Origin of the sequence: Sedimentibacter saalensis (assembly GCF_007830175.1) — a bacterium.
Taxonomy (GTDB): domain Bacteria; phylum Bacillota; class Clostridia; order Tissierellales; family Sedimentibacteraceae; genus Sedimentibacter; species Sedimentibacter saalensis.
In genome coordinates this window covers 346,029-403,699 of sequence record NZ_VLKH01000002.1, presented here as the reverse complement: position 1 = coordinate 403,699, position 57,671 = coordinate 346,029, and the positions used below count along the sequence as shown (strand labels likewise).

General features: G+C 36.5%; 60 protein-coding genes, 1 tRNA gene and 1 riboswitch (1 of these 62 only partly in view). Of the genes, 58 read left to right on the top strand and 3 right to left on the bottom strand.

Annotated elements, in window-relative coordinates; all coding sequences use genetic code 11:
- The 9 genes from LY60_RS04795 to LY60_RS04755 form a co-directional block, all read left to right on the top strand.
- Nucleotides 1-980, top strand: partial view of a molybdopterin molybdotransferase MoeA gene (locus LY60_RS04795; RefSeq protein ID WP_145080705.1) — the 3' portion only. The gene continues 247 nt to the left of window position 1, outside the view; only the last 980 of its 1,227 coding nucleotides appear in the window; its start codon lies beyond the left edge, outside the window; its stop codon occupies nucleotides 978-980.
- Nucleotides 981-988: 8 nt separating this feature from the next.
- Nucleotides 989-2,899: a molybdopterin biosynthesis protein gene (locus tag LY60_RS04790; RefSeq protein ID WP_425474220.1), complete on the top strand. Its 1,911-nt coding sequence runs from the start codon at nucleotides 989-991 to the stop codon at nucleotides 2,897-2,899.
- 4 nt (nucleotides 2,900-2,903) lie between these two features.
- Nucleotides 2,904-3,860, top strand: coding sequence for a GTP 3',8-cyclase MoaA (gene moaA, locus LY60_RS04785; protein ID WP_145080700.1), 957 nt, complete (start codon nucleotides 2,904-2,906; stop codon nucleotides 3,858-3,860).
- Nucleotide 3,861: 1 nt separating this feature from the next.
- Entirely contained in the window at nucleotides 3,862-4,335 is a 474-nt protein-coding gene (gene moaC, locus LY60_RS04780; protein WP_145080698.1) for a cyclic pyranopterin monophosphate synthase MoaC, read from the top strand.
- Between the two features lie 18 nt (nucleotides 4,336-4,353).
- Entirely contained in the window at nucleotides 4,354-4,785 is a 432-nt protein-coding gene (locus LY60_RS04775; protein WP_019227841.1) for an MOSC domain-containing protein, read from the top strand.
- 67 nt (nucleotides 4,786-4,852) lie between these two features.
- Nucleotides 4,853-5,038 (top strand): hypothetical protein, encoded by a 186-nt coding sequence (locus LY60_RS04770; protein WP_019227840.1) that lies wholly within the window; start codon nucleotides 4,853-4,855, stop codon nucleotides 5,036-5,038.
- A gap of 88 nt (nucleotides 5,039-5,126) precedes the next feature.
- Complete coding sequence (locus LY60_RS04765; protein WP_019227839.1) at nucleotides 5,127-5,315, top strand: ferredoxin; 189 nt, start codon at nucleotides 5,127-5,129, stop codon at nucleotides 5,313-5,315.
- 114 nt (nucleotides 5,316-5,429) lie between these two features.
- A complete protein-coding gene (locus LY60_RS04760) occupies nucleotides 5,430-6,356 on the top strand; it encodes a BadF/BadG/BcrA/BcrD ATPase family protein (protein ID WP_145080695.1) in 927 nt (308 codons plus the stop codon).
- The gene (locus LY60_RS04755; RefSeq protein WP_145080692.1) at nucleotides 6,334-7,317 is read left to right on the top strand and encodes an MBL fold metallo-hydrolase; all 984 of its coding nucleotides are present in this window, start codon (nucleotides 6,334-6,336) and stop codon (nucleotides 7,315-7,317) included. Before LY60_RS04760 ends, LY60_RS04755 begins: the two co-directional genes overlap by 23 nt.
- Nucleotides 7,318-7,339: 22 nt before the next feature.
- Here the strand turns inward: LY60_RS04755 and LY60_RS04750 are convergent, their stop codons facing one another.
- The gene (locus tag LY60_RS04750; protein WP_019227836.1) at nucleotides 7,340-8,149 is read right to left on the bottom strand and encodes a TIGR00266 family protein; all 810 of its coding nucleotides are present in this window, start codon (nucleotides 8,147-8,149) and stop codon (nucleotides 7,340-7,342) included.
- A 184-nt stretch (nucleotides 8,150-8,333) separates the two neighbouring features.
- On the opposite strand from LY60_RS04750, the gene LY60_RS04745 reads away from it, so the two are divergent.
- From LY60_RS04745 to LY60_RS04675, 15 genes are all read left to right on the top strand, one after another.
- Nucleotides 8,334-9,182 (top strand): tRNA 2-thiocytidine biosynthesis TtcA family protein, encoded by an 849-nt coding sequence (locus tag LY60_RS04745; RefSeq protein WP_145080689.1) that lies wholly within the window; start codon nucleotides 8,334-8,336, stop codon nucleotides 9,180-9,182.
- A 99-nt stretch (nucleotides 9,183-9,281) separates the two neighbouring features.
- Complete coding sequence (locus LY60_RS04740) at nucleotides 9,282-9,752, top strand: ferritin family protein (RefSeq protein ID WP_145080686.1); 471 nt, start codon at nucleotides 9,282-9,284, stop codon at nucleotides 9,750-9,752.
- Between the two features lie 97 nt (nucleotides 9,753-9,849).
- Nucleotides 9,850-10,695, top strand: coding sequence for a 4Fe-4S binding protein (locus LY60_RS04735; RefSeq protein ID WP_212633446.1), 846 nt, complete (start codon nucleotides 9,850-9,852; stop codon nucleotides 10,693-10,695).
- A complete protein-coding gene (locus LY60_RS04730; protein ID WP_145080680.1) occupies nucleotides 10,685-11,422 on the top strand; it encodes a hypothetical protein in 738 nt (245 codons plus the stop codon). Before LY60_RS04735 ends, LY60_RS04730 begins: the two co-directional genes overlap by 11 nt.
- A gap of 268 nt (nucleotides 11,423-11,690) precedes the next feature.
- Nucleotides 11,691-12,443 (top strand): hypothetical protein, encoded by a 753-nt coding sequence (locus LY60_RS04725; RefSeq protein WP_145080677.1) that lies wholly within the window; start codon nucleotides 11,691-11,693, stop codon nucleotides 12,441-12,443.
- 320 nt (nucleotides 12,444-12,763) lie between these two features.
- Complete coding sequence (locus LY60_RS04720) at nucleotides 12,764-13,462, top strand: response regulator transcription factor (protein ID WP_145080675.1); 699 nt, start codon at nucleotides 12,764-12,766, stop codon at nucleotides 13,460-13,462.
- Nucleotides 13,437-15,248, top strand: a complete 1,812-nt coding sequence (locus tag LY60_RS04715) for a sensor histidine kinase (RefSeq protein ID WP_145080672.1) — start codon at nucleotides 13,437-13,439, stop codon at nucleotides 15,246-15,248. The genes LY60_RS04720 and LY60_RS04715 overlap by 26 nt, the downstream gene beginning before the upstream one ends.
- A gap of 232 nt (nucleotides 15,249-15,480) precedes the next feature.
- The gene (locus tag LY60_RS04710; RefSeq protein WP_145080669.1) at nucleotides 15,481-17,526 is read left to right on the top strand and encodes a thioredoxin domain-containing protein; all 2,046 of its coding nucleotides are present in this window, start codon (nucleotides 15,481-15,483) and stop codon (nucleotides 17,524-17,526) included.
- A gap of 321 nt (nucleotides 17,527-17,847) precedes the next feature.
- On the top strand, nucleotides 17,848-19,551 hold the full coding sequence (locus LY60_RS04705) for a sigma-54 interaction domain-containing protein (protein ID WP_145080666.1): 1,704 nt from the start codon (nucleotides 17,848-17,850) through the stop codon (nucleotides 19,549-19,551).
- A 277-nt stretch (nucleotides 19,552-19,828) separates the two neighbouring features.
- A complete protein-coding gene (locus LY60_RS04700; protein ID WP_145080663.1) occupies nucleotides 19,829-21,007 on the top strand; it encodes an acetyl-CoA C-acetyltransferase in 1,179 nt (392 codons plus the stop codon).
- 12 nt (nucleotides 21,008-21,019) lie between these two features.
- Nucleotides 21,020-21,673 carry a CoA transferase subunit A gene (locus LY60_RS04695; RefSeq protein ID WP_145080660.1) on the top strand — a complete coding sequence of 218 codons (654 nt, stop codon included), beginning with the start codon at nucleotides 21,020-21,022 and terminating at the stop codon, nucleotides 21,671-21,673.
- Complete coding sequence (locus LY60_RS04690; protein WP_145080657.1) at nucleotides 21,673-22,323, top strand: 3-oxoacid CoA-transferase subunit B; 651 nt, start codon at nucleotides 21,673-21,675, stop codon at nucleotides 22,321-22,323. Before LY60_RS04695 ends, LY60_RS04690 begins: the two co-directional genes overlap by 1 nt.
- A 13-nt stretch (nucleotides 22,324-22,336) precedes the next feature.
- Nucleotides 22,337-23,098, top strand: coding sequence for a 3-hydroxybutyrate dehydrogenase (locus LY60_RS04685; RefSeq protein ID WP_145080654.1), 762 nt, complete (start codon nucleotides 22,337-22,339; stop codon nucleotides 23,096-23,098).
- Between the two features lie 57 nt (nucleotides 23,099-23,155).
- The gene (locus LY60_RS04680) at nucleotides 23,156-24,442 is read left to right on the top strand and encodes a GntP family permease (protein ID WP_145080652.1); all 1,287 of its coding nucleotides are present in this window, start codon (nucleotides 23,156-23,158) and stop codon (nucleotides 24,440-24,442) included.
- A gap of 20 nt (nucleotides 24,443-24,462) precedes the next feature.
- On the top strand, nucleotides 24,463-25,416 hold the full coding sequence (locus tag LY60_RS04675; protein WP_145080649.1) for a 3-hydroxyacyl-CoA dehydrogenase family protein: 954 nt from the start codon (nucleotides 24,463-24,465) through the stop codon (nucleotides 25,414-25,416).
- Between the two features lie 100 nt (nucleotides 25,417-25,516).
- On the opposite strand, the gene LY60_RS04670 is transcribed toward LY60_RS04675, so the two are convergent.
- Nucleotides 25,517-25,717: a hypothetical protein gene (locus tag LY60_RS04670; protein WP_145080646.1), complete on the bottom strand. Its 201-nt coding sequence runs from the start codon at nucleotides 25,715-25,717 to the stop codon at nucleotides 25,517-25,519.
- 387 nt (nucleotides 25,718-26,104) lie between these two features.
- Nucleotides 26,105-27,196 carry a redox-regulated ATPase YchF gene (ychF, locus tag LY60_RS04665; protein WP_145080642.1) on the bottom strand — a complete coding sequence of 364 codons (1,092 nt, stop codon included), beginning with the start codon at nucleotides 27,194-27,196 and terminating at the stop codon, nucleotides 26,105-26,107.
- 225 nt (nucleotides 27,197-27,421) lie between these two features.
- Between ychF and LY60_RS04660 the strand changes: the two genes are divergently transcribed.
- The 34 genes from LY60_RS04660 (at nucleotide 27,422) to grdB (ending at nucleotide 57,380) form a co-directional block, all read left to right on the top strand.
- Entirely contained in the window at nucleotides 27,422-28,102 is a 681-nt protein-coding gene (locus LY60_RS04660; RefSeq protein ID WP_019227819.1) for a single-stranded DNA-binding protein, read from the top strand.
- 173 nt (nucleotides 28,103-28,275) lie between these two features.
- Nucleotides 28,276-30,450 (top strand): DNA topoisomerase III, encoded by a 2,175-nt coding sequence (locus LY60_RS04655; RefSeq protein WP_145080640.1) that lies wholly within the window; start codon nucleotides 28,276-28,278, stop codon nucleotides 30,448-30,450.
- Between the two features lie 23 nt (nucleotides 30,451-30,473).
- Complete coding sequence (locus LY60_RS04650) at nucleotides 30,474-31,121, top strand: hypothetical protein (RefSeq protein WP_145080637.1); 648 nt, start codon at nucleotides 30,474-30,476, stop codon at nucleotides 31,119-31,121.
- A 13-nt stretch (nucleotides 31,122-31,134) separates the two neighbouring features.
- Entirely contained in the window at nucleotides 31,135-31,770 is a 636-nt protein-coding gene (locus LY60_RS04645) for a tetratricopeptide repeat protein (RefSeq protein ID WP_145080634.1), read from the top strand.
- Nucleotides 31,771-31,779: 9 nt separating this feature from the next.
- Nucleotides 31,780-32,652, top strand: a complete 873-nt coding sequence (locus tag LY60_RS04640) for a DNA-3-methyladenine glycosylase family protein (RefSeq protein ID WP_145080631.1) — start codon at nucleotides 31,780-31,782, stop codon at nucleotides 32,650-32,652.
- A gap of 36 nt (nucleotides 32,653-32,688) precedes the next feature.
- Nucleotides 32,689-32,765 (top strand) — tRNA-Pro (locus LY60_RS04635).
- Nucleotides 32,766-32,794: 29 nt separating this feature from the next.
- A complete protein-coding gene (locus LY60_RS04630; RefSeq protein WP_145080628.1) occupies nucleotides 32,795-33,310 on the top strand; it encodes a transcription repressor NadR in 516 nt (171 codons plus the stop codon).
- Between the two features lie 95 nt (nucleotides 33,311-33,405).
- Complete coding sequence (locus LY60_RS04625; RefSeq protein WP_145080625.1) at nucleotides 33,406-33,972, top strand: hypothetical protein; 567 nt, start codon at nucleotides 33,406-33,408, stop codon at nucleotides 33,970-33,972.
- Between the two features lie 228 nt (nucleotides 33,973-34,200).
- Entirely contained in the window at nucleotides 34,201-34,467 is a 267-nt protein-coding gene (locus LY60_RS04620; protein WP_019227811.1) for a putative signal transducing protein, read from the top strand.
- 65 nt (nucleotides 34,468-34,532) lie between these two features.
- A complete protein-coding gene (locus tag LY60_RS17985) occupies nucleotides 34,533-34,706 on the top strand; it encodes a CPC_1213 family protein (protein WP_170226103.1) in 174 nt (57 codons plus the stop codon).
- Nucleotides 34,707-34,856: 150 nt separating this feature from the next.
- Nucleotides 34,857-35,405: an XRE family transcriptional regulator gene (locus tag LY60_RS04615; RefSeq protein WP_145080622.1), complete on the top strand. Its 549-nt coding sequence runs from the start codon at nucleotides 34,857-34,859 to the stop codon at nucleotides 35,403-35,405.
- Between the two features lie 14 nt (nucleotides 35,406-35,419).
- Complete coding sequence (locus LY60_RS17980) at nucleotides 35,420-35,593, top strand: hypothetical protein (RefSeq protein ID WP_019227808.1); 174 nt, start codon at nucleotides 35,420-35,422, stop codon at nucleotides 35,591-35,593.
- A 182-nt stretch (nucleotides 35,594-35,775) separates the two neighbouring features.
- On the top strand, nucleotides 35,776-36,669 hold the full coding sequence (locus tag LY60_RS04610) for a restriction endonuclease (protein ID WP_145080619.1): 894 nt from the start codon (nucleotides 35,776-35,778) through the stop codon (nucleotides 36,667-36,669).
- 94 nt (nucleotides 36,670-36,763) lie between these two features.
- Entirely contained in the window at nucleotides 36,764-37,339 is a 576-nt protein-coding gene (gene pduL / locus LY60_RS04605; protein ID WP_145080616.1) for a phosphate propanoyltransferase, read from the top strand.
- Nucleotides 37,340-37,466: 127 nt separating this feature from the next.
- Nucleotides 37,467-39,260: a YgiQ family radical SAM protein gene (locus LY60_RS04600; RefSeq protein WP_145080613.1), complete on the top strand. Its 1,794-nt coding sequence runs from the start codon at nucleotides 37,467-37,469 to the stop codon at nucleotides 39,258-39,260.
- 148 nt (nucleotides 39,261-39,408) lie between these two features.
- On the top strand, nucleotides 39,409-40,683 hold the full coding sequence (locus LY60_RS04595; RefSeq protein WP_145080610.1) for a CapA family protein: 1,275 nt from the start codon (nucleotides 39,409-39,411) through the stop codon (nucleotides 40,681-40,683).
- Between the two features lie 35 nt (nucleotides 40,684-40,718).
- Nucleotides 40,719-41,546: a diadenylate cyclase CdaA gene (gene cdaA, locus LY60_RS04590; RefSeq protein ID WP_145080608.1), complete on the top strand. Its 828-nt coding sequence runs from the start codon at nucleotides 40,719-40,721 to the stop codon at nucleotides 41,544-41,546.
- On the top strand, nucleotides 41,527-42,771 hold the full coding sequence (locus LY60_RS04585) for a CdaR family protein (RefSeq protein ID WP_145080605.1): 1,245 nt from the start codon (nucleotides 41,527-41,529) through the stop codon (nucleotides 42,769-42,771). The genes cdaA and LY60_RS04585 overlap by 20 nt, the downstream gene beginning before the upstream one ends.
- 14 nt (nucleotides 42,772-42,785) lie before the next feature.
- Nucleotides 42,786-44,177 (top strand): sigma-54 interaction domain-containing protein, encoded by a 1,392-nt coding sequence (locus LY60_RS04580; protein ID WP_145080602.1) that lies wholly within the window; start codon nucleotides 42,786-42,788, stop codon nucleotides 44,175-44,177.
- Between the two features lie 205 nt (nucleotides 44,178-44,382).
- Entirely contained in the window at nucleotides 44,383-45,276 is an 894-nt protein-coding gene (gene ptb, locus LY60_RS04575) for a phosphate butyryltransferase (protein WP_246145366.1), read from the top strand.
- 14 nt (nucleotides 45,277-45,290) lie between these two features.
- Nucleotides 45,291-46,358: a butyrate kinase gene (gene buk, locus LY60_RS04570; protein WP_145080597.1), complete on the top strand. Its 1,068-nt coding sequence runs from the start codon at nucleotides 45,291-45,293 to the stop codon at nucleotides 46,356-46,358.
- Nucleotides 46,359-46,387: 29 nt separating this feature from the next.
- Complete coding sequence (locus tag LY60_RS04565) at nucleotides 46,388-47,062, top strand: hypothetical protein (protein WP_040581934.1); 675 nt, start codon at nucleotides 46,388-46,390, stop codon at nucleotides 47,060-47,062.
- A 14-nt stretch (nucleotides 47,063-47,076) separates the two neighbouring features.
- Nucleotides 47,077-47,292 (top strand): 4Fe-4S dicluster domain-containing protein, encoded by a 216-nt coding sequence (locus tag LY60_RS04560; protein WP_019227796.1) that lies wholly within the window; start codon nucleotides 47,077-47,079, stop codon nucleotides 47,290-47,292.
- 15 nt (nucleotides 47,293-47,307) lie between these two features.
- Nucleotides 47,308-48,369, top strand: a complete 1,062-nt coding sequence (locus tag LY60_RS04555; protein ID WP_145080594.1) for a 3-methyl-2-oxobutanoate dehydrogenase subunit VorB — start codon at nucleotides 47,308-47,310, stop codon at nucleotides 48,367-48,369.
- Entirely contained in the window at nucleotides 48,369-49,115 is a 747-nt protein-coding gene (locus LY60_RS04550) for a thiamine pyrophosphate-dependent enzyme (protein ID WP_019227794.1), read from the top strand. The genes LY60_RS04555 and LY60_RS04550 overlap by 1 nt, the downstream gene beginning before the upstream one ends.
- Nucleotides 49,116-49,664 carry a 2-oxoacid:ferredoxin oxidoreductase subunit gamma family protein gene (locus LY60_RS04545; RefSeq protein ID WP_019227793.1) on the top strand — a complete coding sequence of 183 codons (549 nt, stop codon included), beginning with the start codon at nucleotides 49,116-49,118 and terminating at the stop codon, nucleotides 49,662-49,664.
- A 126-nt stretch (nucleotides 49,665-49,790) separates the two neighbouring features.
- Nucleotides 49,791-50,894 carry a tRNA epoxyqueuosine(34) reductase QueG gene (gene queG / locus LY60_RS04540; RefSeq protein WP_145080591.1) on the top strand — a complete coding sequence of 368 codons (1,104 nt, stop codon included), beginning with the start codon at nucleotides 49,791-49,793 and terminating at the stop codon, nucleotides 50,892-50,894.
- The gene (locus tag LY60_RS04535; RefSeq protein WP_145080588.1) at nucleotides 50,875-51,156 is read left to right on the top strand and encodes a DUF503 domain-containing protein; all 282 of its coding nucleotides are present in this window, start codon (nucleotides 50,875-50,877) and stop codon (nucleotides 51,154-51,156) included. The genes queG and LY60_RS04535 overlap by 20 nt, the downstream gene beginning before the upstream one ends.
- Nucleotides 51,153-51,803, top strand: coding sequence for an endonuclease III (gene nth / locus LY60_RS04530; protein WP_145080585.1), 651 nt, complete (start codon nucleotides 51,153-51,155; stop codon nucleotides 51,801-51,803). The genes LY60_RS04535 and nth overlap by 4 nt, the downstream gene beginning before the upstream one ends.
- A gap of 90 nt (nucleotides 51,804-51,893) precedes the next feature.
- The gene (trmL, locus tag LY60_RS04525) at nucleotides 51,894-52,364 is read left to right on the top strand and encodes a tRNA (uridine(34)/cytosine(34)/5-carboxymethylaminomethyluridine(34)-2'-O)-methyltransferase TrmL (protein WP_145080582.1); all 471 of its coding nucleotides are present in this window, start codon (nucleotides 51,894-51,896) and stop codon (nucleotides 52,362-52,364) included.
- An 8-nt stretch (nucleotides 52,365-52,372) separates the two neighbouring features.
- Nucleotides 52,373-53,995 (top strand): Na/Pi cotransporter family protein, encoded by a 1,623-nt coding sequence (locus LY60_RS04520; RefSeq protein WP_145080579.1) that lies wholly within the window; start codon nucleotides 52,373-52,375, stop codon nucleotides 53,993-53,995.
- A 59-nt stretch (nucleotides 53,996-54,054) separates the two neighbouring features.
- Nucleotides 54,055-54,166, top strand: a riboswitch (glycine riboswitch).
- 221 nt (nucleotides 54,167-54,387) lie between these two features.
- Complete coding sequence (locus tag LY60_RS04515; RefSeq protein ID WP_145080576.1) at nucleotides 54,388-54,747, top strand: GrdX family protein; 360 nt, start codon at nucleotides 54,388-54,390, stop codon at nucleotides 54,745-54,747.
- Nucleotides 54,748-54,778: 31 nt separating this feature from the next.
- Complete coding sequence (locus LY60_RS04510) at nucleotides 54,779-56,059, top strand: glycine/sarcosine/betaine reductase component B subunit (protein WP_019227786.1); 1,281 nt, start codon at nucleotides 54,779-54,781, stop codon at nucleotides 56,057-56,059.
- Nucleotides 56,060-56,075: 16 nt separating this feature from the next.
- The gene (gene grdB, locus LY60_RS04505) at nucleotides 56,076-57,380 is read left to right on the top strand and encodes a glycine reductase complex selenoprotein B (protein WP_170226102.1); all 1,305 of its coding nucleotides are present in this window, start codon (nucleotides 56,076-56,078) and stop codon (nucleotides 57,378-57,380) included.
- Nucleotides 57,381-57,671: the final 291 nt, after the last annotated feature.

Sequence of the window (57,671 nt, the reverse complement as noted above, 5' to 3'; positions counted from 1 at the left end):
AAGTGCTTATGGGTCATGAGGCTCAGGGCAAAATAAGTATTCCCGGACAATGCTACTATGTACCAACAGGAGGAATGCTGCCTGAAGGGGCAGATTCCGTCATTATGATAGAATATACGGAAAAGCTTGATGAAACAACAATACTTGCATCTAAATCAGCTTCTCCGGGAGAAAATACAGTCGATATAGGAGAAGACATAAAAAAAGGCGAAGCAGTTATAAAAAGCGGAACAAAAATTCGCGCCTACGAGGTGGGAGTTTTATCAAGCCTTGGAATAACAAGCGTCGAAGTGATGAAAAGACCAAGGGTTGGAATTATTTCAACCGGAGATGAGGTTGTAAATCCTGAAGAAAAAATCAATCCAGGACAAATAAGGGACATAAACACATATCTTTTGTATTCGCTTCTTGAAGAAAGCGGCTGTACACCCATAAAATACGGACTAATAAGGGATGACTATGATCTCTTAAAAAGTACTGTTGAAAAAGCGGTATCAGAGTGTGACATTGTGCTCATGTCCGGTGGAAGTTCCGTAGGTAAAAAGGATAATACCGTAAATGTAATAAATGACCTTGGAGATGAGGGAGTACTGGTTCACGGAATTTCCGTGAAACCCGGAAAGCCTACAATAATAGGTAAATCTAAAGGTAAAATAATTTTCGGCCTTCCCGGACATCCTCTGGCATGTGCTGTAATTTTTCAGGTTATGGTCAAATATTACATTGAAAAAATTACAAAGCATAATGACAAGGTATATCCGGTATCATGTAAGTTTAAAATCAATTATCACAAAGCTAAAGGAAGGGAAGAATATCTTCCTGTAGACATAGAAGAAAATGAACAAGGGCTTACAGCTTCTCCGGTGTTTGGAAAGTCCGGGCTTATAACAGGCTTTTCAAAAGCGTGGGGATATATAAGAATCGAAAGAAATGAAGAAGGATTAAAAGAAGGCCAGTCAGTTGCTGTGTACAAGTTTTAGGAGGAATTATGCAAAAGGTATATTTGTCAAATTATGAGCTGGAAGAAGCTCTTAACATTTATTTTAACAAAATAGGAAATCTGAACGCCGAAACTGAAACGGTAAAAACGTGGGATGCAAACGGCAGAGTCACAGTAAGCGCTGTTTTTGCGAAGATTTCTTCTCCTCACTACAATTCATCGGCAATGGATGGTATAGCTGCAAAAAGTGAAAGAACAGTACTGGCTTCCGACAGAAACCATGTTGTCCTTACAGAAGGCGAAGATTACATTGTTGTTGATACGGGAGATCCCATTCCCAGAGAATTTGACTGCGTGATAATGGTTGAAGACTTAATCAGCGCCGGAGAAAACAAATATGAAATTTACCAGAGCGCTGTTCCATGGCAGAACATCAGGCCTCTTGGAGAAGACATAGTGGAAAATCAACTTATTGTTCCTTCAAAACACAAAATAAGACCCGTTGACATAGGTGCCCTTATTGCCGGAGGAATCAATGAAGTTGAAGTGTTCAAAAGACCAAGGGTTGGAATAATACCAACAGGAACTGAGATTGTTGAGCCTGGAACAGAGCTAAAGGTTGGAGACATAATAGATTTCAACTCAAGAACATTTTCTGCCCAGGTAAGCGACTGGGGAGGAATTCCAAAGAGATACGACATCGTTATTGATGATTACGAGAAAATCAAATTGGCAGTAATAAAAGCAAATCAGGAAAATGACATTGTGTTAATAAATGCAGGCTCATCTGCAGGAAGAGAAGATTTCACTTCATCTGTCATAAGTGAACTGGGAGATCTTGTAATCCATGGAGTTGCCATAAAACCGGGAAAACCGGTGATGCTTGGTGTAATTCACAACAAGCCTATAATTGGAATACCTGGTTATCCTGTTTCAGCATATTTTGTAATGGAAGAAATAGCAAAACGATTAATTTTAAAATATCAGGGCCTTGAAGCTGACGAGTTAAAGAAAGTAGAGGCAAGATTGACAAGAAGATGTATGTCATCCTTGAAATATCTTGAATTTGTGAGAGTAAAGCTTGGGTACGTGGGGGGAAGTTATGTGGCCACTCCTTTGACAAGGGGAGCCGGAGCAACTATGTCTTTGGTAAACGCCGACGGCGTTCTTGAAATAGACCAGGATGTGGAAGGAATTGAAGCCGGAACAACTGTCCAGGTTAAACTTCTTAACAACGAAGAAAATATCAAAAACACACTCATTAGCATAGGAAGCCACGACCCTATAATTGATATAGCATCTGACATACTTCACAGAAGAAACAAAAAATATTTTCTTTCTTCAACAAATGTTGGAAGCACAGGCGGTCTCATGGCCTTAAAAACCGGAGAAACACATATTGCACCAACACATCTTTTAGACATGGAAACCGGTGAATACAATTTGTCGTACTTGAAAAAATATCTTCCCGGAAAAAACATATGTCTTGTAAAATGTGTAAACAGAATTCAAGGTTTTATGGTTAAGAAGGGTAATCCGAAAAACATAAACACATTTGAAGATTTAACAAAACAAGATGTTAAATTCGTAAACAGGCAGAGAGGTTCAGGAACAAGGTTGCTTCTGGATTACAATTTAAACAAGCTTGGAATTGATCCTAAAAACATAAACGGATATTTCAGGGAAGAATTCAATCACTTGGCCGTTGCTGCTGCTGTTGAAGCAGGTGATGCGGATGCAGGTCTTGGTGTTTATTCGGCAGCAACAATGATGGGGCTTGACTTCATACCTGTGTGCAACGAAGAATACGACCTGGCCATACCGGAAGAATACATGGATACTGAAATTATAAAAGAATTTATAGAAACAATAAAATCAAATGAATTCAAGGCAAAACTGGATGAACTGGGAGGATACGACTACTCAGATACAGGCAGGATAATCTATCAGAGGAGCTGATCAAATGCTTGATAAAAAAGGCAGAACAATTGATTATTTAAGAGTTTCATTGACCGACAGGTGCAATTTGCGATGCATTTACTGCATGCCGGAAGAAGGTGTTGACAAGAAATGTCACCAGGACATAATGCGTTTTGAGCAAATTGAAAAAATAATTACAGCATGTGCAGCAATAGGCATAAAAAAAGTGAGATTTACCGGAGGAGAGCCCCTCATATTAAAGGGTATCGATAAACTCATAGCCCATACAGCATCCATGCCTTCAATAAAAGATATTTCTCTTACAACAAACGGAATGCTACTTTCAGATATGGCAGAAGATTTAAAAAAAGCAGGACTGAGAAGGGTTAATATAAGTCTTGACACTTTAAATGCTGATAAATTCAGGGAAGTAACAAGACTTGGAGACATAAACAAAGTCATGTCAGCCATAGATAAGTGTATGAGCCTGGACATGGTTCCTGTAAAAATAAACACGGTGCTCATGAAGGGCGTAAATGATGATGAAATAGGAGACTTCATAAATCTGACAAAGGAATATCCAATCCAGATAAGATTTATTGAACTTATGCCCATCGGAGAAGGTTACAAATATTTTGACAAGTGTAGCATGAAGGTTGAGGAAATTCTTGAAAGATTTCCGGAGCTGGTACAAATTAAGGATGACAGCAAAGTTGCTTCTGTTTACAAAATGCCGGGAGCCAAAGGTTCCGTAGGACTCATAAGCCCCATAAGCTGCAAGTTCTGTTCGGAATGCAACAGAATTAGATTAACGTCTGTTGGAACTATTAAGCCTTGTTTGCACTCCTCAGAAGAAATCAATCTGTTACCATATGTTGATGACCAGGAAAAACTTATTGAGACTATAACAAATGCAGTCTACAACAAACCTGAAGAGCATCATCTGGAAACAGACAAAAAGAGCCACTCTGAAAAAATGATGTACCAGGTAGGAGGTTAACATGGAACTAACACACATAAACGAGCAAGGCAGAGCAAAAATGGTGGATGTGAGCGATAAAAAGGAAACACCAAGAGAAGCTGTTGCATATGCTTGCATCCACATGAAAAGAGAAACCCTAGAAAGAATAAAGGAAGGCACAATTGCAAAAGGAGACGTTCTTTCTGTGGCTCAGGTTGCAGGTATAATGGGAGCAAAGAAAACATCAGACATAATACCAATGTGCCACCCAATAATGATGACTGGATGCGATATAAACTTTTCACTTGATTTTGAAAACAACAAGGTAGAAATTACAGCAACGGCAAGGACTGTAGGGCAGACGGGTATAGAAATGGAATCACTGTGTGCTGTATCCATAGCCGCTCTTACAATTTATGATATGTGCAAAGCAATAGACAGGGAAATGACAGTATCAGATGTCATGCTTATGAAAAAATCCGGCGGAAAATCCGGAACATTTGAAAGATATTAATTATTAACGAGGTGGAATATGGCAAAAGTAGTAGCAGTAAATATAAGCGCAACAAAAGGTGTTATTAAAGAACCAATAGAAAAAGGATATTTTGCATTCAATCACGGTCTTGAAGGAGATGCACATGCAGGAGACTGGCACAGACAGGTAAGCCTTCTTTCACAGGAAAGCATAGATAAAATGACTGCATCCGGAGCTGACAATTTAAGTGCAGGCAAATTTGCTGAAAATCTTACAACAGAAGGAATTGTTCTGTATGAACTTCCAATAGGCACAAAGCTTAAAATTGGTGAAACAGAAATGGAAGTAACTCAGATAGGGAAAGAATGTCACAAAGGCTGTGCCATAAGAGAGCTTGTTGGAGACTGCGTAATGCCTAGAGAAGGAATATTTACAAAAGTTCTTGTTCCGGGATGGATTAAGGCCGGAGATGAAATAACAATAATTTGAAAATTTTTTTGATTGCTTAAGTGCATAAATGTCATTAAAATCATCAAACTAATATAGAGGTGATATAATGGCTAAAGCAGGAATGAGAAGGCCGGATCCAAAAGATCCCCACGGCACAGAAAGCAATAAAATAACTCATTTTCCAAAAAACGAGCAGCCGCCGGTTCCTGAATTACAGGGAAAAGCAAAAGCAGGGCATGAAAAAGCCAAGCAGATAATCATCAATAAAATACATCACAAGGAACTTGAATAAAATTATATGAGGATGTATTATTTCGATTTATATGAGAAACATATAAGATGTAAATCAAAATGTCCTATATTGTTAAAGGAGGAGTAATATGAAAGCAATTGTTGACAGAGACGCATGCATCAGCTGCGGTCTTTGCGAATCACTTTGTCCGGATGTTTTCAAGCTAGATGACGAGAATATATCTGTTGTTATAGCAGATCCAGTACCTTCAGAATTTGAAGCTTGTGCTGAAGAATCTAAAGAATCATGCCCAACAAACGCTATTTTTATTGAATAAAAAATATTTAAAGGACTTTCCATGGGGAAGTCTTTTTTTTGCAGCTCAAAAATAAGTAGAAAGTTGGAAAATATATGCTATAATGTATAAAAAGGCTTAAGGCGGTGAAATCATATGAAGTACATAATTGGAATTGATGCCGGAGGAACTAAGTCTGAACTGATAGCTTATGATTTGGACTTCAGCCCTGTTTATTGTAAGACAGGAGGATTTGGAAACCCTGCAGTAAATCTAGATAAAACAGTAAATAATATAATTTCTTTGATTGGTGAATGTGTGACTGACCTTGGCCGTGAAGACTGTGTGTTTATAGCCATAGGTATGGCAGCAGTTGAAACAGGCAACTATGCACAGCTCATAAAAGAGTATGTTGAAAGGGCATTTGTTGTTGATGCTGTTGTGCTTAATGATGCTGAACTTGCCTGTAAGGCATATTTTGGTGAAAAAGACGGCATTCTTGCCATTGCCGGAACCGGCTCCTCATGTTATGTTCAAAAATCCGGAAAAGGACAAATGGTAGGAGGATGGAGCCACATCTTAGGAGATGAAGGCAGCGGGTATCACACAGTAATTGAAGTTTTTAAAAATATAGTAAACAAATACGACAAAGACATTCCTTTTGATAAATTGAGCAACTCAATGCTTGAGAAAATCGGAGGAACTTCCCGTTCAGACATTATGGATTTCATATACAGCAATGAAAAAAATACAATTGCATCATTATTCCCTGTGATCGTTGATTTTTCCATGCAGGGGGACAGATATGCTGTGGAGTTGCTTGAAAATGCAGGCAGACATCTCGCTGAACTCACATGCACTGCATACAAAAAAGCAGGTTTCAATGGCAACGTGACAATTGGCTTAAAAGGCGGTATATTTCACAACAGCTGTTTTATAGTATCTTCATACATAAATGAAATTCAAACATGTTTAAAGGACTTTGAAATTATAGGAGAAGATATATCCGCAACAAGGGGAGCGTGCAGCATATACAAACAAAATTATAATGGAGGAAAAATTGCACCAAAAAATTTACAGTGACCCTGATATTTACAGATTAGATATTCCTCTTCCAAACAATCCCTTGAGGAATCTAAACTGTTACATCATAAAAACTAATGAAAAAAATTTAATAATCGATACTGGATTTAACATGCCTGAGTGTTTGGAAGCAATGAAACAAGGTCTGGAAGAATTAGAAATAGACATTTATAAAACAGACATGTTCATTACTCACATGCATTCAGATCACACTGGACTTGTTCCCGACTTAATGAACGAAAATTCAACCATATACATGAGTGAAATTGATTATGAATATGTGAAGATGATACTTGAAAACTTCTGGTCCAAAAGTGATGAAAGCTACTTGATGGAAGGATTTACTGAGGAACAAATAGATTACTTAAAAAACACAAATCCTGCAAAAGTATACAATCCCGGCAGACTGTTCAAGGTTGTAACTGTAGGGGATCAGTCAAAATTCAAAATAGGCAGGTATGAATTCAAATGCATTTCAACACCTGGACACACACCTGGACACATGTGCCTTTATCTTGAAAAGGAAAAAATATTGTTTTCCGGAGATCATATTCTTTTTGACATTTCACCAAACATAACAAGATGGCCAAATGTGAAGAATTCTCTTGAAGATTATCTGAAAAGTCTGAAAAAGATAAAAAAGTTGAAAATAAATACAACACTTCCGGCACACAGAAAAAATGACATGAATGTGTATGACAGAATTAATAAGCTAATAGAACACCACAATGATAGGCTTAAAGAAACAATTGACATTTTAAGAAAAACACCCGGCATTAACGCATACGACATTGCAGGAAACATGAAGTGGTCATTGAAGGGGAAAGCGTGGGATGAGGCGCCTCTTCAGCAAAAATGGTTTGCAGTCGGAGAGGTTTTGGCACATCTTGACTACCTGGAAGAAGAAAAAAAAGTATTTAAGAAATATGAAGAAGGAAACTACATATACTATGCAAATTAAAAAGGTGCCTGAGCACCTTTTTTTAATCTTCTCCGAACAAATTTCCAATTCCTATGCTTCCAAGAAGGCTTCCTTCATTTTTTGAGCCTGAGCCTCCTGCCTTTCTGCTGGCAGTAAATATTCTGTCTGCCATTCTGCTGAACGGAAGAGACTGCAGCCATACAGTTCCCGGACCTCTCAGTGTTGCAAGGAATAATCCTTCTCCGCCGAACAATGCGCTTTTAACATTGCCTGCAAACTGAACATCATAATCAACTCCCTGAGTGAATGCAACAAGACAACCTGTATCAAGCTTCAGCATTTCGCCTGCTGCAAGTTCCTTCTTGATGATTGTTCCTCCGGCATGAAGAAATGCTAATCCGTCGCCTAAAAGCTTTTGCATGATAAAACCTTCGCCCCCGAAAAAGCCTGCTCCTATTTTCTTTTGAAATGCAATTGTAATTTCAATTCCCTTTGCTGAACAAAGATATGCATCCCTCTGGCATATGAGCTGTCCGCCGTATTCCATCAGTTCAACAGGTATTATTTTTCCGGGATAAGGTGCAGCAAAGGCTATTGCTTTTTTAACAGGGCTTGTGTTTGTGAATGTTGAAGTAAAAAGGTTTTCACCTGTAAGAACCTTTTTGCCAGCAGTTGCAAGTATTCCCTTAAAACCCTTTCCTTTGTCCTTGCCGCTTCCGTCACCAAAAACAGTGTCCATTTCAATGCTTTGATCCATGTACATCATGGCTCCTGGTTCAGCTACTATTGTTTCACCGTAGTCAAGACCAATTTCTACAAACTGAACGTCGTCTCCGAAAATTTGATAATCAACTTCATGAGCTTTTTGCATAATTCCCTCCTTTATTTTCCCCTTGAAAATTTATTAACAATAAATATATATTCAGCATAGCAAAAAATATATAAATATGCAATAAATTATTGAACTGGAAGAATAAATTATTTCTTGTATTATAATGTTTATGTTAATATAATATAAAGGCATTGAAAATTTATATTCGTAAAAGGATTAATAAATGGAAAAATTTGAAGAAGTAGAAAGAAGTATTATAAAGAAGTACAGAAAGACAATATGGTCTAAATTTATATCAGGAATAAAGGAATACAATTTAATCAAGGACGGCGACAAGATTGCAGTGTGCATATCCGGTGGCAAGGATTCCATGCTTATGGCAAAATGCATGCAGCAGCTTCAAAAATACAGCGAGATAAAGTTTGAAACTGAATACCTTGTAATGGATCCTGGTTATAACCCGGAAAACAGGCAGCGCATTATCGACAATGCAAAGCTTTTAAACATTCCCATAAGGATTTTTGATACGCAGATATTTAATATAGTTGAAAACATCGAGCAGACTCCATGTTATCTGTGTGCAAGAATGAGAAGAGGATATCTGTACAGAAATGCAAAGGAGCTTGGGTGCAACAAAATAGCCCTAGGTCATCATTTTGACGATGCCATAGAAACAGTCCTTATGAGCATGTTTTATGCAGCAGAAATCAAGACAATGATGCCAAAGCTTCACAGCACAAATTTTGAAGGAATGGAACTTATAAGACCCATGTACAAAATACATGAGGAAGACATAATCAGCTGGAGAAAACACAACGGTCTTCAGTTTATCCAGTGCGCGTGCCGATTTACTGAGCATTGCTCCATTGATGATGAAGGAACATCAAAAAGAGCCGAAATGAAAAATCTCATCAAAAAGATGAAGCTCATAAATCCCAATGTTGACACAAATATATTCAGAAGCATACACACAATCAATCTTGACACAATAATAGGTTACAAAAAAGACGGAGTACAGCACAGCTTCATGGATGATTACGACAATCCAAATGTAAATTTGCAGAAAGAATAAACGAAGATATTATCTTCGTTTTTATTTTACTGATTACTATAACTAACAATTGACAAAATTGTACATATAATAATAAAAAATGCAGTAAAGGAGATATATATGTACAATCCGTTTTATGAAAATCAAAGAGGTTTCGGTGGGATGAGGGGAATGTTCGGTATGCCGCCGGAAGCTGATGCTGCTTTAATAAATGATGTAATTAGAGCAATTATACTGGAAGTCTATGCTTATAATTTTTATGAAAATCTTGCAGAGCTTGCTCCAACAGATTATGAAAGAAATGTTATAAAATCCATACAAAATGATGAAGCAAGGCATTATCACTGGTTTAGTATGATATTGCAAAGGCTTGGGGGAGATCTTCCGGAGTTTCCTGCCGGAGTTATACCTTCTGATTTCACTGAAGGATTGAAAATTGCCATACAGGATGAACTAAATGCAGCGTCATTTTATCAGAACATTGCATACAATGCTCTGGACCATCAGATTCAAATGCATTTCATGCATGCATCCCACGATGAACAGCGCCACGCCTCATGGCTTCAGTATATTATGACAAATATGGCATAAATTTAAATCATGACTTTGTCATGATTTTTTTGTTTTTTTGCCATATTTTTGACACAAAATGCCTGTATAGTAATTTTAAATTATATGGGAGGTAATTATGAAAAAAAAGAATATTAGAATAGTGGTGCAGGTGTTTTTCTTTGCATTGATAGGACTCATATCCATCAATAAAACACTTGCTGAATCAGGAGGCGGCGTTACATTTTTATCTGATGCATCTCTTCACGCCCTGTGTCCTTTTGGAGGAGTAGTAACATTGTACAACTTGTTCACCCTTGGAACATTCATCAAAAAAATACACATGTCAGCAGTGATTTTGATGAGCATTATTTTTATTTTAGCAATTCTATTCGGACCTGTGTTCTGCGGCTGGGTTTGTCCTTTGGGAACTGTGGAGGAGTGGATTGGAAAGGCAGGAAGAAAGCTGTTTAAGAACAAGTACAACAATTTTGTACCAAAGAAACTGGACAGAATTTTGCGATACTTGAGATATATTGTTCTTATCTGGGTTGTTTATATGACTTCTGTTTCAGGGTATCTTTTATTTGACAAAATTGACCCTTACAATGCATTGTTTTCATTCTGGAGCGAAGAAGCAGCACCTTCGGCCATTATAGTGCTTGTTGTAACGTTAACTTTGTCCTTGTTTGTTGAAAGGCCATGGTGCAAGTATGCCTGTCCATATGGAGCGCTTCTTGGAATATCCAATAAATTCAGGATATTCAAAATCAAAAGAAATGAAAATACGTGTATTTCTTGTAAAAAATGCGGACACTCATGTCCTATGAACATAGAAGTATCAGCTGTGGAACAGGTTAACAATCTCCAGTGCATAAGCTGTCTTGAGTGCACCTCTGAAAGAAGCTGCCCCGTAGAAAACACTGTGAACATGCAGAACAACTCTTTCGCACCTGTGGGAAAGGAGAATGAAAATGAAAATTAACTTAAAAAATATGGGAATAACAATTATTGTTGTAATATTTACAGGAATATCAGCAACAATTGCAGCAGGAGTATGGACTACTGAATCGGACAAAATTCCGGCTACATACAAGACAGGAGAATTTAAAGGTGAATACAATCCTGAAGACATAAGAGGTTCCTACACATTCAAGGAAATATCTGATTTGTTTGGAATTGATCAGGATGTGCTTTACAAAGCATTTGGTCTTGAAAATCTTAACAACGAGGAATTGAAGTCAAAGGACCTGGAAGGACTGTATGCTGAAGCAGAAAATGAAATAGGAAACGGTTCGGTGCAGGTATTTGTAGCATTGTACAAAAATCTCCCCATTGTTTTAGAAGACACATACCTGCCGGAAAAGGCAGTTGAAATAATAATGGAAAACAACAAGAATCTCACTGAGGAGCAGATTTTATATCTTAAACAGCACACTGTAATCCTTCCTGAAATGAGTGGAAATAATTTAAATGAAGAAGACATGGAGCAGGCAGAAGAAATAAAAGATGAAACATACGAGGAAGAAAATTTTGTAAAAGGCACAACTACATTCAAACATGTTTTGGATGCAGGAATCACAAAAGAACAAATTAAGGAAATAATTGGAAGGGAAATGCCTTCTTCTAATATGGCAATTAAGGATTTTTGCCTGGAGGAAGGGTTGTCATTTTCTGAAGTTAAGACAAAATTAAATGATCTAATAAAATAAGATGCGCCGCATAAAATGCGGCTCAGACTATAAACAAACTCTGACGCTGTCATCCTGAACGATAGTGAAGGATCTCATCTTTAAATAAAATATGGATTCTTCGGGCTACGCCCTCAGAATGACAACGTCCAATATAAACCTTGTTATCAACTTGTTCCGCACAACAATGCGGCTTTTTTTCATGGGTCTATGCTTAGTATATAAAAGAATATTGAACAAAATATAATTTGATGATATATTTAATACAGCATGATTATTAGGAGATTTTATGAGAAGATTATTTAAGGAATATACAGAAGACAATGAAATAAATAATGAAGATGCCTTAGAATGGCTCTACATAGGTGATGAGCAAAATTTCAAGAAGCAGGTAACAATACGAGACTATTACCGCATAATTCTTGTAGACAATGCAGGAGAATTATCAGTTGATGATTTGAACAACATGCTCATTGAACTTAAGAATAGGGATGGAATGCTTGATTATGTTGATTATTATGATGAACTGGCAGAAATAATAAACGCTGAATATAGCCTTGAGCTTGAATTTTATGCAAGTTCTTATTATGAAGATCTGGACCACTTCAAACATGGAAACATTGTTTATGACATGGAAAAATGCTGCTTTGACCTTGCAGAAAATTGGGATGAAATAATGACTACATATTTGTACAAGGAAGAACATGGATATATTGCTGCCATTCAGGCTGAAATAATAGATGAAAATACTGAAAGCTCTTTTGCAGAAGTACACATCACAGAACTTGATGAAACAGAGGAGTTTGAAGATGAAGAAGACAGTGACAACGAATTTGTAGTTCTTGAAAAAAAGGTTATTGAAACCACAACCGTGAAAAAAATAATGGAAAATAAATATCTTATAGTTGTAACATCAAAACTTCCAGGACATCTTGACATGGCCGCAACAGCCAGTGAAAAAGAAATGATAGAATTTTTGGAAAATGAATGCATCATTGATATAGAAGGGTACATGGAAAAATTCAATACATTGGAAAAATAATAAAGTCCTGCAAATGCAGGATTTTTTATATACTAGGAAAGTTCTCTTTCCTAGTATATAAAAAACGGGGATTGCAAAGGGCGGGACGCCCTTGCCGTCAAGGGGGGTGCTCAGCAAAAAATACGTTAGTATTTTTTGCGCCGAAGGGGGACATAGGTCCCCCTAGCGGAGTTGCGGAGCAACTTTTTTAATTTAATTCCCACTGCGACATTGCTGTGTTATAATCATATGGTAATTAAGAAATTTGTAAGATTAGTGCCCGGCTAATTGTAAGTTTAATGAACTAGAATACAGTAAAGGCTTAAGAAAGGAGGATTTCTATGGATAATGCAAGAATACTTGTGGTTGATGATGACAGGGAAATTGCCAGAGCAATTGAGAAAAATCTGAAAATGGAAGGTTATGAAGTGGTCAAGGCATATAATGGACTTGAGGCGCTTGATGCTTTAGTGAACTCAAACATTCAGCTTATTTTGCTTGATGTAATGATGCCTAAGCTTGATGGGCTTTCAACCACAATGAAAATAAGAGAGAGCAAAAATATTCCAATTATCATCATATCTGCAAAATCAGATGACAGCGATAAAATACTGGGGCTTTCCATGGGTGCGGATGATTATATAACAAAACCATTTAATCCAGCGGAACTTGTTGCAAGAGTCAAAAGCCAGCTAAGAAGATATATGCACCTTGGATATATGGATGATGTGCGAAGTTCAAAAATCCAGGTTGGAGGATTGTGTCTTGATACTGATGCAAAGCAGCTTGAAGTTGATGGTGAGACAGTAAGGCTTACAGCAACTGAGTACAAAATACTTGAACTTCTCATGACCAACGCAGGAATGGTTTTTTCTGCAGAAAAAATATATGAGCGTGTGTGGAACGAGCCGGCATATTCTGTTGAAAACACGGTTATGGTACATATAAGGCGCATACGTGAAAAAATAGAAATCAATCCGAAGGAGCCTAACTATTTAAAGGTGGTGTGGGGCATTGGATATAAAATTGAAAAACATTAGCAGAAAAAAATCAACAAAGACAGCAGTATTTATTTTGACGGTTATATTGATAGTTTTAACCGTAGTGCAATTTCAGTTCGTTTCATACAACGACATAATTCCTGAATCGCTGATTATCAGGGAATACAGCCAGAGCGAATATTTCCTTACCCAAGAGGTGAGAAATGCCTGGTATGAAATAAATTCTGTGATGGAAAACAGAGGCGAAGTTCCAAAGTCAGCACATTATTACTATTTCATATCAGACGGAGAAAAAACATATTCAAATGTTGAAGGAAAAGATAAAAATTTCTTTAAGCAATTTGATAAGGCGTTTTATTCTTATGAAATGGGCACATGGACAATAGGAGAAAACACTAATCCTGGAGGCATAACAAAATTCTACGTCAGTGATGGATACACTATATACATCTCTTATCCTGACGAATTTATTAATGAAAAACAGCAGGAATGGGAAGAAAGCAGGAATATATTAGTACCATTTGCTGTGAGAGTCGGAGTTTTAGCAGTACTTATTTTAACTTCAATTATTTTTTTGATGGTTCAAACAGGTAAAAATCAGTTGGATGACGAAATACATTTAACAAAAATAGACAGCATATTCTCAGATGTTTTATTTTCATTTTTTATACCTCTGGCAGCCTTTTGGATTATCGGCATATCAAACTTATACTATTCGGGCATGAGCCATGTGAGACAAATGTATTCTGCTGTATGGATTGGTATAATTACAGCATTTATTTCAGTAATGTGCGGTATAATCTTATTGTCGCTTACAAGAAAAGCAAAGTCCGGAAGGCTTTTTAAGCACACAGTTGTGTACTTGGTGTTTTACAAAATTTATGATTTTTTCAAAAGTTTGTATGACGGGAGAATGTTTGAAAGGTATCCACTTACAAAGTCACTGTTTTACAGACAGCTGGTTTTCATTACCTCAAGCGCATTTCTTGTGTTCCTTACATTTTTGTTTTTCCTTTTATATGTTCCGTTGTTTTTGATTCCTCCTGTTGTGGAGATTGTCATAATTTATTGGTACATCAAAGGCAACAACAAAACATTTGAAGACATCAACAAAGGATTCAATGAAAGTCTGGGGGAGCAGATGAAAGCTGAGAGGATGAAAATTGCTCTGGTTACAAATGTGTCTCATGATTTGAAAACTCCTCTAACGTCAATTATAAGCTATGTGGATCTTTTGTCCAAGGAGGAAGACTTATCGGAAACAGTGCGTGATTATGTCAATGTTTTGTCTGAAAAATCAAACAGGCTTAAAAACATAGTTTCTGATTTGTTTGACCTTGCCAAAAGCACCAGCGGTGATATTCCGCTTGATATGGAAAGCCTTGACATAAAAAAGCTCATTGAACAGACTTTGGGTGACATGGAGGACGAAATAGAAAAATCAAATCTTCAGATAAAAACAAAGCTTCCTGAAAATTCTCTTAACATTTATTCTGATGGCAAGAAGCTGTATCGTGTTTTTCAAAATGTAATAGATAATGCTCTTAAATATGCCTTGCCAGGCACCAGAGTGTATGTGGAGCTTGAAGAAATTGACGGAAAAGCAGTTGCCAAAATTAAAAATACTGCAGGCTATGAAATGGAATTTACTGCTGAAGAAATTCTTCAAAGGTTCAGCCGAGGAGATAAATCAAGGACAACAGAAGGAAGCGGCCTTGGACTTTCCATAGCAGAAAGCTTCACAAATGTTTGCGGCGGAAAATTTAAGGTTGAAATAGACGGAGATTTGTTCAAGGTTCAAATAAGTTTCAACCTGGATAAATAATTACATCAATGAAAATGCCTTCAACAGTAATGAAGGCATTTTTCTGTATGAGAGAATAATTGCGTAAATATATCTGTATCTTGTTTCAGGATTATTATACATTTCTGAATCATACTTAATCACATATGTAATATAACTGGATTATTATGTAAAAAATAAAACTCTAAATATTTGGGAATGCTATTAATTGAAAATCAATTTATACTGAAACATAATAAAGAGGTGCGTAATTATGAAATTACATGTTCATGAAAAAACCAATAGATTGTTAAATGAAAAAAGCCCATACCTGCTGCAGCATGCATACAATCCTGTGGATTGGTATCCTTGGGGGGAAGAAGCATTTTCAAGAGCAAAGTCAGAAAATAAACCCATATTTTTAAGCATCGGTTATTCAACATGTCACTGGTGCCATGTTATGGAGCAAGAGTCCTTTGAGGATGATGAAGCAGCAAATTTACTGAACAAATATTTTGTTTCCATAAAGGTAGACAGGGAGGAAAGACCAGACATAGATGCTGTCTACATGAATGTGGTTCAAAGAATAAATGGAAGCGGAGGATGGCCTCTTACAATTATAATGACACCTGAGCAAAAACCTTTTTTTGCAGGAACATACATTCCGAAAAATTCAAGATACGGAATGACAGGTTTAATGGAACTCCTTAAGATAGTTGCAGATAAGTGGAAGCAAAATAAGGAAGAATTAATAAATTCAGGTAACAAAATAACGGAAATTATCAAGAATCTTGAAAAAGAAAGACTTGATAAAACAACACTGTCGAAAAAAACAGTAATGGAAGCTGCAAATCTATTGGAAGATAACTTTGATGAAGAATACGGCGGATTTTCAGGTAGGCCTAAATTTCCCCAGCCAAGTTATTTGCTATTTCTCATAAGTCTGTACACACTTGAAAAGGACGATGATATTCTTTATATGGTTGAAAAAACACTTGAAAGCATGTATAAAGGTGGTATTTTTGATCATGTAGGACGTGGATTTTCAAGATATTCCACAGATGAAAAATGGCTGGTGCCTCATTTCGAAAAAATGCTATATGACAATGCACTTCTTTCTTTATCATATACATATGCATATGAAGTTACAGGTATAAAGCTTTACAGGAATATAACTGAAAAGGTGCTTGATTATGTATTAGAAGAAATGACTGATTGTGAAGGAGGTTTTTATTCGGCTCAGGATGCTGACAGTGAAGGTGAAGAAGGCAAGTACTATGTATATACACCAGATGAAATTATAAAAATTCTTGGAAAAGATGACGGTTTATACTTCATTGATTATTACAACATATCCATGAAAGGAAATTTTGAAGGCAAAAATATACCTAATCTTATAGACAGGGATGATTATTATGAAACTGATGAAAAAATCGAAAAATTAAACAAGATTGTTTATGACTACAGAAAGAAAAGGACAAAACTTCACAAGGACGATAAAATTCTTGTATCATGGAACGGAATGATGATAGCAGCCATGGCAGTTGCTTTCAGGGTTTTAGGTAACGAAAAATATATTAATTCTGCAAAAAAATCTGTAAAGTTTGTAGAAAAATATCTTATAGACGGTGAAGACAATGTAGGCGTGAGATATAGAGATGGAGCAATTCTTGGAAACGGAACCCTTGAAGATTATTCAATGCTAGTGTGGGGTCTTATTGAGATGTACCAGGCAACATTTGAACTGAATTATTTAAAAAGAGCAGTGGCATTAAATGAAAAAATGATACAGTTGTTTTGGGATGACGAAGACGGTGGATTTTTTCTTGCAAGCAAGACTGGGGAAAGTTTGATTTACAATCCAAAAGAAACGTATGACGGAGCAGTTCCATCAGGTAATTCTGTTGCAGCGTACAATCTCATGAGATTGTCAAGAATTACAGGCAATAAGCATATTGAAGAATTATCAAGAGAACAGATAGACTTTCTATCATCAAGCATTGAAAATAATCCTGCAGGTCATACATTTGCGCTCCTTGCAGTATTATATGAAATATATCCTTCAATTGAGGCAGTGTGTCTTGCAATTGATGATGAAGATTTAAAAGAAATAAGAAAAAATTTAAAACATCTGCCCATTGTAAATACTTCGGTTGTAGCTGTAAAACAATCAGAGGCAGAAGAAACTTCAAATATAATTAAATATTTGAAGGATTATAATCTTAAGAATAATAAGCCCACTTATTATATATGTGAGAATAAAAACTGCACCCTTCCAATAAATGATATAGATGAACTTATAAAAAAGATTCGTGAATAGCCTAAACTCCTTTAGGCTATTGACAAACTCTGACGCTGTCATCCTGAACGATAGTGAATGATCTCATTTTTAGTGAAAAACTTGAGATTCTTCGTGCTACGCCCTCAGAATGACAACGTCAAATGTTCTTTGTCATCAACTTGAAACTCCTTCATAGGAGTTTTTATATTCTATTGATTTCATATTAAATGTAAAATTTGTGTAAAATAATTACAAAAAATATTTAATTTTTACAGTGACAATGTTTTCATGCAATTATATAATTATTATGGGATATTTAATTGTAAATGTTAATAAACAGCATTTGAAGGGTGGTGGAATATGACTGGTTTCAATGACTTTAACAAGATGTTGGACTTATTTAGCGATGGAATAATAATTACTGATAGTAAAAGTAATTTTATTGTTAACCGGCAATTTAAGAAATTATTCAACCTTGAAAGCGAAGGACCGGATGATGTAAAAAATATTTTAAAAATGTATGGTTTGTCGGGGGTACTTAAAACAGAGGATGTTTCTGTTAAGGAAATTGCTGTAGGGTTGAAAAAAATATCTGTAGAATCTTTCAGCCAATGCAATGGTGATGAAAGATATATGTTGACTGTTTTAAAGGAAATCATGGACAATGATGTAGACAGGACTGAAATTGAGGAACTAAGGCAAAGCCTCGGCGTAATGAAAGACATTCTTGACAATGCCTATCAAGGCATTGTGCTTGTCAATGAGGATGCTAAGATTATAAAATGGAACTATGAAAAGCTTTTTGGAATAAAGGAAGAAGATGTTCTCGGCAAATCAGTGGAGGATGTTATTGAAAATACAAGGCTTCACATGGTTGTCAAAACAGGAAATAAAGAATTGTACGACATACAAAGAATTCAGGGCCACGATATGATTGCCAGCAGAACTCCAATCATAAAGGACGGTCATATAATAGGAGCAGTTGGAACCGTGCTGTTCAAAGATGTTAAGGAAGTTAAGGATCTGGCAAGAAAAATCAAGGTTCTGGAAAACACTGTAAACATATACAAAAACGAAATTGGAAAAATGTATTGTGCCAACTACACGTTTGACCATATAATAGGGCAGAGTTCCAAAATGCTAAAAATCAAGGAAATAGCCATAAAGGCCGCTAACTCTTCTTCGACAATTCTCATTGAAGGTGAAAGCGGCACCGGCAAAGAATATTTTGCACATGCAATACATGATGCAAGCTTCAGAAGAAAAGCACCATTTGTGCGAATTAACTGTGCAGCCATTCCTCACGAACTATTGGAATCTGAATTGTTCGGTTATGAAGAAGGCTCCTTTACCGGAGCAAAGAAGGAAGGTAAAATTGGGAAGTTTGAACTGGCCAATGGCGGAACAGTACTTCTGGATGAAATAAGCTCCATGCCATTTAACATGCAGGCAAAATTGCTGAGGGTTCTTGAAGAAAGAGAATTTGAGAGAGTTGGCGGTCATACAGCAATAAGACTGGATATTAAGGTCATAGCTTGCACAAATGAAAAACTAAATAAACTTGTTGAGAAGGGGCTTTTCAGGCACGACTTATATTTCAGATTAAATGTTGTGGAAATAGAAATACCTCCCCTTAAAGAAAGGCTGGAAGACCTTGAGCTTTTATGTGAAGACATATTAAACAGACAACTTCAGTCTGTTGGACTTGAGCCAAAAAAATTAACAGAAAAATCGTTGCTTGCATTAAAACTATACAACTGGCCTGGAAATGTGAGAGAGCTTAGAAATGTTCTGGAAAGGGCAGCAAACATGTCATCAAATGTTTATATTGATTTAAACAATTTGCCGGACCACATAAGCAGTATGATTATGAGTGATGAAGAAGTTACTGACAAGAAGCAGCTTAAAGACAAGGTTGCAGAAATGGAAATAGACACAATTGTCAATGCCATAAAGATGTCAAACGGCAGCAGGACAGAAGCTGCCAAAAAGCTTGGTATACACCGTACAGCTTTGTACAAAAAATTATCATCCTATGGAATTGACATTAAAGGAATAGTGTAGAACAATTTCTACACTGAAAATATTCGTAGATTTTTTTCTACAGTGAAGTTTTGTTCTGATAAAAGAATAATTTGCTGATTATATTGAAATGGAAAATTATATGTAGACATGTGTCTACATTTTTTTTTGCTCTCATTTTTAATTTAAATGACCATGATGAAAAACGTTTGAATTTCAACAGATAAATTATTTATTCAAATACAACTCATTTGGCACAATGTTTGCTTTAATAATAGCAGGTAAATTAAATTTAAATATGAACAAAAAGGAGGAAAACATGAAAGAGGTTGTAATTGTAAGTGCAGTGAGAACAGCCATTGGAAGTTTCGGAGGATGCTTCAAAGATGTTCCTGCTGTAAAGCTTGGAGCTGCTGTTGCAAAAGTAGCACTTGGACGGGTAAACGTTAAACCCGAAATGGTAGACGAAGTAATTTTTGGAAATGTTCTTCAGGCAGGTATTGGACAAAACCTAGCTAGACAAGTTTCCGTGGCGGCAGGCATTCCTTTTGAGGTGCCTTCAATGACAATTAACAAAGTTTGCGGTTCCGGTCTAAAGACTGTTGAATTGGCAGCTCAGGCTATAATGCTTGGTGAAGCGGATATAGTTCTGGCAGGCGGAGCAGAAAACATGAGCATGGCTCCTTACATACTTCCTAAGGCAAGATGGGGATACAGAATGGGGGATGGTTCTGTTGTGGACACAATGGTAAGTGACGGATTAACTGACATTTTCAACAACTATCACATGGGAATAACCGCGGAAAATATTGCAGAACAATGGAACATTACAAGAAAAGACCAGGATGAATTTTCACTTAGAAGCCAGAACAGAGCAGAAAAGGCAATAAAAGAAGGCAGATTCAAGGATGAAATTGTTCCTGTAGAAATTCCTCAAAGAAAAGGTGACCCGATTGTAATAGATACAGATGAATTTCCAAGGTTTGGTGCTACTATAGAAAGTTTTGAAAAATTAAAACCAGCGTTTAAGAAGGATGGCACTGTTACTGCAGGTTCATCTTCAGGCATAAATGACGGAGCTGCTGCAGTCCTTCTCATGTCTAAGGAAAAGGCTGAAGAGCTGGGCATAAAAATTATGGCAACAATTGTTTCCTACGCATCCGCAGGTGTTGATCCGAAAATAATGGGATACGGTCCTGTGCCTGCATCAAGAAAGGCATTAGCAAGGGCAAACATGAACATTGAAGATATTGACCTTGTGGAAGCAAATGAAGCTTTTGCAGCTCAGTCACTGGCAGTTGTAAGAGATCTTCCGCTTGACCCTGAAAAAACAAATGTTAACGGAGGAGCTATTGCGCTGGGACACCCAATTGGATGCTCTGGAACAAGAATTCTTGTTTCATTGATTCATGAAATGATTAAAAGAGATGTAAACACTGGCCTTGCAACACTTTGCATAGGCGGAGGGCAGGGAACTGCATTAATAATAAAAAGATAGGAGGAAAAAAATTTGAACAAGCTGATTTCTGTAGAAGAAGCTGTGAACATGATTCAAGATGGAATGACAATAATGGTCGGCGGATTTCTTGGATGCAGAAACCCATATGTATTGGTTGATGCACTGGTTGCCAAGGGAGTAAAAGATATTACGCTCATAGCAAACGACACGTCATTTCCTGAAGTAGGAATAGGAAAACTCATTGTAAACAAACAGGTTAAAAAATTGATTGCCTCTCACATAGGAACAAACAAGGAAACAGGCAATCAGATGAATTCCGGAGAACTTGAAGTAGAACTTGTTCCTCAGGGAACGCTGGCTGAACGCATAAGAGCTGCAGGAGCAGGACTGGGTGGAATATTGACGCCTACAGGACTTGGAACAGTTGTGGCAGAAGGAAAGGACATTATCACAGTTGATGGCAGGGAATTTTTGCTGGAAAAACCTCTTAAGGCTGATATAGCATTGATTGTTGGAGCAAAGGTTGATAAAAAGGGCAATGTGAGATACAAGAAGGCTACAAGAAACTTCAATCCATTAATGGCCACAGCAGCTGACATAGTGATTGTTGAAGCAGATGAAATTGTTGAGGTTGGTGAAATTGATCCTGATGACGTAATGACTCCGGGAATTTTCGTAAATTACATAGTGGGAGGTAATGCGTGATGGATGAAAAAGAATATATAGCAAGAAGAGTTGCAAAGGAACTCCATGACGGAGATGTGGTTAATCTTGGAATTGGTCTGCCTACAATGGTGGCAAACTTCATTCCTGAAGACATTGAAATTACACTTCAGTCAGAAAATGGATTTCTCGGAATGGGACCAGCTCCTGAAAAAGGAGATGAAGATCCGTACCTGGTTAATGCAGGTGGCATACACGTTACAATCAATCCCGGCGGAGTGTTTTTTGACAGTGCGGAATCATTCCTCATAATAAGAGGAGGGCATGTAAATGCAACAGTTCTTGGAGCCCTTGAAGTTGATGAAAAAGGAAACCTGGCAAACTGGATGGTTCCGGGCAAAATGGTTCCGGGTATGGGCGGGGCAATGGACTTAGTGACAGGAGCAAAAAAAGTCATTGTTGCTATGAATCACACTGCAAAAGGAAATCACAAAATTTTGAAACAATGCACACTTCCTTTGACTGCTGTCAATGCTGTTGACCTGATTATAACTGAAATGGGAGTTATGGAAGTCACAGACAAGGGAATTGTTCTTAAGGAAATAAATCCTGAATTCACTGTGGAGCAGGTTCAGGCTGCAACAGGGGCAACACTTATAATTGCGGAAGATTTAAAGAATATTGAATTATAATTGGAGGGAAAAAATGTTAGAAAATAAAGTTTGTATAGTTACAGGAGCTGCCAGCGGCATTGGACTTGCCATAGCTGAAACATTTGCAAAGGATGGAGCCAAAGTAATAATGGCTGACATCAACGAAGAAAAGTTAAGAGAAGAAGCCGAAAGAATTGGCGGAGATTATTTCAAGACTGATTTAAGCAAAAGAGAAGACTGCAAGGGACTGGTAGATTTCACAGTTGAAAAATATTCAAAGGTTGATGTTCTTGTTAATGTGGCAGGAATTCAGACTGTATGCCCCATAGAAGAATTTCCTGAAGACAAATGGGATTTCATGATGGACTTGATGCTAACAGCTCCATTTTTATTAACAAAATATGTATGGCCAACAATGAAGCTTCAAGGATGGGGAAGAATATTAAATCTTAATTCAATTCACGGATTGGTTGCTTCAGAATTCAAGGTAGCTTATGTTTCAGCAAAACATGGTCTTGGAGGACTCACAAAGGTAGCAGCATTGGAAGGTGCGAAATACGGAATAACTGTAAATTCAATTTGTCCTTCTTATGTAAGAACTCCGTTAGTTGACAAACAAATTGCAGATCAGGCAAAGACTCACGGAATTCCTGAAGAAAAAGTTATTTCTGACATAATGCTTCAGAAGGCTGCAGTAAAAAAACTTCTTGAACCTAATGACGTAGGTGAAGTGGCAAAATTCCTGTGCTCAGATACAGGTTCTTACATCACCGGAACAATGTTCACAATAGATTGCGGGTGGACCTGCGCTTAAACCAAAGGAGTGCAGCATTCTAGCTGCACTCCTAAAAAATAAAAAGGAGGATAATATATGTTTGGTATTATTTTAGGATTAGTACTATTGATGTTTTTAGCTTACAGAGGTTATTCAATATTGTGGGTTGCTCCTGTTTGTGCTCTTGTAGTTGGACTTACAGGAGGTCTGGATCTGTTGGGAATGTACAAGGATACATACATGACAGGTCTTGCAGGATACGTTAAATCATGGTTTCCTGTATTCATGCTTGGAGCAATTTTCGGTCATTTGATGGATTACACAGGTGCGGCTAAATCCATAGCTCACTGGCTTACTAAGACTCTAGGACCTAAAAGAGCAATCATCGGCGTCGTAGTTGGATGCGGAGTACTTACTTATGGCGGAATAAGCTTGTTCGTTGTTGTATTTGCAATGTATCCTCTGGCTCTTGAACTATTCAGGGAAGCAAACATAACTAGAAAACTCATTCCCGGAGCAATAGCACTTGGATCATTTACATTCACTATGACGGCAATTCCAGGAACTCCTCAGATTCAAAACATAATTCCTACAAATTATTACGGAACAACTCCAACAGCAGCTCCAATAATGGGTATTGTGGCAGCAGCGTTCATGTTCATACTTGGAGTTATGTGGCTGCAGTACAGAGAAAAAAAATTCACGGCTGCAGGAGAAGTGTTTACTGAACCTAAAAACAAGGAAGCTGTGGAAGTGGATTACAACAGTCTGCCAAATCCATTTTTATCATTCCTTCCGTTGATTACAGTTATAGTTACAATGAACTTTTTTGACTGGGACATTATTCTTGCATTGTTAAGCGGAATAGTATTGTCCATGTTAATAAGCTTCAACAAATACCAGGGCTTTACAAAATCCATCAGCAACGGTGCAGTTGGTTCAATAACAGCTATATTAAATACAGCTGCAGCAGTTGGCTTCGGTACAGTTGTAAAAGCAGTTCCTGGATTTGCAACTTTGACAGGAATACTCCTCAATGTTCCGGGAACTCCTCTTATTTCAGAAGCAATTGCAGTAAACCTATTGGCAGGAGCTACAGGTTCTGCTTCAGGCGGTATGAGTATAGCTTTGGAAGCACTTGGAGAAAAGTACCTGGCCATAGCCATGGAAACAGGCATAAGTCCTGCAGCATTCCACAGAGTTGCTTCCTTGGCATCAGGCGGTCTTGACACACTTCCTCACAACGGAGCAGTGCTCACATTGCTTGCAGTAACTGGAATGACTCACAAGGATTCATATATTGACATATGCATGACCAGTTTAATTCTTCCTGTAGTATCATCCATCCCGGCTATACTTCTGGGAAGTCTTGGAATTTACTAAAAACTGTTAGGAGGGATAATTTGAAACTTGAAGACATAAAAAAAATCGGAGTTGCCGGCGGCGGAACAATGGGCTCAGGAATAGCACAGATATTTGCACAAAACGGCTATGAGGTTGTTGTTACAGACATTGCTGAAAAATATCTGGAAAACACAAAAAGAATAATATTGCTGAATCAAAAAACATTGATTGATGAAGGGCTTTTAACTGAAGAAGAAGCACAGACATCTTTAAAGAACATCAGTTATTCCACTGATAAAAACGTGTTTTCTGATGCTGACATGATAGTAGAGGCAATTATAGAAAAAATGGACATCAAGCAGGATTATTGGAAAGAAGTTGAATCAATTGCAAGACATGACTGTATTTTTGCAACAAACACTTCAGGCTTAAGCATTAACGGAATTTGCCAGAAGGTTTCTAACAAAGGAAGATTTATAGGCATGCACTGGTGGAATCCTCCTCATATAATTCCATTGATTGAGCTTGTAAAGGCTGATGAAACAACAGAAGAAACAGTGAACTTATTAAAAGAACTTGTTTCGAAAATTGGAAAAGAGTCTGTAGTTGTTTTAAAGGATGTAAATGGCTTTATAGGAAACAGAATTCAGTTTGCAGTTTACAGAGAAGCATTAAAAATAGTTGAAGATGGCATTGCAACAGTTGAAGATGTGGATAAGGCTATGAAGTATGGACCGGGGTTCAGATATCCGGTGCTTGGACCTTTTGAAACAGCAGATCTTGGAGGGTTGGACACTTTCTATTACATTTCAAGTTATTTGTTCAATGAAATAAGTGATGAAAAAAGGCCGACAAAGCTGCAGCAAAATCTAATGGATAATCAAATGCTGGGTGTTAAATCCGGCAGAGGGTGGTACGATTATTCTGACGGAAAAGGCGAAGAAGCAATGTCTAGAAGAGACAAAAACTTTTACAAGATGCTTAAACACATTCACAAGGAAAAACAAAATTAAGGCTATGTTAATATGCGATCATAGAGTGACAGCTCATGATACGCAGTAAAAAGAGATTTTAGGGAAGCGGCTCACCATGGGCCGCTTCCAGCTTGTTATGCTAGTTTTTGCTTTCACTTTTTTCAGTGCTGGTATTATTGCTCTTTTTCTTAAATATGAATTGGTCTAGCATTATGCCCAGTCCAATACCAATAGCTACAAGGAAAAAAGTTGCAGGACCTTGAATTTCTGAGCTTATAAACGGAGCTCCAAAAAAAGCTATTAATCCCAGAAGCACAGGCAGTATTGCTTTTTTAATCATTTCAGTCACCTCCTTCCATTAAGATATTTCTTATTGTGGGATAGACAAAAAAATAGACAGCCAAAAGTTAATGGTTATCCATATGAGGGCAGTCAATATTAAGCAATAAAAAAAGATAACCATAAATGGCTATCCACCCTGATAGTCTAATCTCATATAAGAACATCATATCCAAAAGGACTTAGATGGCTTACTCCGCACATGCGGTTTTCACCGTATGGCTTTGACCGAACAATATTGAAATTGTTGTTACCATAAGTATACTATTGAAAAATCAAAATGTCAATCGTTTTCTCGGCAAATGTCCCATTCAGTATTTGTTGTCTACAAAATATGTTCAATTTATACAAAAAACCTTCCTGAGAAATTGCTCAAGAAGGTTTTATTCTATACGTTAAATCTGAACAACACTATGTCGCCGTCTTCCATGACATATTCCTTGCCCTCAAGACGCATAAGTCCTTTTTCTTTTGCAGCAAGCATAGATCCGCATTCTACAACATCCTTGTAAGATGTTACTTCAGCACGAATAAATCCTCTTTCAATGTCTGAGTGGATTTTTCCGGCTGCCTGTGGAGCTTTAGTTCCCTTAATAATGGTCCATGCCTTTGATTCCATTGGTCCGGTTGTAAAAAAGCTTATGAGTCCCAAAAGGTGGTAGCTAGTTCTTATAAGCTTGTCGAGGCCTGATTCGTTAAGCCCCATTTCCTGAAGAAATTCTTTCTTTTCTTCATCGTCAAGCACTGAAATTTCTTCTTCTATTTTTCCGCAAACTGTAATTACCTCTGAATTGTCCTGTGCTGCATGTTTTTTAACTTCGTCCACATACGCGTTGCCTGTTGGATCTTCTAAATATTTTTCGTCCACATTTGCTGCATAAAGAACCGGTTTTGCAGTGATGAGGTTAAATGTCTTAAGAAGTTTTTCTTCTTCGTCCGTGTATTCCAAAAATCTTGCCTGCTGTTCATTTTCAAGCGCCTGTACAATTCTTTGAACCAGTTCAAATTCAGGAAGCAACGACTTGTCGTTTTTTACTACCTTTGAGAGTCTTTCAAGTCTTTTGCTCATTACTTCAAGATCTGCAAGAACAAGTTCAAGTTCAATTATTTCTATGTCTCGTTTTGGATCAACAGTTGATTCCACATGAATTACATTTTCATCATCAAAGCATCTTACAACGTGTACAACTGCTTCAACTTCTCTTATGTGAGAAAGAAACTTGTTTCCAAGACCTTCTCCCTTGCTTGCTCCTTTTACCAAACCGGCAATGTCAAAAAATTCTATAACTGCAGGAACTGTTTTTCCTGAGTTGCTCATTTTTGTTAAAAATTCCAATCTTTTATCGGGAACTTCCACAACACCTATATTAGGTTCAATTGTACAAAACGGATAATTTGCAGATTCTGCTCCTGCCGAAGTGATTGCATTGAACAATGTACTTTTTCCTACATTTGGAAGTCCTACTATACCTAATTTCATATTATCGTCCTTTCATTTCCATACATTATATATTAAATAATATGTCAAATTATTATATATCATAAGAAATTAAACTTCAACACATTTCTGTTTTAAGGTCCCTTAATAATATTACAGCAGCAATGATAATTTTGCTTTTTATATATTTTTGCAATTTGAAAGAATATATTGTATTTCATTGAATATTATGAAATATACAAGATAAATTATAGGGGGAAGAAGTTAATGAATGATAAACAGATGCAGTCAAATTATATAAGGATTGTCGGCAAAATAAACAGCAATTTGGAATTCAGCCATGAAGTGTTTGGAGAAAAATTTTACGAATTTTATCTGGAGGTACCAAGGTTAAGCGACACAAAGGATTTGCTGCCTGTTATAATATCTGAGAGAATCATCAATGATATTAATATGGATATTGGCAATTATATAGTAATAGATGGTCAGTTCAGATCCTATAATCGTTATGAAGACACAAGCAACAAGCTTTTACTCAGAGTATTTGTAAGAGACATTTTTGTTCCGGATGAAATTGAGCTTGAAGAAATGAAGAAACATCCAAATGAAGTATTCTTAAATGGATTTTTGTGCAAGGAAACTAAATTCAGAACCACCCCTTTCGGAAGGGAAATAACAGACATGCTCATAGCTGTAAACCGTTCATACAATAAATCTGACTACATTCCTTGCATAGCCTGGGGGAGAAATGCAAGGTACTGCGAAAAATTAGAAGTTGGAGACCATGTGAAGCTCTGGGGAAGAATTCAAAGCAGAAAGTATCAGAAAAAAAGCGACAGCGAATCTTATGAGACAAAGACGGCATATGAGGTGTCTGTTACAAAGCTGGAACACATTAAGACTGAAAATAACAGAAAAAGAGAAGATGAACCTTTCGAGCTGGAATAAAGAGCCGAAAGGTTTCTTTTTTTATGCTCTGACCCCAATTGGACAAAATTGTATTGAAACTGGGATATTTTAAGAGATAATTTTAATGTTTATGATTGCTCTGTGATAAAAATATTTTTAATTTCAATTATAATGTGATACAATATTACAAACATTAGAAAAGGAATAAAAAAATGATATTAGTTTTAGCAGAAAAACCTTCCGTAGGGAAGGATATAGGAAAAGTTCTCAACTGCAGCAAGTCAGGAAACGGATTTGTTGAAGGAAACAAATATATTGTAACATGGGCACTGGGACATCTGGTTACTCTGGCTGATCCTGAAAGCTACAATCAAAAATACACCCGTTGGGAAATGGAAGACCTTCCCATAATTCCAAAGGAAATGAAGACTGAAGTAATCAAAAAAACAAGAGCTCAATATATGACTGTAAAAAATCTTCTTTTAAGAAAAGATGTAACTGAAATTGTAATTGCAACAGATGCAGGAAGAGAAGGGGAGCTTGTGGCAAGGTGGATAATAGATAAAGCAGAAGTAAAAAAGCCTATGAAAAGGCTTTGGATTTCTTCTGTAACTGACAAGGCAATTCTAGAAGGATTCAGCAAATTAAAAGATGCTTCTTCTTATGAAAATCTTTACTCTTCGGCAGTGGCAAGGTCAGAGGCAGACTGGATTGTAGGAATAAACGCTACAAGAGCACTAACTTCAAAACACAATGCCCAGCTTTCGTGCGGCAGGGTTCAAACACCAACCATAGCAATGATTGCAGCGCTGGAAGATGAAATTAAAAACTTCAAGCCTGATTATTATTATGGAATTGAAGCATTAGCCAAAGGAGTAAAATTCATATGGCATGATAAAAATAATGATACAAGGTCCTTTAACAGAGAAAAAATAGAGAACATAATAAGCACTTTAAAATCAAAAAGTCTATTGGTTACAAATGTTTCAAGAAATAAATCTTTTACCGTTGCGCCTGCTCTTTATGATCTTACAGAGCTTCAAAGAGATGCAAACAACATTTATGGTTATTCTGCAAAAGAAACATTGTCTGCAATGCAAACATTGTATGAGCGCCACAAGGTTTTGACGTATCCAAGGACTGATTCAAGATATATTTCAGATGACATTGTGGAAACATTGAAAGACAGGGTAAAGGCCTGCAGTGTGGGACCCTATGCAAAAATAGGCTTTAAAATAAGCTCACAGCCCATAAAGGGCAACAAAAGTTTTGTTAACAACTCAAAGGTTTCTGATCACCACGCCATAATACCAACTGAACAAACCGTATTTTTAGGAAATTTATCAGATAAGGAAAGAAAAATTTACGACCTTGTTGTGAAAAGATTTCTGGCTGTATTGTCAAAGCCTTTTGAATTTGAAAAAATAGTTGTTTCAGGTAAAATCGGTTCAGAAGAATTTTCAGCCAAAGGAAGAGTTACATTGTCCATGGGCTGGAAGGAAGTTTATGGCAATTATGAAGACGAAGAAATACTTGATGACATGGGAAGTGATGCATTAAGTGAATTCATTAATGGTAAGGAATTAAACGTATCAAAGATTTCCATGACCACAGGTGAAACGAAGCCTCCTGCTAGATTTACGGAAGCAAGTCTTTTGTCTGCCATGGAAAATCCTGTGAAGTTCATGAAAAATGCCGACAAGGATCTTAAAAAAACCATCGGTGAAACCGGAGGACTTGGAACAGTTGCAACAAGAGCAGACATTATTGACAAGCTGTTTAACAGTTTCGTTATTGAAAAAAAAGATAAATTCATATACACCACATCAAAGGGAAGACAGCTTCTTGAATTGTCTCCTGCAGATTTGAAATCTCCTGTATTAACGGCAAAGTGGGAACAAAGATTAAATGAAATTGCTCAGGGACAGCTTAAAAAAGATAATTTTCTTAACGACATGAAGGAATACACACGCACTATAATTAAGGAAATCAAAACAAGCGATAAAAAGTATGTACATGACAATGAAACAAAATCAAAGTGTCCTGACTGCGGCAGCTACCTTCTTGAAGTTAACGGTAAAAAAGGCACAATGCTTGTATGTCAGAACCGGGAATGTGGCTACAAAAAAGGTATTGCACAGACAACAAACGCAAGATGTCCAAACTGCCATAAGAAACTTGAATTAAGAGGTGAAGGGGAAGGCAAGATTTTTGTGTGCAAATGCGGATACAGAGAAAAACTGTCAGCCTGGAACAAAAGAAAGGAAACTGAAACAACAGCCATATCAAAAAAAGAAGCTTCAAAATTTTTGTCAAGACAGGATAACAAGAAGGAAGAAAATATCAACACTGCATTAGCTGATGCCTTAGCTAAATTAAAGCTTTAGAATATAAAATTTAAGGAGATACCATGGAATATGTAGTTTTTTTTATGATATTGTTTTTATCGGCAATATTTTTAAAATCAAAAAAGCAAATTGATCAGATAAATAAATTAAACAATCTGCTGTTTATAAAAAAAGACCCGGGAAGCTATGTTAAGGCCCTTGACAAAATATTGGAAAGAAAACAAAGCCCTAAAAACATAATTATCAATGTACTGCAGAAAACAACGGGTTTGTTCTATATGGGTAAATTTGATGAAGTTATAAATATTCTTACAAATGATTTGAAAAATGTGCCTAAAAACTGGGAACCCATTTACTATCAGAATTTGATTTTAAGTTTATATTTTAAGGGTGAAAATCAGAAAGCCCATGAAAATATGAAAAAAGCTAAATCAATGTTTGAAGAGTTTAAAAATAATAATTATTACACTGAAATGATTGAAATTGTATATGCTGTTTCTGATTATTTCAACGGTAAGAAGAACAAAGACTATTTTTCGGAGCTTTGTAAAAATGGAGCAAATGACTACAGAAAAGCCATGGGACATTATTTTCTGGGCCTCATATTCAAATCAGAGAACAACAAGGGTGAATCGGTTGCACAGTTTAATTTAACAGCTGAATTAGGCAAGGGTAGCTTCTTAGAAGAGCTTTCAAGAAAAAATAGTTAATAAGGAGAAAAAAATGTATTTTCCACTGATCATAATTGTTATAATTTTGTATTTTGCATATAAAAGGCATGTATTGTACAAACAGGCAGAATTTTTTAACAAGCTTCTTTATATTGACAAAAATCCTGAAAGATATGTTGATGAAACTGATGAATTGCTTTTGAAAATACAATCAGAAAGAGAAAGAAACATAAATCTCATACAAAAGTCAACAGGATTGTTTTACTCCGGGATGTTTGATGAGGCAATAAATATTCTTGAACAAAAAGTTGAAAAAATTCCTTCAAACTGGCAAGCATTATATTATCACAACCTTATATTAAGCTTGTTTTTCTCAGGCAGAACAGATAGAGCCAATGATGTTTTGAATGAAGCAAAGGAAGCAATTGACATTTATCTAAAGAAAAATGTCAATAAGACATCTGTTGAATTTATATATGCTGCTGCAGATTTCTTCAATGGAAAAGGAAAGAGCAGAGATGAATATTTTGTCAATATAACTAAAAGTGCAGCCAATGATTACAGAATTGCTCTGAGCCATTACTTTTTAAGCAAAATCTATGAAGAAGAACAAAGAATTGATGAAAGTGAAGAATATATGGATAAGGCTAGAATTTTCGGACAAGGAAGCTTTATTGAGCATTTATAGAGGTGAAAAATGAAAATTATAGAAAAAGACAACATGCTTATCATTGAAGATATAAAGGACTTCAATACAACACATATTTTTGATTGCGGACAGTGCTTCAGGTGGAACAAAGAAGAGGACGGTTCCTATACGGGAGTTGTCTCAGGAAAAGTAATAAATGTGTCACAACTAGGAACAAAAGTTATTTTTGATAATTTAACTTTAGATGATTACCATATTGTCAAAGATTATTTTGACCTTGATACTGACTACGAAAAAATTAAAGAAAAGGTTAGTACAGATGACATAATGAAAAAAGCAATAGATTTCGGCTGTGGAATAAGAATATTAAATCAAGATGAATGGGAAACCATGATATCGTTCATGATTTCTGCCAACAACAGAATTCCAATGATTAAAAAAGTTATAGAAAACTTAAGCTGCAAATTTGGAAATTTCATAACCAGCTACAGGGGAAGAGATTATTATTCTTTTCCAACTCCAGAACAGCTTGCAGAAGCACCTGTTGATAAAATCATAGAATGCAAGGCAGGATTTAGGGCTCCAAGAATCAAGGATGCCGCAGAAAGGTTTCTTAATGAAAGAGACACAATATACGATTTAAAGAATAAAAGTTACCAGGAAGGCCTTGATTATTTGAAGACATATAGCGGAATAGGGGACAAGGTTGCTAACTGCATACTTTTGTTTTCAATGAAGCAGTTTGACACGTTTCCGGTTGATGTATGGGTGAGAAGAGTTATGCAGACTTTATATGTGGACAAGGATACAAGCGACAAGGAAATAAGACGATTTGCAGAAGAAAAATTCGGAGATTTTTCAGGCTATGCACAGCAGTATTTGTTCTATTATGCAAGGGAATTAAATGTAGGAAAGGATTGACAAACAGCTATTATGTTATTATAATATAAATGTTGTCGGGGTGTAGCGAAGCTTGGTATCGCGCTTGGTTCGGGACCAAGAGGCCGAAGGTTCAAATCCTTTCACTCCGACCATTTTTATACCCTTTTTTAAAGGAGGAAATATGCCTTCAGAAGAAAGAAGAAAAAAAATAGAAAATACATTGAGAAACAACACTGAGCCGGTGAGCGCAACTGCTCTTGCAAAGACTTTTTCCGTAAGCCGTCAAGTCATAGTTGGAGACATTGCTCTCATGCGTGCTGCAGGAATAAAAATATCTGCTACTCCAAGAGGCTATGTCATAAATTCAGAAGCAGAAAAAAGTGACAACTCATACACCATAGCTTGCAGTCATGATGACAAAAATATGGCAGAAGAACTGTATGCAGTGGTTGATAACGGAGGAACAGTGGTAGATGTTACTGTTGAACATCCCGTGTACGGACAAATAGTGGGTGAACTTCGTATTTCTTCTCGCTACGATGTTGATTTGTTCATGGAAAAGATAAAAAGCAACCAGGCGTTGCCTTTAAGCAATTTAACAGGCGGCATTCACCTTCACACCATAAGGTGCAGGGACGAAGAAGCATTAAAAAGAATTAAGGAAGCGCTGAGAAAACAGAGCATTATTTTGGAGTAAGTATTGACAAAACAATAAACATTATTTATAATTGTGTAAACATGTGTCAAGACACCTAACAAGACACATAACATATGTTTTGGAAAGGATATAAAATGAAAAAAACTTCAAATATCTATTCAATGGTTGTATCAGCGCTTCTTTGCGCAATAGGAATAATAATACCAATTATATCCCCAATAAAAATAACTATGGAACCTGCATCGTTTACTCTTGCAAGCCATGTGGCGATTTTTATAGCAATGTTTATTTCGCCTTCAACAGCAGTATTTGTTTCTGTTGGAACAGCAGTTGGGTTCTTGCTTGCAGGTTTTCCCATAGTAATTGTGTTTCGAGCGGCTTCCCACATTATATTTGCAGCAGCAGGGTCGCTTCTTCTTAAGAAATATCCCGGTATGCTAAAGTCATTTAAATCGTCACAGCTTTTTTCTCTGGGAATTGGCTTGATACATGGGCTTTCTGAAGTGGCGGTTGTTGTTCCGTTTTATTTCGGAAACAGCATGAGTTCCGGATACTATGCAAAAGGATTTGTAACAAGCGTAATACTTCTTGTGGGAGTTGGAACGGTTGTCCACAGCATGATTGATTTTTACCTGGCACAGGCAATATGGAAGCCGGTTACGAAGACAGTAAAGTTTCAAAAAGAAGCAAGTGTCAATTAAGTATTTATTCCCTCTTATATTTTGAGATGAAAGGATCTCGAAAGAGATCCTTGAAAGTCTCCAGTATGTTAATTAAAAGACTGATTGTTCAGTCTTTTTTTATATACTAAAGTTTTTTGCGCGGTCGGGGGACATAATTCCCCCTAGCGGAGTTGCGGAGCAACTTTTATATGGAAAACAAAGTAATAATGTTGTATAATGAATTAACAAATATTTCAGGAGGAATGTATGGCTGACGAATATATAAACGGCGATGATGAAGCGCTTTTGCTGACAAATTTGGACAATGTTGAAGCAGAAATAATAATTTCGAAACTTAAATCATACGGAATACCTGTGCTTAAAAAAGAAAAGGGTGCAGGAGCACTCATGGAAATCTACACAGGAGTAAATTTTTACGGAATTGATTTGTACGTTCCTGCACATGTTCTTGAAGTTGCAAGGGAACTGCTGGAATCAAGAGATTTAAATGACCATCTTGATGATGAAATTTAAATATTGAAAAACGCATATTGAAATAAAAATCTGACATAATAATAAAAACCTTATAGGAGAAATTTATGACAGATAATAAAATGAAAAGTACGAGCAATAACAAAAAAGAAGACGGAAAATTCCATTCAAGACATATAAAACATGATCCACAGGCTGAAAGTGCAAGAGCTGTATTTGGCCTTAAGGATGACAATTTTCAAAATTTTTATGATTCACGAGAAAAGAAAAACAAAGAGTAACAAACACCTGTTAAGCTACAGCTTAACAGGTGTGTTTATTTAAAATGAATAATAATTATAATAATAAAAGTTCTCATTTATGTTGAAATATATTGACTAATTGGCCTTATTAGAGTAATATCATTTTACAAATTCAAATCGGAGTAAAAAATGGACGGCAATAAGGTTAGAAAATTAAGAAAGCACAATGAAATGACAATAGATGAACTTGCTGAGAAGTCAGGATTTACTTCAAGCTACATATCTCAGGTGGAAAGAAACCTCATTGAGCCTTCTTTGACTGCTCTTACTAAGATTTGCAGAGTATTTGGAATCTCGCCCTATTATTTTCTGGACGAAACAGTAAGCGTAACTGTTACAAGGAAAGAAGACAGACAAAGACTAATTTATCCGGAAAAGAATCAGGAGCTTGAATTTTTGCTTCCCATAGGAAATGAGCAAAAAAACAATATGAAATTTTCAATATTCAAAAGCTCTATTGAACCGGGAAAATGGGATAGTGAAAATTTTTTAATAATAGATTCTGATAAATGTGTAATAATAATAAAAGGAAAATTGATAGTTAATTTTGCGGATTACAATGAAATAATCGAAGAAGGCGACAGCATTTACATATGCTCGAACATCCCGCACAAATTGTTCAATCCATCAGAAGAAACAACAGAAATTATGTGCATTGCATCGCCGGGAATATATTAAAGAAAGAGGAGAAAATGGAAAAGAAATTTGAAGAAATCAAAGAAGAATTCATAAATGCCAGTCTGGATGAAAAAATTAAATTATATACTTCTGCTCAAGGGCTTACAGTTGAACAGTTCAAGGAACTGCTTGCATATTTCCCAATCAAGTATCTTGATAAGCTTGAGCAGGCTGTAAACGGAATTTAAAAAACTGTACAAGGGAGAAATTTTCCCGAAGATAACTAAATTATTGTATTAGAACCACGGGCGGACACAAGATCCGCCCCTACGATGAAAATTAGGTTTCAATAGTCTAACTGTCTTAGGACAGTTTTTTTATTGCTGTATAAAACAAGGTATATTGGAAATAATTACAAAGAGGTGATTTTATGATTAACGACAAAAACATGAAAAGAATTTTTGTAAAAGAAGCACTGGGAAGCAGAAAATACTTCAGCTACAGGACAGATTTGGTTTTATATAAAATATTATTAAGCATTTTTGTACTTACAGTTATGTTTTTCATGACAAGCGACATTTTTTTATCTGTTCTTTTTTGTGCTGAGGTTTTTCTTATATTTACGCTCATAAATAAAATGAACGTGGAACGCATGAAAAAGGAAGGAAAAAACAAGCTTTTTACAAGAATAAAGAAAGACCACTTCAAAAGAAAGCTTTCAGAAATCAATACAGCCGATTTTGAACTTTTCATAGGATATTTGCTTGAAAAAGAAGGATGGAGAAATTACATAAAAAAAGGACATCATATGTATTTGGCTGAAAAAGAAGGAATTATTCATTGCATTAAAATATTTAAACTCCTTGAAGAAAATGAAGTTGAAAAAACTGATGTGCGCAGCATGATTGAATTTATGGGACAAAACGGCATACGAACAGGTTATCTGGCAGTAACGGGCTCCATTAGCCAGGGGGCTTTCGAACTTCTCGAAAAATTCAACCAAAAGCTTGACATAAAAATTCTTGATATTGATGAACTTTATGATAGAGTTGAAAAACAAAATATGCTTCCTGAAGATGAATGTTTTATAGAGCAAATATGCAACGAAAAGAAAATTGCAGAAAAAGAAGAAGTAAAAAATAATGTTTTCGACAGTAAAAAAACAATTCTTTATGTGGCTGCAGCAGTGTTTTTTTATTTTTCGTCAAAACTCATTCCAAACAGCATAGTTTCAAGATACATTTTTTATTACTTTATAATTTTGTCTTTGCTGAGCATATTTTATAGAATTGTTCCGGAGATAGAGGTAAAAAAAGTTAAATAATCAATATAATTAAAAATTATGAAATTTAGAGTTGATATTATTTCTTCAGTATATTATAATTTTTCTAGAAAAATTAAATTAACGGAGGAAAAACATGAGTTTTCAAGTAACAGTGGGTTTATCAAACAAACATGTTCATTTAAGCAAAGAACATATAAATATACTATTCGGTGAAGGACATGAACTGACACCTATCAAAGATTTAAGCCAGCCTGGACAATTTGCATGTGATGAAAAAGTTGACCTGGTAGGTCCTAAAAGAACAATTAAAGGTGTGAGAATATTAGGACCGGCAAGAAAAGAAACACAGGTTGAAATTTCATTGTCAGATGGATTTACACTTGGATTGAAAGAAGTTCCTGTAAGAGATTCAGGAAAGACTGAAGGTACACCGGGAGTTAAGCTTGTTGGACCATGCGGAGAAGTTGAACTTGAAAAAGGTGTTATAGCAGCTTCTAGACACATTCACATGCACACATCTGATGCAGCAAAGTACGGTCTTAAAGACAAAGACATAGTACAGGTTAAAGTCGGCGGACCAAGAGGTTTAACTTTTGACAACGTGCTTATAAGAGTTCATGACGAATATGCTTTAGACATGCACCTTGATGTAGAAGAAGGAAACGCAGCAGGACTTGTAAACGGAGATGCTGTTGAAGTAATAATGTAATACATAAAACGGAAGATAATCTTCCGTTTATTTTTTTGTTCCTGAAATAAGTAGCCTCCATATTTATATTGTTTTAATTAATGTTTTAATGGTATAATTAAATTATAAAAAAATTATCGGAGGATACATGGATTTTTTACCAATTAATATAGATGATATGAAGAAAAGAGGGTGGAATCAGTGCGATTTCATCTTTGTTACAGGAGATGCTTATGTTGACCATTCATCTTTTGGTGCGGCAATATTGTCGAGGCTTCTTGAGAGATACGGCTATAAAGTGGGAATAATAGCGCAACCGGACTGGAAGAACATTGAGTCTTTCAAAGTTCTTGGAGAACCGAGGCTTGGATTTCTGGTGAATTCCGGGAATATAGATTCAATGGTCAATCATTACACAACATTCAGAAAAAAAAGAAACACGGATGCTTATTCTCCCGGAGGAAAACCAAACTTGAGGCCTGATAGGGCTGTTACGGTTTACTCAAACAAAATAAGAGAAGCATACAAGCATATTCCTATTATAATAGGTGGAATTGAAGCGTCTTTAAGAAGGCTTAATCATTACGATTATTGGAGCGACAGCATAAAAAGAAGCGTCTTGCTTGATTCCGGAGCAGATATCCTTGTTTATGGAATGGGAGAAAAATCTCTTATTCAAATAGCTGAAGCCCTTGATTCGGGAATTCCTGCAGGAGAAATTACATTCATAAATGGAACCGTATACAAGACAAAGGACAGAGAACGACCATTTGAACCGCTTTTTTTGCCCACATTTGATGAGGTGTCATCTTCAAAGGAAAAATATGCTGAAAGTTTTAAAATTCAATATGAAAATACTGATGCCATATCCGGCAAAACTCTTGTGGAACAATATGGTACGGTATATGTGGTTCAAAATCCTCCAATGGAAACTCTGACCATGGATGAGCTTGATGATGTATATGACCTGGAATACATGATGGATTGCCATCCCAGTTACAAAAAAGACGGCGGAATACCTGCTCTAAAAGAAATCAAATTCAGTATAACAAGCGTAAGAGGGTGTTTCGGAGGATGTAATTTCTGCGCTCTTAATTTTCATCAGGGAAGAATCGTACAGGCAAGAAGTCATGATTCAATACTCAAAGAAGTGGAAACAATGAAGAATGACAAAGAATTCAAGGGTTACATTCATGATGTGGGAGGACCTACAGCCAACTTTAGAATTAAGGCCTGTAAAAAGCAGGAAAAGTTCGGAGCATGCAAGGACAGGGAGTGTATGACACCTGTTAAATGCAAGAATCTTCAGGTTGACCACAGCGATTATGTCAATCTTCTTCGAAAAATCCGAAAAGTAGAAGGAATAAAAAAAGTTTTCGTAAGATCTGGCATAAGATATGACTATGCAATATATGATAATAGTGATGAATTCATGGATGAACTTTGCAAGTACCATGTGAGCGGGCAATTAAGAACAGCTCCTGAACATGTTTCAGATTCGGTTTTGAAGCTCATGGGCAAACCTTCAATTTCCACGTACAACAAATTCGTTAAAAAATTCAACGACACCAGCAAGAAAATAAACAAGGAACAGTATATAGTTCCGTACTTTATTTCTTCACATCCTGGCTCAACTCTTAAAGATGCCATAGAACTTGCCGAATATATAAGAGATATGGGTCATATTCCGGAACAGGTGCAGGATTTTTATCCAACGCCAGGAACAATGTCAACATGTATGTACTACACTGGTATAAATCCTTTGACTAAAGAAAAAGTGCATGTTCCTAAAGATAAAGAAGAAAGACGGATGCAGCGTGCCCTATTGCAATACAACAAAAAGGAAAATTACGACATTGTGCTGAAGGCTCTTATGAAGGAAAACAGGTACGATCTAATAGGCTATGGACCTAAGGCCTTAATAAAACCGCGAAAAAATTAAGAAAACATTGGAAATATTTAAGCGTTTTTTAATAATTAGTTTGTTGCAAATTTCTTTGCATTAAGTTAATATTATAATATGAACAAATAACGTAAATCAAAAGCATATTAAAAGATAATTAATAATTTATATAAATCAAGGGGTATAAATGAACAGAAAAAAAAGACTTAGAAAAAAAAGGCTCAGAGCTTCTTTGCTGGGTTTGATAGTTATAATAGGAATAACAGCAGCTTCATTTGCAGTGAGAGGATTGGGAAGTGAAAATAAAAACAACGAAGAAAAGCCTTCGACAGAACAACCGCCTCAAGAAGAACCTATAAAAGAAGAACCTATAAAAGAAGAACCAAAGCCGGACGTTATTCCTGACATTACAATAAATATAAAAGCAACAGGTGACATAATGTTTCATCCGTCCCAAATTGACGGAGCATATGATGCAGCAACAAAGACATACGATTTTCACAACAGCTTCAAAGCAGTAAAAGACATTTTAAGCGATGCAGATTTAGCAATAGCAAACTTTGAAGGAACAACTGCAGGAAATGAAACGTACAGTTACCAGGGCTATCCATTGTTCAATGCTCCTGACGAAGTTCTGGATGCAATAAAGGATGCAGGATTTGATGTTTTGTCAACTGCTAACAACCACAGCCTCGACACAAGAAAAGCAGGCCTCATAAGAACAGTGCAGCAAATACAATCAAGAGGCATGGACAGCATAGGGACTTATGTGGAGAAACCAGCAACAAGAGTGCTCATAAAAGATGTTCAAGGTATAAAAATTGCATTCCTTTCTTATACGGAAATGTTAAACGGCCTTGATTCTGTAATGTCACCACAAGATTTGGATACATTGATCAACATTATTGATGAAACAAAAATGAAAGAAGACATTGCATATGCAAAACAGCAAAAAGCCGATGTAATAGTTGCGGTTCTACATTGGGGAAATGAATATGCGAGGGTTCAGACAGCGACTCAGGAAGCAGTTGCAGACATGCTGTTAAAAGAAGGTGTTGACATAATACTTGGAAGTCATCCTCACGTTATACAACCTGCCAAGACATTGGAGTATGACGGAAAGACAAAATTTGTGGCATATTCCATGGGTAATTTTTTATCAAATCAAAGAGTTGAAACTCTTGTTCCCTACGGAATGAGTGAAGAAATTTCAAAATACACGGAAGACGGCGTTGTTATTGATATTGAAATAGAAAAAAAAGGTAAAACAGGAGAAGTTTCTATTAAAAAGATAGAATACATCCCTCTTTGGGTTTATAAGGGAAAGACTGCTGATGGCGGAACAGAACATGTGGTATATCCAATAATGGAATATATTGAAAGCAGTGAAGTAGATGCAAATTCAAAGACAAGAATGAACAGGTCCTATAGTGATACAATGGCGCAAATGAAAGCAGAGTAACAAATAGGTCAGAATTAAATTGGGGAAGTGGTGGAATGGAACAGATAAAATTAATTATTTCAAATATCAAACTAAACAGCATAGTGGACATAGGTCTTGTTTACTATGTTCTGTATCACGGATACTTACTCATTCGTGACATGAGGGCTAAACAGCTGGTGAAAGGAATTGTGCTTTTGGTTGCATTGATTCCAATATCGCAGATATTTCAGCTTCATATGGTTAAATACATTCTGGACCACACATTTCAGGTTGGCGTGATTGCACTGGTTGTGGTTTTCCAGCCGGAAATAAGAAAAGCACTGGAGTATCTGGGAAGAACATCATTTACTCTTTCAAGCTATGAAAAAAATGCTCAAACTTCTGAACAGGTTATAAAAGAAATTGTTTCTGCAACATCTTCACTTGCAAGACAGAAAATCGGAGCATTGATGATATTTGAGCAGAAAATAGGTCTCACAGACATTACTGACAGCGGAACAAAACTTAATGCAAACATATCAAGCGGACTATTAATAAACATATTCATACCGAACACTCCTCTTCATGACGGAGCTGTGGTTATCAAGGATTATTCCATTAGAGCAGCAGGATGTTTCCTTCCTCTTACAGAAAACAATTTATTGAGCAAGGACATAGGTACAAGACACAGGGCAGCCATAGGAATGACGGAAAAATCCGATGCCATTGCACTTATTGTTTCAGAGGAAACAGGATATATTTCATATGCTGTGGAGGGAAGGCTTTATAGAAACATTCAAATTGAAGAGCTGCAGGATTTGTTAGCCGGTATTTATACTGAAAGCGACAAGGGAAATTTAATTGATAAATGGAGAAACCGAAATGAAGATAAAAAACGATAAATTAGTCATCCAAGTTACTTGTCTAGTAGTTTCTGTAATCCTATGGATTATTATAATGGTTGAAACTAGCCCTCTGCTTAACACTACCTACACAAATATTCCTGTTACAATTAAAAATCTATCTGCACTTGAAAATTCAAACCTTGTTATGATGAACACAGACAAGGACAACCTGACTGTAAGCGTTAAGGTTGAAGGTTATGGCGAACAGCTAAATAACATAAAAAAGGGCGACTTTACGGCATATATAGATGTATACGGCTATGGAGAAGGAATAACAAATGCCAAAGTGGAAATTTCAGGCCCAAGCGGTGTTGAAATTGTAAACACCTACCCTTCTCAGATAGCATGCAACATAGAAAGAATTATTTCAAGAGTAATGGATGTAACAGTTCAGTATGAAGGAAACCAGGCTGATGGTTATTACAAGTCACTGGCTCTTTCAAATCCATCGTCAGTGAAGATAACAGGACCAAGAAGCGTAGTGAATTCAGCAAACCATGCTATTGCTACAGTCAACATTGAAGGTGTTAAAAATGACCTTGTAAAGACCGTACCAGTAAGAATTTATGACGGAACCGACACGGAAATATTCATGTCTTCGCCGGTTGGCAATGTGGAAGTTACAGTTCCTGTGTATCCTACAAAATATGTGAACTTGGTTCCGGTGGTTACAGGAAATCCTGAAGCAGGTTACCAGCTTGTGGATGTGACAGTTAATCCCGGGAAAGTAAGGATAGCTGCAAGACAGGACATTCTTGATACAATCAAGGAGCTCTCTTTGGCAGAGCTGGATATTTCGGGAGCATATAACAATATACTTTCATCGAAGGACATATTGAACACCGATGGGCTCATACTCATGGACCTTACCACAACACCTGTTGTGAATGCAGTAATTGAGGAAGTAGTGGAAAAAGAATTTGTTTACAAGACATCAGACATACAGTTTGTAAATCTGAAGGAAGGAAGTAATGCAACGCCTGCAAACACAGATCAGGATATCATTGTTAAGGTTGTTGGTACTTCATCTATTGTAAATTCGTTGAAAAAAAGTGATTTAATATTGTCTTCAGACATGACTGAAGCTGTTGCCGGAAACATAACAGTCAATGTAGAATGCGTTACCGATATAAAATTAAACAGTATATCTCTCAGCCAGAATACAGTTGATGTAACTGTTACCGCACCTGTTGCAGCAACAGATGCTGCAGATGAAGAGTAAATAAAGAGGATAATATGGGAAAACCAGATGTTGAAATAAACAGCTTGGATTATCAGGGAATGTTACAGGCTGTTTTTCTGGCAACACAGGATGCAATCAGTGTTGTAAATGAAAAAGGCGTGCATATACTTGTAAATCCTGCATATACCAAAATTACGGGACTTGAGTATGATGATGTTCTTGGAAAAAATGCCCTTTATGACATTGAGGAAGGAGAAAGCCTTCACATGAAGGTTCTTTCTACTAAAAAACCTGTTGAGAACACAAAGCTGAAAATCAGACCAAGCGGAAAGACAGTTGTTGCCCAGGCAGCCCCCATAATCGTAAACGGAGTTATGAAGGGCAGTGTTGCTGTTCTTCACGACATGTCAGGAATTAAAGATCTTACAGACAAGCTTGAAGAAGCAGAAAAAAAATTAAGAGCCTTGACATACAAGTACAAGCCTGAAGACATAATAGGACAATCTGCTTCCATTAAAGAAGTAAAAAACATGATTGAAAAAGCTGCCAAGGTTCCTGCCACGGTTTTATTAAGAGGAGAAAGCGGAACAGGAAAAGAGCTATTTGCTAATTCCATTCATGCACAAAGCAGCAGAAAATACAATAATTTTATCAGGGTTAACTGCGCTGCTCTTTCTGATTCGCTTTTAGAAAGTGAGTTGTTCGGTTATGAGGAAGGATCTTTTACGGGAGCCCTAAAGGGAGGAAGAAAAGGTCTTTTTGAAGAAGCAGACAAGGGTACAATATTTCTTGATGAAATATCTGAAATAAGCATGAACACACAGGCTAAGCTGCTGAGGGTTCTGCAGGAAAAGGAAATAATGAGGGTTGGAAGCAACAAGACAATTTCCGTGGATGTGCGAGTAATTGCTGCAACAAATGCAGACTTAATAAAATCTGTGGAGGAAGGGAAATTCAGGGAAGACCTGTTCTACAGACTTAGCATATTGCCGATTTTTATTCCGCCTTTAAGAGAAAGAAAAGAAGACATCCCCCTTCTTGTGAAAAGCTTCATAGTAAAGTTTAATGACGAATATGGAAGAAACATTGTGGACATATCTGAAGAAGCGCTAAATATTCTGATGAGCCATGACTGGCCAGGCAACGTAAGAGAGCTTGAAAATGTCATAGGAAGATCCATAATAAACATGAACATCAATGAAAAGATGATACAGGCCGTTCATCTGCCTCATTTATATTCAAATAAAAAAACTCAGACAATGAACTGTGTTGTGTACAAAGATGAGGAATTGACAAGTTTAAACAATGTTCTGGAAAAGGCCGAAGCAGAATATATCAGAAATGCATATTTCAAACTTGAAAATAACAAAACTGAAACTGCAAGACTTCTCGGAATTTCCATTAGAAGCCTTTACTACAAAATGGAAAAGTACGGAATAGAATAGTTGTGCAAAAAATTGCAAATACTACTACTGTGCAAAAATTTGCACGCAAAAATTTGCAAATCAAAAAAATGTTAGAAATTTATAAAAATATATAAAATAATTTTAAAAAAGTTAGATGTTGAATTTTCAATGTTTAACTTTTTATTTTATTTTGTCGAAAAAAGTTGGCACAATAATTGCTTATATATTTAGTCGAGGTGAGACAGTGAAAAAGTTTGAAGATATATTAGTTTCAGCTAAGAACAAAGGCCTTAAAAAAATAGCTGTTGCATTTGCCCAGGATGAAGATGTGTTAAAGGCAATAAAAGCAGCTGTTAATGCGGGTATATGCGTTCCTATATTAGTTGGAGACAAAGAAAAAATTGAAGAAATATCAAAAGAAGTTGATTTTGTCTTAGAGGACATTGAAATTATTGACGAAAAAGACGGCAACCTGGCTGCCAGAAAAGCCGTGGAACTTGTCAGCAGCGGTAAAGCTGATGTTGTAATGAAAGGTCTTATTGACACATCTATAATTTTAAAAGCCGTTCTTGACAAAGAAATTGGACTTAGAACAGGAAATACACTTAGCCATGCTGCTGTGTTCGCAATTGAAAAATATCACAAACTGTTGTTAATTACTGATGCAGCCATGAATATTGCACCGGATGCAGAAGAAAAAAGACAAATACTTGAAAACTCATTGAGAGTTACCCGTTCTTTGGGAATTGAAAACCCAAAAGTAGCAGTTGTTTGTGCCAAGGAAAAAGTAAGTTCAAAGATGCAGGCAACAGTTGATGCTCAGGAACTTGTACAAATGCAAAAAGACGGCAAAATAACAGGCTGCATAGTTGAAGGTCCTTTTGGACTTGACAATGCTATTTCTAAAGAAGCAGCAGAGCTAAAGGGAGTCCATGGTGCAGTTGCCGGAGATGCTGATATATTGCTTATGCCTAACATTGAAGCAGGAAATGTGCTGTACAAGGCTTTGACATATTTTTCTGACTCAGAAAATGCAGGAATTATTTTGGGTGCAAAAGCACCAATAGTACTTACATCCAGAGCCGATTCAGACGTTGCCAAGTTAAATTCAATAGCTTTGGCAGTTTTGTGCTCATAATATAAGGAGATAACATGAAACAATTAATAATCAATCCAGGTTCAACATCAACAAAAATTGCTGTTTTCGAAGATGAAAGCCTGGTGTTTGAAAAAACTTTAAGACACTCAAATGAAGAACTTAGCCCATACCACAATGTGGCTGATCAGTTTGAATTTAGAAAACAGCTTATACTTGAAGCGTTGAAAGAAAATGACATCAAGGTAGAATCATTAAATGCAGTTGTGGGCCGCGGAGGACTGCTGATGCCTATAGAAGGCGGAACATACGCTGTAAATGACAGACTAATTGAAGATTTGAAAACAAACGTAAAAGGTGAGCATGCTTCAAATCTTGGCGGACTAATTGCACGCAGCATAGCTGATGAAGTAAACATACCATCATTCATAGTTGATCCGGTTGTGGTTGACGAATTGGATGATGTGGCAAGAATAAGCGGCCATCCGCTGTTTGAAAGAATAAGTATTTGGCACGCATTAAATCAAAAAGCAGTTGCAAGAAGAGCTGCTAAAGAAAAATTTGGAAAAGATTACAATGAAATGAATTTTGTTGTTGTTCACTTAGGCGGAGGAATTTCCGTGGGAGCACACAAAAAAGGAAGAGTAATTGACGTTAATAACGCACTGAACGGTGAAGGACCATTTTCACCTGAAAGATCAGGATCTCTTCCAGCTGATGAACTTGTAAGACTATGCTTTTCAGGCAAGTACACTGAAGCTGAAATTAAGAAAATGATTGTTGGTAAGGGCGGCATAACTGCTTACCTTGGAACAAACAATGCAAAAGAAGTAAGCGAAAGAGCACAATCTGGCGATGAAAAAGCAAAATTGATCTACAGCGCTATGGCATACCAGGTAGCAAAGGCTGTTGGTGAATACGCAGTAGTTCTTGACGGTGAAGTTGATGCAATCCTTATTACAGGAGGCATTGCTTATGATAAAAACTTTGTTCAAATGATTGAAAATAAGGTTAAGTTTATTGCAGATGTAATAGCTTATCCTGGAGAAGATGAACTTTTAGCCTTAGCTCAGGGTGGTCTCAGAGTGTTAAACAACACTGAGTCAGCAAAGGAATACAAATAATGAGCACAGGCTTGAAAGGAGGGGCAAATATGCATGACAAGAGGTTGGTTATTGTAATTGGACATTACGGCAGCGGAAAAACTGAATTTTCAGTAAACTACGCCGTAAAACTTAAGGAGCATTATGATAATGTCAGCATTGCTGACTTGGATATTGTTAATCCTTATTTCAGGTCTAGGGAAAAAAGAGAATTTTTCGAAAAAATCGGCATCAAGGTATATGACAGCAGCATAAGAAATACTGCTGTTGACATCCCTGCCCTGCCTGCTGAAATGACAGGTGTTATCATGAATCAAAATGAGAAATCAGTCATAGATGTAGGAGGAGATCCTGTGGGAGCAAGAGTTCTTGCAAGATATGCAGAGCAAATCAAAAACGTTGAATATGACATGTTTTATGTTATTAACGGCAATCGTCCAGAAACAAGGACAGCCGAAGATACAGTGAAACTTTTGAGACTGATAGAACAAACATCAGGCTTGAAGGTTACAGGACTTATTAACAACACACATCTGCTTAAGGATACAACTGTTGAAGATGTAGAGTTTGGTCATGAGCTCACAAAAAAAGTATCCTGGGAAACAGATATACCAATACGATATGAAGCTGCTTTAAAAGAGACAGCTTTAAAAATTACAAATAAAGAAATATTAGAAAAAATTTTCCCCATAAATCTATATATGCGGGAAGATTGGATGAGTTAGAATGGAGGTTCAGTATGGCAAAAGGAAAGGTAACATTTAATGATGATGCATGCAAAGGATGCGAATTGTGTGTAACTGTTTGTCCAAAACAAATTATAAAATTAAACAAAGAAAAAATAAACAGCAAAGGATACAGCCCTGCTCATGTAATAAACATTGAAGAATGTATTGCATGCGGAAATTGCGCAATTATGTGTCCAGATTCAGTAATAACAGTAGAAAGATTATAATATCGGAGGTAGATTATGTCTAAAGTATTGATGAAAGGTAATGAAGCTGTTGGAGCAGCAGCTATAAAAGCAGGCTGCAGATATTTTTTTGGATATCCAATAACTCCTTCAAGTGAAATTCCAGAATATATGTCAAAAGCATTGCCGGAAGTAGGAGGAGTATTCCTTCAGGCTGAAAGCGAAGTTGCAGCAATAAACATGGTATATGGAGCAGGCGGAGCAGGAGCAAGAGTTATGACTGGTTCTTCAAGCCCTGGAATATCTTTGAAACAAGAAGGCATTACATATGCTGCAGGTGCTGAAATTCCATGTGTTATTGTTAACATGATGAGAGGCGGCCCAGGACTGGGAAGTATTCAGCCTGGACAGGCTGATTATTATCAGTCAACAAGAGGCGGCGGAAACGGAGACTACAGAACTCTTTGTTATGCACCAGCAAGTATTCAGGAAACTGTTGATTATGTTATGCTTGCTTTTGACAAAGCTGATGAATACAGAAACCCAGTGCTTGTTTGTGCAGATGGTATGATTGGACAAATGATGGAAGCAGTTGAGTTCAAAGAAAACTTTAATGAAAATTTGCCTGCAAAAGACTGGGCTACAACAGGAACTAAGGGAAAAAGAGAGAAAAATATTGTAAACTCGCTGTTCCTGGAAGCAGAATTATGCGAAGATCACAACATAAGACTTGAAAAGAAATATAAATTAATGGAAGAAAATGAAGTTCTTTACGAAGCATTCGGATTGGAAGATGCTGATGTAGTGTGCGTAGCATACGGAACAACTTCAAGAATAGTAAAAACAGCTATCAAATTAGCTGCAACAAAAGGTATTAAAGTTGGAATAATCAGACCTATTACATTATGGCCATACCCATATGCAATTTATAAAGACATCAATCCAAACTGCAAGGGAATTCTTGGAGTAGAAATGAGTCAGGGACAGTTAATTGATGACATTAAAATAGGAATTGAAGGAAGAATGCCTGTATATTTCCACGGAAGAACCGGAGGAATGGTTCCTACACCTGCAGGAATATTGGCTGAAATTGAAAAAATCGCAGGAGGTACTAAATAATGACAATGGTATACGAAAAATCAAAAGGATTGACAGATGTTCCTTTTCATTACTGTCCAGGATGTACTCATGGAGTAATTCATAAACTTGTAGCTGAAACTTTAGTGGAACTTGGAGTATTGGAAGATGCAATAGGAGTTGCTCCTGTTGGATGTTCAGTTCTTGCATATAAATATTTCAACTGCGACATGCAGGAAGCTGCTCACGGAAGAGCTCCGGCTGTTGCAACAGGTATAAAAAGAGTTCACCCTGAAAATGTAGTGTTCACTTATCAGGGAGACGGAGACTTGGCTTCCATAGGAACTGCTGAAATAGTTCATGCAGCTCACAGAGGAGAAAAGTTTACTACAATATTCGTAAACAACGCAATATATGGAATGACAGGCGGCCAGATGGCTCCTACAACATTGATAGGACAAAAAACTACTACTTCTCCACTGGGAAGAACAGTAGAGCACAGCGGAATGCCAATTCGTATGTCTGAAATGCTTGCTACAATAGACGGAGCAAAGTTTGTTGAAAGAGTATCTGTTGACACTCCTGCAAACATAAGAAAAGCAAAAAAAGCAATAAAAAGAGCTTTTGAATGCCAGATTCAAGGCAAGGGATTTGCAATAGTTGAAGTGTTGTCCACATGTCCTACAAACTGGGGTTATACTCCTGTAAAAGCATTGGGATGGCTTCAGGAAAATATGATACCATATTATCCTTTAGGAAATTTCAGAGATTTTGAGGAGGACAAATAAATGGAAGAAAAAGTAATAATGGCCGGATTTGGCGGTCAAGGTATAATGGCTATAGGAAAGCTTCTGGCATATGCCGGAATGCTTGAAGACAAACAGGTTTCGTGGCTTCCATCTTATGGTCCTGAAATGAGAGGCGGTACTGCAAACTGTGCAGTAATAGTTTCTGATGAGGCAGTAGGTTCTCCGCTTATTTCGAAGGACGGTACTGCAGCCATAGTAATGAATCTCCCTTCTCTTTCAAAGTTTGAAAATGAACTTGTTCCAGGTGGAAAACTTATAATCAACAAATCATTGATTGATGTTGAACCAAAGAGAAAAGATATTGAAGTTTACTACGTTTCAGCAAATGAACTTGCAGCTGAACTTGGAAACCCAAAAGTAGCTAATATGATTATGCTTGGTGCTTATGTAGAACTTACTAAAATAGTTGAAATAGATTCAGTTCTACATGCATTCCTTAAAGTTTTCGGAGAAAACAAAACTCATCTTGTTCCTTTAAACAAAGACGCTTTGTTAAAAGGTGCTGAAGCAGTTAAAGTTAGAGCTTAATAATGGGCTGCCAAATGAAAATTTGGCAGCTTTTATTTTTTTAGTGTTTCATGATTTAAGCTGTAATTTTTTTGCCTTGAATTATTTTGCAATATGTTATATTGTATATTAAGGTGAGGAAATGATATGAAAAATATAATTGCTGATATTGCAAAAAAAATCGGAATAGATGTCATTGGGTTCACTGATGTTGTAGATTACAGCTATTTGCAGGAACTATTAGTTTCAAGAAAAAACAATGGGTTGAACAGTGAATTTGAAGAACAGAATATTAAAAAAAGACTTGATGCAAGGAACATTTTGCCCGGATGCAAAAGCATCATAGCAATTGCTGTGCCTTATGCAGAGGGATATAAAAAATCTCAAGCCCCAAACAAGGGGCTTTTAAGCGTTGTGTCATATAAAGAGGACTATCACAGAAATGTAAAAAAACTCCTTGAAAGTCTTGCTTTTGAAATGAAAAACTTTTTTAGTTTTGAATATGCAGCCTGTGTTGACACTACTCCTCTGGTTGACAGAGAAATATGCAAAAATGCTGGAATAGGCCATTACGGTAAAAACAGTTTATTAATAAATGAAAATTTTGGTTCGTTCATAAATTTAGGTTATCTGCTTACTGATCTTGAAATAAAGTGTGTTAACAGCCAATCTGTTGACATATGCAATGATTGCACCATATGCATTAAAAGCTGCCCAAACAGCGCAATACTCAAAGGCGGAACAATAGATGCCACCAGGTGTATATCGGGACTCACACAGACTAAAAAATACATTCCTTTAGATTACAGAAAGAATATGAAAAATCAAATTTATGGATGTGATGTGTGCCAGTTGGTTTGTCCGAAAAACAAAAAAATACTGGAGAAAAAAACAAATGAGGATTACAAAATTCTGGAACTTAACCTTGAAGAACTGCTTAAAATTTCAAATGCAGAATTTGAACAAAAGTACAGCAGTATGTCAGGCAGCTGGAGAGGAAAAAATGTGTGGAAAAGAAATGCACTGATTTCCATTGCCAATCTAAAGCTTGTTTCATTGTTTGAGGATGTTGAGAATGAGCTTGATAATACTTCAGACATGATTAAAACGTATGCTTATTGGGCATTGATGGAGCTTGACAGTAAAAAAGCATCAGATATTTTGAATAAGAGATATGATTATGAAAATGATATAATTAAATGTGAGATTTTAAAATTGCTGGAGGTTTATCATGACAGTGGGAACATGTGAAATTGAAATTTTAATTTATGAATCATATTCATTAAAAGAAAAAAGGCATGTGCTTAAAAGCATAATAGAAAGGATAAAGTCAAGATTTAATGTTTCCGTGGCTGAAGTTGATTTCAATGACATATGGAATAAGTCAGTTATAGGCATTGCAGCAGTTTCGAACAGCAAAAATATCTGTGAATCAGCCATAACAAAAGTTATTGATTTTATTGACAATGATGAAAGAGTTGAAATAATTAATTTTGTTAAGGAGATTTATTGATGACGAAAACAGAAAAAATTTACGAACTTTTGAAGGATACTTATCCTGATGCAAAGTGCGGCCTTGACTATACAACTCCATTTCAGCTACTTGTTTCAACCATGCTCAGCGCTCAGGCAACGGACAAAAGCGTAAACAAAGTAACAGAAGAATTGTACATGCAATATCCGGATCTTGATAGTTTTCTTAAATTATCTCAAGACGAAATAGAAGAAAAGATAAGAAAAATAGGGTTGTACAAAAATAAGGCAAAAAACATTTATCTTATGTGCAGGGAACTTAAATGTAAGTATAATGGAGTAGTTCCACAAAATATGGAAGATCTGATGAAGCTTCCGGGAGTAGGAAGAAAGACTGCATCTGTTGTTTTGGTAGAAGCATTCCATATTCCGGCCTTTCCTGTGGATACCCATGTTTTCAGAATTTCTAGGCGTCTGGGACTTTCTAAAAGCACCACTGCTGACAAGGTATCTGATGATATGATGAAAAAGTTTCCAAAATACAAGTGGCATCTGCTGCATCACCTGCTCATAACTCATGGACGAGCTACATGTACTGCAAAAAAACCAAAGTGTCCTGACTGCAGTGTCCGAGATGTTTGCGATTATTATAAGAAAGTGCACATAAATAGTTTAAACAATTTGTAATATATGGAAAAAAATAATTCCTTTATTATATCGTCAAACAATGATATAATTACTGAGCGTTCAACATTATATTCAATTTAGGAGAGAAAAATGTCATTAAACATAGTACTATTTGAACCTGAAATTCCGCAGAATACAGGCAACATTGCCAGGACCTGCGCAGCTACAGGCTCAAACTTGCATTTGATTAAGCCTCTTGGATTTTCCCTAGCGGACAAGTATTTGAAAAGAGCAGGCCTTGACTATTGGAATTTGGTTAACATAACTTATTATGAAAATTTTGAAGAATTCCTGTCCAATGTGAAAGGTAGGGATGTATTCATTGCAACAACCAAGGAAAGCAGATTTTACACTGATGTTACTTATACAGATGATTGTTTCATAATGTTTGGTAAAGAAACAGCAGGACTGCCTGATCGTATTCACCAGGAATACAAAAACAGCAGAATTAAAATACCCATGATTGACAATGTCGATGCAAGAAGTTTAAATCTTGCAAATTCTGTAAATATAGTAATGTACGAAGCTTTGCGTCAGTTGGGCTTTAAGAACTTGGTGTAGGAGGAAATATGGATATAGCAATCAGTTTAATAGGCGGACTAGGACTATTTTTGTTTGGAATGAATTACATGGGTGACGGCCTTCAAAAAGCAGCAGGCAGCAAAATGAAGGATATATTGGCTGCACTTACTAAAAACAAGCTCATGGGAGTTCTTGTGGGAACTCTTGTTACAGGAGTTATACAAAGCAGCAGTGCCACAACCGTAATGGTTGTTGGTTTTGTAAATGCAGGGCTGATGAATTTGCATCAAGCTGTTGGAATAATAATGGGAGCCAACATAGGAACAACAGTTACAGCATTTTTAGTTTCATTGAACATAACAAAGCTTGCCACATTTATGGCAGGCATAGGTGTAATATTATATCTTTCATCAAAAAAGAAAAAAGTTAAAAACATAGCGGAAGTAATAATTGGTTTTGGTATATTGTTTATAGGAATGGATATTATGAAGGATGCCATGGAGCCTCTTGAGTCAAATCCAGCCTTTATAGGTTTAATGACAAAGTTCAGCAATCCTTTTATAGGAATACTTGTGGGATTTGTTATGACAGCATTGCTTCAGTCAAGCAGCGCAACAACAGGTATATTGATTGCAGTGGCAGCTACGGGAGTTATTTCATTTGAGTCTGCATATCCCATAATTTTCGGACAGAACATTGGAACATGCGTAACAGCTCTACTTGCAAGCATAGGAGCAAGTAAGACTGCAAAAAGAGCAGCTGTAATACATCTTTTGTTCAATGTTACAGGGACGCTCTTGTTTATGATTTTCATGAAAATGCCGGTTGAGTGGCTGGTATTAAAACTGGTTCCTGTAAATGTTCCTCAGCAAATTGCAGCAGGACACATATTTTTTAATATTATTAACGTTGTTATCATGTTTCCGTTTTCAGGTCTTCTTGTTAAAGCCTCAGAACTTCTTGTTAAGACTGATGGTGAAGATTCAGAACATGCAACAAAATATATTGACGAGAGACTTCTTGTTACCCCTTCAATTGCATTGGTTCAAGCTGCAAAGGAAGTGCTTCATCTTGGAAATTTAGCTTACGAACAGTTTGAAACAGCTGTTACGGCTTTCTTTAATAACGACGAGGAACTTGTATACAAAGTCTTTGATCTTGAAAAGAAAGTAAATGAAGTGAGCAAGGAAGCTCTTGAATATTTAGTCAAGCTTGATAAGGAATCTATGACAGATGCTGAAAAGGATAAATTGGTTGTACTCATGAACAGCATCAACGACATAGAACGTGTAGGTGACCATGCAGACAATGTAGGGGAGTTTGTTCTTTATAAAATAGAAAACAAGGTTAATTTTTCTGAACAGGCAGTAGAAGAAATCAGAGCTATGTTCGAAGATACAATGGCAGTTTTCAAGGCAGCGCTCCTGGCATTAAAAACAATAAATTGTGATGATTGTGACAAAGTTTCGGAAATAGACTCAAGAATCGATAAAGCATATAAAACTCTAAGGAAAAATCACATTGAGAGGTTAAATAACTACATTTGTGAGCCAAGTGCGGGAATAATATTTTTGGATATAATCGGAAACCTTGAAAGAATTGGAGATCACTCTTCAAATATTGCAGAATCAATAGTTGAAGTAATTTCCGGCAAGGATGAAAAAAAATAATAAATATTACTTGATTTATTAAATATAATTATATATAATAAATCTAAGTGAATAATTGAATGACGTTTGCGGGAGAGACTGTTATGTTATTAACAGCGCCGAAGGAGTAAGTAAATTAATATTAGCCATATTATTGATGATGATCTCAGGCAGAAGGACCGTAAGCTGACAAAACTCTGAAAAGCGCAGGCACCGAAGGGGCAACTCGTAAGGGGAAACTCTCAGGTTATAAAACAGAGCAGAAGGCATAATATTTTTTTACATGCTTTCTGCTTTTTTAATTTTAAATTTTAATTAATCTGTGAAATAACGTTTATTTTTATTTTTAGTGCACAAAATACATACGATTAGTTTCTTATAAAAAAAGTATAAGTAAATAACAGGTGGGAATAATGATTATTACAAACAATGAAAAGGTTTATGACAAGTACAAGGATAAAACAAACATCATATTTGTTCAAGGCGGTTTCAAGGATGTATTGGTTAAAACCAGGGACAAGATTCATGAGGGTCATGAGCTTCTGACACATCCTCTGTCCAGCAGTGTAAAACCAAATGAAACACCATTTAAATCTGTTATGATTTCCGACGATAAAAGAAGCTTGAATTTAGATTCGCTGTACATAATAGAAAATTCCATAATGACCTATGATAATTTCAGCAAACACAAATTTGGCATGATGACAGATCAGATAACAGAAGATTTTAAATTAATTGATTTAACAGTGCTTGAAAGCGCGTTAAATATATAAACACGAGCAAAAATTTATGGAGGTGAACGGTTTGAAGTTAGAATTAGGCTACATTTTTATTAAGGATATTCAGTTTGCTGAAAAATCCAAAGTAGAAAACGGCACATTGTATGTTAACAAAGAAGAAGTTAAAGCGATAATTCTAGAAGATCAGAATTTCAAGTCAGCTGATGTTGAGCTTGCAAAACCAGGAGAAAGCGTTCGTATAATGCCTGTTAAAGACGTTATTGAACCGAGAGTAAAGGTTGAAGGACCTGGAGGAATATTCCCAGGTATGGTAAGCAAAGTTGAAACTGTTGGTTCAGGCAAAACAAACGTTTTAAAGGGTGCTGCTGTTATAACAACAGGTAAGATCGTTGGGTTCCAGGAAGGTATTATCGATATGACTGGTCCTGGCGCTGAGTACACACCATTTTCACAAACAAATAATTTAGTATTGGTTTGCGAACCAATCGAATCACTGAAACAGCACGAACATGAAAAAGCTTTAAGATTTGCAGGATACAAAGTAGCTATGTATCTTGGAGAACTTGCTAAGAACATGACTCCTGATCAGGTTGATACATTTGAAACTCCTACACTGGTAGAAGGAATTAAAATGTATCCTGAATTGCCAAGAGTTGCTTATGTATGCATGCTTCAAAGCCAGGGCTTGATGCATGACACATATGTATATGGCGTTGATGCTAAGCAGACTATATCTACATTGATTTATCCTACAGAAATGATGGACGGCGCTATAGTAAGCGGTAACTGCGTATCTGCATGCGATAAAAACACTACTTATCACCACTTGAACAATCCTGTTGTTCATGACTTATTTGCTGAGCATGGAAAAACATTGAACTTTGTTGGTGTTATAATCACAAATGAAAATGTATACCTTGCAGACAAAGAAAGATCATCAAACTGGAGTGCTAAGCTTGCTGAGTATCTTGGAGTAGATGGTGTTATAGTATCAGAAGAAGGTTTCGGAAATCCTGACACTGACCTTATAATGAACTGCAAGAAAATTGAAAACAAAGGCATTAAGACTGTTCTTATTACAGATGAGTATGCAGGAAGAGACGGCACATCACAATCTCTTGCAGATGCTGACGTAAGAGCAAATGCAGTTGTAACAGGCGGAAATGCCAATGAGGTAATTGAACTTCCACCTATGGACAAAATAATTGGCCACGTTGAAGTTGCTGATGTAATTGCCGGTGGTTTTGACGGCAGTCTCCATGCTGACGGAAGCATAACTGCTGAGCTGCAGGTTATTACAGGAGCTACAAATGAAATGGGCTTCAACAAATTGAGTGCGAGATAGGAAGGAGGAGATAATTATGCTAAAAGTTGTTCATTATATAAACCAATTCTTTGCCAATGTAGGCGGAGAAGAAATGGCTCACATTCCAGCTGAATTAAGAGAAGGCAATGTAGGACCTGGATTAGCTTTCCAGCAGGCATTCGGAGATGAAGCACAAATTGTTGCTACAATTGTGTGTGGAGACTCTTATTTCAACGAAAACATGGAAGAAGCACAAAAAACTATCATAAACATGGTTAAAGAATTACAACCAGATTTATTTATTGCAGGTCCGGCATTTAATGCAGGAAGATATGGCGTTGCATGCGGTACTATTGCAAAAGCAGTTAAAGATCAATTGAACATTCCTGTTTTAACAGGTATGTACAAAGAAAATCCTGGAGCTGACATGTTCAAAACAAGTCTGTATGTTGTTTCCACAAAGAATTCAGCAGCAGGTATGCGTGATGCAGTTAAGAAAATGGCTCCTCTTGCATTAAAGCTTGCAAAAGGTGAAAAAATAGGAGCTTCTTCTGAAGAAGGCTACATGCCAAACGGAATCAGAAAGAACTTCTTTGATACTGAAAGAGGATCAAAAAGAGCAGTTAAGATGCTTTTGAACAAATTAGCAGACAAAGAATTTGAAACAGAATTCCCAATGCCTGACTTTGACAGAGTAGCACCTAATCCTGCTGTAAAAGACATTACAAAAGCAAAAATTGCTTTGGTTACTTCCGGCGGTATTGTTCCTAAAGGAAACCCTGATCACATTGAATCATCAAGTGCTTCAAAATACGGAAAATACGACATTGATGGTGTAATGGATTTAACAGAAGCAACATATGAAACTGCTCACGGAGGATATGACCCTGTATATGCAAATTTAGATCCTGACAGAGTACTCCCTGTTGACATCCTTCGAGAATTTGAAAAACAAGGTAAAATCGGAAGTTTGCACAGATATTTCTATACTACAGTTGGTAACGGTACAGCTGTTAAGAGTGCAAAAGCTTTTGCTGCAAAATTCGCACAGGAACTTAAAGCTGACGGAGTTGACGCAGTTATACTGACATCAACCTGAGGCACCTGCACTCGTTGCGGCGCAACGATGGTAAAAGAAATAGAAAGAGCAGGAATTCCTGTTGTACATATGTGCACAATAGTTCCTATATCTTTGACAGTTGGAGCTAACAGAATAGTTCCTACTATAGCAATTCCTCACCCTCTTGGAAATCCTTCATTGACTCTTGAAGAAGAAAGAGACATCAGAAGAAACTTAGTAGGAAGAGCATTAAGAGCATTAGAAACTGAAGTTACAGAACAAACAGTATTCGAAAAGTAAGCAGATGACCCAAATCTTCGATTTGGTGTCAGTCGCTTATCCTGAGCGGCAGCGAAGGATCTCATGTTTGAAAAGCAGATGACCCAAATCTTCGATTTGGTGTCAGTCGCTTATCCTGAGCGGCAGCGAAGGATCTCGAATTGTTTCAAAAATGATAGTTTTTAGGCAGTGTTTTTTGGGTATCATAATCTGTGTCCCGTACTGGCGACAGATTAGTAAATATTTCAGTTTTAGTTCGCGGCAGCAATTGCCGCGAACAAATATAATTATTGAATATTGGAAACAATTTTC

Excerpts from the sequence above, each read along its gene's own strand:
- LY60_RS04790 (WP_425474220.1), top strand. The coding sequence starts at position 989 with ATGCAAAAGGTATATTTGTCAAATTATGAGCTGGAAGAAGCTCTTAAC.
- moaA (WP_145080700.1), top strand. The coding sequence starts at position 2,904 with ATGCTTGATAAAAAAGGCAGAACAATTGATTATTTAAGAGTTTCATTG.
- moaC (WP_145080698.1), top strand. The coding sequence starts at position 3,862 with ATGGAACTAACACACATAAACGAGCAAGGCAGAGCAAAAATGGTGGAT.
- LY60_RS04775 (WP_019227841.1), top strand. The coding sequence starts at position 4,354 with ATGGCAAAAGTAGTAGCAGTAAATATAAGCGCAACAAAAGGTGTTATT.
- LY60_RS04770 (WP_019227840.1), top strand. The coding sequence starts at position 4,853 with ATGGCTAAAGCAGGAATGAGAAGGCCGGATCCAAAAGATCCCCACGGC.
- LY60_RS04765 (WP_019227839.1), top strand. The coding sequence starts at position 5,127 with ATGAAAGCAATTGTTGACAGAGACGCATGCATCAGCTGCGGTCTTTGC.
- LY60_RS04760 (WP_145080695.1), top strand. The coding sequence starts at position 5,430 with ATGAAGTACATAATTGGAATTGATGCCGGAGGAACTAAGTCTGAACTG.
- LY60_RS04750 (WP_019227836.1), bottom strand. The coding sequence starts at position 8,149 with ATGCAAAAAGCTCATGAAGTTGATTATCAAATTTTCGGAGACGACGTT.
- LY60_RS04745 (WP_145080689.1), top strand. The coding sequence starts at position 8,334 with ATGGAAAAATTTGAAGAAGTAGAAAGAAGTATTATAAAGAAGTACAGA.
- LY60_RS04740 (WP_145080686.1), top strand. The coding sequence starts at position 9,282 with ATGTACAATCCGTTTTATGAAAATCAAAGAGGTTTCGGTGGGATGAGG.
- LY60_RS04735 (WP_212633446.1), top strand. The coding sequence starts at position 9,850 with ATGAAAAAAAAGAATATTAGAATAGTGGTGCAGGTGTTTTTCTTTGCA.
- LY60_RS04730 (WP_145080680.1), top strand. The coding sequence starts at position 10,685 with ATGAAAATTAACTTAAAAAATATGGGAATAACAATTATTGTTGTAATA.
- LY60_RS04725 (WP_145080677.1), top strand. The coding sequence starts at position 11,691 with ATGAGAAGATTATTTAAGGAATATACAGAAGACAATGAAATAAATAAT.
- LY60_RS04720 (WP_145080675.1), top strand. The coding sequence starts at position 12,764 with ATGGATAATGCAAGAATACTTGTGGTTGATGATGACAGGGAAATTGCC.
- LY60_RS04710 (WP_145080669.1), top strand. The coding sequence starts at position 15,481 with ATGAAATTACATGTTCATGAAAAAACCAATAGATTGTTAAATGAAAAA.
- LY60_RS04705 (WP_145080666.1), top strand. The coding sequence starts at position 17,848 with ATGACTGGTTTCAATGACTTTAACAAGATGTTGGACTTATTTAGCGAT.
- LY60_RS04700 (WP_145080663.1), top strand. The coding sequence starts at position 19,829 with ATGAAAGAGGTTGTAATTGTAAGTGCAGTGAGAACAGCCATTGGAAGT.
- LY60_RS04690 (WP_145080657.1), top strand. The coding sequence starts at position 21,673 with ATGGATGAAAAAGAATATATAGCAAGAAGAGTTGCAAAGGAACTCCAT.
- LY60_RS04685 (WP_145080654.1), top strand. The coding sequence starts at position 22,337 with ATGTTAGAAAATAAAGTTTGTATAGTTACAGGAGCTGCCAGCGGCATT.
- LY60_RS04680 (WP_145080652.1), top strand. The coding sequence starts at position 23,156 with ATGTTTGGTATTATTTTAGGATTAGTACTATTGATGTTTTTAGCTTAC.
- LY60_RS04670 (WP_145080646.1), bottom strand. The coding sequence starts at position 25,717 with ATGATTAAAAAAGCAATACTGCCTGTGCTTCTGGGATTAATAGCTTTT.
- ychF (WP_145080642.1), bottom strand. The coding sequence starts at position 27,196 with ATGAAATTAGGTATAGTAGGACTTCCAAATGTAGGAAAAAGTACATTG.
- LY60_RS04660 (WP_019227819.1), top strand. The coding sequence starts at position 27,422 with ATGAATGATAAACAGATGCAGTCAAATTATATAAGGATTGTCGGCAAA.
- LY60_RS04655 (WP_145080640.1), top strand. The coding sequence starts at position 28,276 with ATGATATTAGTTTTAGCAGAAAAACCTTCCGTAGGGAAGGATATAGGA.
- LY60_RS04650 (WP_145080637.1), top strand. The coding sequence starts at position 30,474 with ATGGAATATGTAGTTTTTTTTATGATATTGTTTTTATCGGCAATATTT.
- LY60_RS04645 (WP_145080634.1), top strand. The coding sequence starts at position 31,135 with ATGTATTTTCCACTGATCATAATTGTTATAATTTTGTATTTTGCATAT.
- LY60_RS04640 (WP_145080631.1), top strand. The coding sequence starts at position 31,780 with ATGAAAATTATAGAAAAAGACAACATGCTTATCATTGAAGATATAAAG.
- LY60_RS04630 (WP_145080628.1), top strand. The coding sequence starts at position 32,795 with ATGCCTTCAGAAGAAAGAAGAAAAAAAATAGAAAATACATTGAGAAAC.
- LY60_RS04625 (WP_145080625.1), top strand. The coding sequence starts at position 33,406 with ATGAAAAAAACTTCAAATATCTATTCAATGGTTGTATCAGCGCTTCTT.
- LY60_RS04620 (WP_019227811.1), top strand. The coding sequence starts at position 34,201 with ATGGCTGACGAATATATAAACGGCGATGATGAAGCGCTTTTGCTGACA.
- LY60_RS17985 (WP_170226103.1), top strand. The coding sequence starts at position 34,533 with ATGACAGATAATAAAATGAAAAGTACGAGCAATAACAAAAAAGAAGAC.
- LY60_RS04615 (WP_145080622.1), top strand. The coding sequence starts at position 34,857 with ATGGACGGCAATAAGGTTAGAAAATTAAGAAAGCACAATGAAATGACA.
- LY60_RS17980 (WP_019227808.1), top strand. The coding sequence starts at position 35,420 with ATGGAAAAGAAATTTGAAGAAATCAAAGAAGAATTCATAAATGCCAGT.
- LY60_RS04610 (WP_145080619.1), top strand. The coding sequence starts at position 35,776 with ATGATTAACGACAAAAACATGAAAAGAATTTTTGTAAAAGAAGCACTG.
- pduL (WP_145080616.1), top strand. The coding sequence starts at position 36,764 with ATGAGTTTTCAAGTAACAGTGGGTTTATCAAACAAACATGTTCATTTA.
- LY60_RS04600 (WP_145080613.1), top strand. The coding sequence starts at position 37,467 with ATGGATTTTTTACCAATTAATATAGATGATATGAAGAAAAGAGGGTGG.
- LY60_RS04595 (WP_145080610.1), top strand. The coding sequence starts at position 39,409 with ATGAACAGAAAAAAAAGACTTAGAAAAAAAAGGCTCAGAGCTTCTTTG.
- cdaA (WP_145080608.1), top strand. The coding sequence starts at position 40,719 with ATGGAACAGATAAAATTAATTATTTCAAATATCAAACTAAACAGCATA.
- LY60_RS04585 (WP_145080605.1), top strand. The coding sequence starts at position 41,527 with ATGAAGATAAAAAACGATAAATTAGTCATCCAAGTTACTTGTCTAGTA.
- LY60_RS04580 (WP_145080602.1), top strand. The coding sequence starts at position 42,786 with ATGGGAAAACCAGATGTTGAAATAAACAGCTTGGATTATCAGGGAATG.
- buk (WP_145080597.1), top strand. The coding sequence starts at position 45,291 with ATGAAACAATTAATAATCAATCCAGGTTCAACATCAACAAAAATTGCT.
- LY60_RS04565 (WP_040581934.1), top strand. The coding sequence starts at position 46,388 with ATGCATGACAAGAGGTTGGTTATTGTAATTGGACATTACGGCAGCGGA.
- LY60_RS04560 (WP_019227796.1), top strand. The coding sequence starts at position 47,077 with ATGGCAAAAGGAAAGGTAACATTTAATGATGATGCATGCAAAGGATGC.
- LY60_RS04555 (WP_145080594.1), top strand. The coding sequence starts at position 47,308 with ATGTCTAAAGTATTGATGAAAGGTAATGAAGCTGTTGGAGCAGCAGCT.
- LY60_RS04550 (WP_019227794.1), top strand. The coding sequence starts at position 48,369 with ATGACAATGGTATACGAAAAATCAAAAGGATTGACAGATGTTCCTTTT.
- LY60_RS04545 (WP_019227793.1), top strand. The coding sequence starts at position 49,116 with ATGGAAGAAAAAGTAATAATGGCCGGATTTGGCGGTCAAGGTATAATG.
- queG (WP_145080591.1), top strand. The coding sequence starts at position 49,791 with ATGAAAAATATAATTGCTGATATTGCAAAAAAAATCGGAATAGATGTC.
- LY60_RS04535 (WP_145080588.1), top strand. The coding sequence starts at position 50,875 with ATGACAGTGGGAACATGTGAAATTGAAATTTTAATTTATGAATCATAT.
- trmL (WP_145080582.1), top strand. The coding sequence starts at position 51,894 with ATGTCATTAAACATAGTACTATTTGAACCTGAAATTCCGCAGAATACA.
- LY60_RS04520 (WP_145080579.1), top strand. The coding sequence starts at position 52,373 with ATGGATATAGCAATCAGTTTAATAGGCGGACTAGGACTATTTTTGTTT.
- LY60_RS04515 (WP_145080576.1), top strand. The coding sequence starts at position 54,388 with ATGATTATTACAAACAATGAAAAGGTTTATGACAAGTACAAGGATAAA.